Consider the following 55,498-nt stretch of genomic DNA (forward strand, 5'->3'; position numbering starts at 1 on the left):
GTACGACCTGCGCCACGCGGCGGTCCCGCTCCGGCGGAACGGGGGTGTTCCGGCACCCGAGGTGGCGGAGCGTGCCGGCCACCCGGTGGACGTGCCGCCGAAGGTGTGCGCGAAGTGCATCGGAGGCCGGCGCGAGACGGTCGACAAGGAGGTCGGATCACTGCTCACTCGGTGAGTCGGATCACTTCCGGCCCTGTGCGGGAGACGCCCCGGAGGGCCGGCCTGATTCCGCGGACCCCGGCGGACAGAGGCGGATTCCGGCTGACGGCGACTGACGGAAAAGATCAGGCCCCGAGCGCGTTGCCGCTGCTCAGGGCCTGATTCACCCGGCGAAAGGTGAGTGCCCCCGGCAGGATTCGAACCTGCGACACACGGTTTAGGAAACCGATGCTCTATCCCCTGAGCTACGAGGGCGCGAGCGGCAGCCTACCCGGTCGGCCGGCAGCGGGGGACGGGTGGGTTGTCACTCGGCTGGGGGTAGGACGGTGCACCGGGGGTGAGTACCGGGGCCGGGCACTGCGACTGTCCGGGCGAAGTGGGGTACCCCGTCTTCTCCGGATCGGTTCCGTGAGGTACAGAAGGGGTTGTCCTCCCTCAGGGGTCGTCTCCCCCCAGGGGCGTCACCTCCCTCCGACGAAAGCCACCCCATGACCAGTCGACCCTGGCCTGACTTCCGTCCCGGCCCCATGGACTCCGCCCGCTCCTGGTGGAGACGGGTGCGCGCCAAGCCGGACGCCGAGGCTTACACGTTCGTGCCCTCTTCGACGTCGCACCAGCACCCCTTCGAGTCGCCGCTGCCCAGCGCCGTCTACGGGCTGGACTTCCACGCGAAGATGACGATCCACTGGCGGGTCGACCTGACGACCGGCGCGCGGCACAACGCGCCGCGCAGCGCGGCGATCAACGACGTCGTCCAGCGGGCCCGGGCGCTGACCGAGCGGGCGATGCTGGTGCACCACGCCCCGCTCCAGCACCAGCTCGGGGACGAGCTGGCGGCCGAGCGGCAGGTGGAGGGCACGCACGTCTGGGCACGCGCCGAGGGTGTCGTGCTGACCGTCGTGGAGGCCGATCTCCAGATGGCCCGCAAGCACATCGAGCTGCTCCAGACCACCACGATGCGCCAGGCCGAGCGGGACGCCGAGCGCGCCGAGATCAAGTACCTGCGCGACGAGGTGCTGACCGACCTGTCGAGCGCCACGATCTGGTGGCTCGTCCGCAACGGCTACCAGGTGGAGCAGGCCGTGCAGCTGAGCCGCCACCTGGCGGAGCTGGTCGGGATCGCCGCGAACCGCCGCGACCAGCACTGGGCCGACACCCTCGTGACGAGCTTCGAGAGCGCCCTCCCGCGCCTGGACGACGGCCACCGCACCGACGTCCGCCTGCACCTGGCCAAGGCGCTCGGCATCTACGGCGGCACGTCGGTGGCCGCCGAGTTCGCCGACCAGGTGGGCCTGCCGCCGGACACGCCGGCGAGCCTGCCGGCGCACGACGCCCCGGTGCGGCTCCCACCCCAGGGGTCCCCGCCGCACGGCCTGCCGGCCCACAACAACGGTCATCGGCCGCGCTCGTGATTCCCTAACCTGACGAGGTGACCCAGAACTTGACCGAGGTGCGTGGCGCGGCCGTCGCCGGCGCGCTGCGCGTCCTCGCCCGGCTGACGCCGTTCGTCGAACCCGAGCTGATCGGTCTGCGCGACGTGGTGCGCCCCGGCGACGTGTGCCTCGACGTCGGCGCCGCGCTCGGCCTCTACACCGTCACGCTGTCCCGCCTCGTAGGTCCACACGGGACGGTCCACAGCGTCGAGCCGCTGCTGTTCGCGCACCCGGCCCTGTCGTACCTGCTGCGCCCGCGCGAGGCGCGCAACGTGGTCCGGCACTCCGTGGCGCTCGGCGTCAGCGAGGGGCAGCACGTGATGAGCGTGCCGGTCCGCCACGGCACACCGGTCACCGGCCGCTCGTTCCTCACCGCGGGCGCGGACGGGCTCGGCTCCAACGAGGAGTTCACCGAGCACGTCGAGGTCCTCGTCCGCACGGACACGTTGGACCGGTTCTGCCGGGCCAACGCCATCGAGAGGCTGGACTTCGTCAAGGCCGACGTGGAGGGCGCGGAGCTGCGGGTGCTGGAGGGCGGCGCGGAGACCATCGAGCGGTTGCGGCCGACGCTGCTGCTGGAGGTCGAGGAGCGGCACGTGCTGCGCTTCGGCTACCGGGCGCGCGACGTGCAGGACTGGCTTGCCGAGCGCGGTTACTCGATGCACGCGTGGCGGCACAACGCGTGGCGGCGCGTGGACCGGATCGACGGCCGCGTGCGCAACTACCTGTTCAGGCCTTGACGGGCGGAGAGGTCCCGAGAAGGCGGAAGACCCCGGTCCCTGGGGGTGGACCGGGGTCTTCCTGTGGACCGGTCTACGAAACGTAGACCTCAAGCTCGTGAACCGAGTATCCGTAACCCGTGGCCCGTTGGATACCCGTCATTCGTACGAATCGTGCCGCAGAAGGTGCGAAGGACACAAGGTCCTGGCCGCCATCACTGGTGGAAGTCGCATACATCGTCCGCCACCGCACGCCATCGGATGACAACTCTATGCGATATCCCTTGGCATACGCGGCTTCCCACGACAGCACCACCCGACCCACCACGCGCACCGAACCCAGGTCCACCTGCAACCACTGGTGGTCCGACCAGTCGCTCGCCCAGCGGGTGTCCACCCTGCCGTCCACGGCGTGCGCGGGCGGCGACTCGTAGAGGCCGCGCTCGTGGCTGCCGGCGGTGGCCACCGCGCCCGCCGCGAGGTTCGCCACGGACGTCCCGCGGCGGGAGGGGAACTGCACGACCTGCTGGTACGTGGGCCGGTTCTGCCAGTTCACCTCGTCCTGCGTGATGCCGCCCATGGCGCGGTGCTGGATGGTGTCCGCGCACCACTGGTCGCCTGCCGCGCACGTGGCGTCACCGGGGTACACGGTGGTCGCGGGCACGGCCGCCGCCGCGCGCAGGCTGTCCAGCAGCACCTGGCGGCACGCGGCCACCGCGCCGCCGCCGCAGTAGCGCTGGTCGAGCGCGCCGTCCACGCGGTCGCCCAGCACGGCCCGCACATCCTTGTCCACGTAGCTCCACCAGCCGGTCTGGAACGAGGAGCCCTTGTGCGGCGCGGTGCCGTGCGTGTCCGACGGCGCCTCGTCGACCTGCGCGGCCCGGGTGAGCTGCCCGTAGAGGGCGTCGCCGAGACCGGGCTTGAACTGGGCCTCCACCAGGCGCGGCCACCACGCGTCGAGCACGCGGATCGCGTCGGCGTGGGCGTAGGCCCTGCTGCCCCGCGCGGTCTCCTTGCGCAGCGACCCCGACTGGAGCCAGGTCCGCAGCGAGGCCACGGTGGACGCGAGGGCCGGGTCGGTGACGGCGGCGGTGTCGATGACCCGCAGCAGGTCCGGCAGCACCTGCTCGGCCCGCAGGTCCGCCACGCCCGCCTCGGCCACGACCTTCGTCAACGACGCCCGGGTGACCGGTCCGCGCGCGATCAGCGCCCGCACGCGGTCGTCGAGCAGGTCGCCGCGGTGCACGGAGCCCATCGCGTAACCGGCCGCCGAGTAGTCCAGGGCCTGCTTGTTGTTCCAGCTGATGTAGTAGTCCTGGTTGACCGAGTTCGGGTGCTGCGCGAACGGCGTGTACGACGCGGTGTTGTCGTCCGGGTTCCAGCCCTCCCACTCGTAGGCGGGTTCGGCGCGCACCGGCAGGTGCGGGTCCACGGTGGCCTTGCGCACCGGGTTCGAGCCGGAGTTGAAGTACGCGGTGTCGCGCGAGTCCACGTAGAACCAGTTGAACGCGTAGCCGACGTGCTCGGCGGCGCGCTGGAAGTCGGCGGCGGACCGGATGGCGTCGGGGTCGTTGAACGCCTGGAACCCGATGATCGAGTCCACCTCGTGCAGGTAGGTCGAGCGCAGCGAGGTGTAGGCGACGAACCTGCCGCCCACCGTGGCGCGGCTCTGCACCAGCCCGTACTTCGTGCGGTACGCCCGCAGCGTGTACGACCCGGCGGGCGTGGGGTCGGCCACGGTGGGCTTCCACGCGTTCTTCCGCTCCAGCCGCTCCATCGGCAGGCACTGGCCGCGGAAGCGGTAGTGGACCGAGGACGCGGTGGGCGCGGCGCCGTTCGGCTCGCACAGCTCCACGGCGTAGGTGTCGGTGATGTCCTGCGAGGCGGACGTGGCGCTCCACGAGTAGTCGACGCCCCGGCCCAGCTGCACGTACATCGACACGCCCGCGAACGACACGCCGCGCGCCCGCAGGCCCGGGCCGTGCAGTTCCTGGAGCATGAGCAGCTGCGGCGCGAAGTACCCGGTCTGCGGGCCCCACACGGCGATCGGGTTGCCGCTGTCGGTGTGCGCGCCGGACACGGCGAGCGCGTTGGACATGCCCTGCTTGCGGGTCAGCAGGTCGCGCGGCAGCACGCCGTCGGCGAACAGCCCCTCCAGCGCCGCCAGGTCGGCCGGGACGTCCGCGGTGGACTGTCCGGACGAGACCTGGTCGTGCACCACGGGTTCCGGCGTGACGACGCCGCCGTCCGGCAGCGCCACGCCCTGCGGGGACGCGGGCGTCGTGCCGTAGGGGAAGCGCTGCCCGTCGTGCAGGGTGAGCACGGCCTCCGGGTCGTTCTGCTCGCGGAACGACCGCCACACCCGGTCGCCGACCTCGGCGCCGTAGCGGTTCTGCGCGGCGAGCTTCACCAGCGCGTTCTGCACCTCGCCGCCGCCGCCCGCGCCGAACAGCCCGCCGACCACGGCGGCGATGGCGACCAGGTCGGTCGGCTGGAACGGCCGGATGTCGTTCCAGTTGGTGATGGCGTCGGCGTGCCCGGTCAGCACGTACTCGCCGGGGAAGGTGCGCGACTTGACCGCCGCCGTGATGTAGGCGTTGATGCCCTCGACGTAGTCCTTCACGTCCTGGAGGGCCTGCGCGCCGCGCGCGCCCTTGGCGGCGACGGAGTCGATCTGGGCCTGGAGGTCGGCCTCGGTGTAGGGGATCTGGGTGTAGAAGCTCTGCTCCAGCGCCCGGTTGCCCTCGGCGCCGCCCGCGAAGCCGGACAGCTGCCCGCGCCCGAGGTGGCGGAACAGGTCCATCAGCCACAGCCGGTCCTGCGCGGCGGCGTAGCCCGCGCCGAACTCCGTCCCCGAGCGGGTGGTCCCGTGGATGTGGGGGACGCCGGTCGCCTTGTCGCGCACGATGGTGACGTCCGCGCGCGGTCGGATGGTGCTCTCGACCTGTCCGGCGGGGACGCCGAACGAGGCGTCGTTGAAGAAGGTGGCCAGCTGCTCGTTGGTCAGCCCGCCGTACCCGGACACCAGGGCGTCGTACTTGCCGATCTGGTCGGCGGAGTGCGCCGGGCGGGTGCCGAGGACCTGGTGGGCGAGGATGTCGGTGAGCGTGGCGTTGCCGTTCTGGCCGGGTGGCAGGACGTCGTGGCACTGGCCGAGGCAGTGGTCGTCCGGTGCGAACGCGCTGCTCCTGGGCTCCGGCGGGGGAGCGGCGGTGGCGGTGGCGGGGACGGTCACGGCGGTCGCGGCCAGCAGGACGACCGCGGCGATCGATCGGGCGGCTCTCCGCATGGCGCGAAGCTCCTTCCAGGCAGGGATCGTGTGACGCACGTTACTGTCCGGTACTCAATCGCGAAAGTGCTTCGCGTTTGATTCGCCCGTCCGGGTGTGACTCATTGACGGTTCACGAATAGGTTGGGAAAACAGTTCACATGACGCGACGCCGAACGTTCCTGACCGGTCTCGCCGGCGCGGGTGCGCTCGCGGGCCTGGGCGCGCTGCCCGCGAGCGCGGCCGCGTCGCCCGTCCTGCCGATCCGCAGCTGTGCCGACTGGGGCGCCCGGCCGCCCTCCGCGCCGACGACCACCGTCCACGTGCGCCCCGTCCGCATCCTGATCCACCACACCGCCTCGGCGAACTCCACCGACTTCTCCCAGGCGCACGCCTACGAGCACGCCCACTGGATCCAGGACCTGCACATGGACACCAACGGCTGGCTCGACTCCGGCCAGCACTTCACCAACAGCCGCGGCGGGTTCCTGATGGAGGGCAGGCACGGCAGCCTGGCGGCGCTGCGCGCGGGCGATCGCGTCGTCGAGGGCGCGCACTGCCCCGGCCAGAACACCGCCGCCATCGGCATCGAGAACGAGGGCACCTACCTCACCGTCGAACCGCCGCGCACCCAGTGGGACTCCCTGGTGTCCTTCTGCGTCTACACGTGCGAGCAGTACGGGATCGCCCCCGATCGGATCGACGGCCACCGCGACTACCGCGACACCCTGTGCCCGGGTGACCGGCTCTACGCGCTCCTGCCCCGACTGCGCTCGGAAGTCGCGGCGGTGCTGGCCTGACCTGGCAACTGTGAACAGGCGGCTACGGACTGCTTCCGTGGTGAGATAACGGTGAATTAACGTCAGCTTGCGTGCTCGTGCGCGATGCTGGACGGGTACGAGCACGAAACGCCAACTCGGGGAGGCGTCGTGATCAAGGTGATGCTGGCCGACGACGAAGACCTCGTCCGGTCCGGCCTCCGCATGATCCTCAGCAGCGCCGGCGACATCGAGGTCGTGGCCGAGTGCGACGACGGGCACCTGGTGGCCGACCTGGCGCGCCGGCACCGCCCGCACGTCGTGCTGCTGGACATCCGGATGCGGTCCTCCGACGGGCTCGTGGCGCTGCGCAGGCTGCGCGACCTGCCCGACCCGCCGAGGATCGCCATGCTCACCACGTTCGACGTGGACGAGTACGTCTCCGAGGCGCTGAGGCTGGGCGCGTCGGGCTTCCTGCTCAAGGACACCGAGCCGGAGCAGCTGGTCAAGGCGGTGCGCGACCTCGCGGTCGGCGGCGCCGTGCTCGACCCGGGTGTGGCGGCCCGCGTGCTGGCCGCCGTCGCCGACGGCGAACGGGCCGCCGAGCCCGCGCGCCGGCTGCTCGCCTCGCTGTCCGAGCGCGAGCGCGAGGTGCTGGTCCTCATCGGACAGGGCATGTCGAACGCCGAGATCGGCGGCACCCTGCACCTGTCCGAGGCGACCGTCAAGGGCTACGTGTCGTCCGTGCTGGGCAAGATCGGCGCGGTCAACCGGGTGCAGGCGGCGCTGGTCGCCTTCCGCGGCGGGCTGATCGCCTAGCCGGCCCCGCCCGGCCGCTAGACCCGCGGCCGGGCGTCCTCCTGGACCCCCACGCGGGGTTCCACCTCGACCCGGTTGCGGCCCTGGCGCTTGGCGCGGTAGAGCGCCATGTCCGCCGCCGCGAACAGCTGGTCCAGCTTGGCCGGCCCGGCCGCCACGCCGATGCTCACGGTGGGGCGCCGGGCCGAGCCGAGCACCACGGTCCAGTCGTGGCCGTCGACCGCGGCGCGGATGCGCTCGGCCACCGCCGGCCCCGCGTCGCGCGCGCCGCCGCCCGCGTCGCCGAGCAGCACCACGAACTCGTCGCCCGCCCACCGGGCCACCAGGTCCGCGGCCCGGCACTCGCGGCGCAGCAGCTGGGCGATCTCGCGCAGCGTCGCGTCGCCCGCCGCGTGGCCCGCGTCGTCGTTCACGCCCTTGAACCGGTCCACGTCGACCAGCACGAGCCACGGCACCCGGCCCTGGCCGGCCGTGCCCTCCAGCAGCCCGGACGCCGCCCGCTCCAGGCCGAGGCGGTTCGCCAGGCCGGTCAGCGGGTCGCGGGCCGCGGCCTCCTGCGCCGCCACCGCCAACCGCTGCGCCTGCACGGCCACCCGGCGCTGCTCCAGCGCCTGGCCCAGGCCCTCCTGCAACGTCTCCGTCGCGGTCTTGCCCGCCGCGACCGAGCAGCGCAGCGCCGCCGCCTCCCCCACGTGGTCGCCCATGCGGGCGCAGATGTCGGCGAGGTCCAGCGAGAAGCGCAGCAGCAGCGACGGGTCGTTGATGGCCTCCGACGCGGCGACGGCCCGGCTGGCCAGCGTGCGGGCCTCCACCAGGTCGTCCTGCTCGCGCCGCACGACGGCCAGCACCCAGTTGGACACCGCCGCCGCCCACTTGTCGTCGGCCTCGCGGGACTGCCGCAGCGTCTCGCGGGCGTGCTCCTCGGCCTCCTCCAGCTCGCCCACCCCGGCCAGCGAGCGGCTGTACGCGCCGAGCAGGGCGCGCTTCGCCTGCACGTCCTCGGCCAGCTCCAGGCCCTCCCGCAGGCACCGGCGGGCCTCCTCGAAGATGGCGGGCGCCAGCTCGGGCGGCGACGAGATCGCGCGGAAGTTCAGCGTGCCGCCGAGCCCCTGGAGGCACTGGGCGAGCACCTCGGGCACACCCGCCCGCCGGGCCACCGCCACCGACATCCGCATCATGTCCACCGCGGCCCGCCGGTTGCCGATGCCCTCCAGCAGGTAGGCCAGCGCGTGCATGGCCTGGGCGGCGGCCGGGTTGTCGCCCTGCTCGCCGTCCAGGTCGGTCCAGCCCTCGGCGGCCAGTTCCAGGGCCAGCGGGATGCGGCCCAGCCGCCACGCCAGCTTGGCCCGGTTCACCAGCACGAACGAGCGGACCCAGCGGTCGGCGCCCGGCGGCGTCCGGCTCACGAGCTGGTCGAACAGGCTGTTGGCCTCCTGGAGGCGGCCAGCGTTCAGCAACGCCTTGACCTCGAGGTCGTGCTGCGGCACCTGCCCCGCTACCAGCGGATCTCGCTGCTCCACTCGCGCTGACACTCCATTCCGACTCGGTGAGGCGGGTACGCGGTCCCCCTCACCGCCGGCACGGCCCCCACAGGCTACCGGCCGGAACGCCGTGTGTACCGCTCCTCGTGCAGGACTTCCTCCACGGGCATCCGGTTGCGCCAGCCGTGCCGCTCCAGGTCGGGGGTGTCGGGCAGCGCCGCGACCGGTCCGACGCACAGCCACGCCACCGGCCGGACCGGCTGCGGCACGTCGAGCAGCCTGCGCAGCTCGTCCTCGCGGTAGAAGCTCACCCAGCCCACGCCCAGCCCCTCGGCGGTCGCCGCGAGCCACAGGTTCTGGATGGCCAGGCACACCGAGTACAGCCCCGCGTCGGCGATGGCGTGCCTGCCGAGGACGGCGGGCGAGCCCCGGTCCGGGTCGTAGGTGACGACCACGCCGAGCGTCGACTCCAGGATGCCCTCCACCTTGATGCGCGAGAACACCTCGGCGCGCTCGGCGTCCAGTTCGGCGGCGAACACGCTGCGCTCGGCCTGCACGTGGTCCCGGAAGGCCCGGCGGGTGTGCTCGTCGCGCACCAGGATGAAGTCCCACGGCTGGGACAGGCCCACGCTGGGCGCGGCGTGCGCGGCGGAGAGCACCCGGCGGAGCACCTCGGGCGGGATGGGGGCGCCGGTGAACTCGCCCCTGGTGTCCCTCCGGCGGTGCACGACGTCGTAGAAGCTCATTCGGAGGATCGTGCCTCACGCGATGAGGTGAACCCGCTGCCGGAGGGGTGGCGTCCGTCTCACCGGGGGCGTTGAGTGCACCGTCATGATGGGTACGGCGCACGGGTCCGCGCTCGGCTTCGCGGGAGGCGTGGCGGTCACCGCGCTGGCCGGCTCCTGGCCCCCGGCCGCCCTGGCCGGGCTCGTCGCCGTGGTGGCGGCGGTGTCGTGGTGGACGACCCCGGCGGGCGCCGCGCTCACCGCCGCGCAGTGCTGGGGGCTGTACGCGAGCTTCGTGGTGGGGCACGGGGGTCACCTCGTGCCGGACTGGCCGGCGCTGGCGGTGCTCACCGCCGCCGGAGCGACCTCGCTGCTGCCCCTCCGTCCACACTGGTCCCGCGAGAGTCCAACGCCCAGGCCCCGGGAGTCCAACGCCCAGGCCCGGTGAGTTCTACGTTCGGGCCGCACACCGTCGGACCCGGGGGTCGGACTCCCGGGGTCAGGTTTGCGTCTCCCCGTCGGGGGAGGTGCGCCACTGCTCGAACGGCCGGTCGAGCCGCCACGCCGCGCCGTCGTGCCACAGGACGCGCTCCTCGCACGTGTTCGGGTTCGACAGCGACTCGAACAGTTCGATGCTCCACCCGAACAGGCGGCGGCACAGCAGCCGGATCGTCAGGCCGTGCGACACGACCAGGGCGGTCTCCGGGTGCTCCGGCGCGCCCATCCGGGTCTCCAGGTCGGTGAGGAACGCGGCCAGCCGGTCGTCCACGTCCGCGCCCGACTCGCCGTTGGGCAGCCGGAAGAAGAAGTGCCCGAACGCGTGCCGCTGGTGCTTGAGCACCTCCTGCTGCACGGGGTCCTGGAGGTTGCCCCAGTCCTGCTCGCGCAGCCGGGGCTCGGCGACCACGCGCTCGGCCTGGTCGCCCAGCGCGAGGTTGCGCAGCGTGGCCCGGGTCCGCACGTACGGGCTCACGTACACCGCGACCGGTGCGCCGGCGAGCAGCCGCTTGACCCTGGGCCCCGCGTCGCGGGCCTCCCGCTCGCCGACCGGGGTCAGCGGCAGGGCGTGGTCGGGGATGCGGCAGTAGGCCGACTCGTCGACGTTGCCCAGGCTCTGGCCGTGCCGCAGCAGGATGATCCGCACACCACCCATGGTGCCGGTGTTACATTGCGACGCGAAACCGGCCGGAAGGTGTCACATGATCAAGTACATCGCGCTGTACCGGAAGCCCGCCGATCCCGACGCCTTCGACGAGGCGTACTTCGCGTCCCACCTGCCGGTCGTGGACCGCACCCCGGGCCTGCTGCGCACCGAGGTCGCCAAGGTCGCCGACGTCTACCACCCGGGCTTCCTCGGCGAGACCGAGCCGCACATCGTCGCCGAGATGTACTTCGAGTCCGCCGAGGCCATGAAGACCGCGTTCCGCTCGCCCGAGTGGCAGAGCGCCGGGGCGAACCTGACGGAGATCGGCGGCGTCGAGCTGGTCGCCATGTTCGCCGCGGAGGTCGTGCAGCGATGATCGCCGTGGTGATCGGCGGCGGCACGATGGGCGCCGGCATCGCACACCTGCTCCTCGCCGGCGGTCACGAGGTCGTCCTCCTCGACGCCGCCGACCGGCTCGACGCCGCCCGCGGGGCCGTGGCGACGTCCCTGACCAAGGCCGCCGAGCGCGGCAAGCTCACCGCCGCGCCGGACGAGCTGCTGGCCCGCCTCGCCGTCGTCGACCGCCTCGACCCGACCCCGGCCGGGCTGGTCGTCGAGGCCGTCCCCGAGGACCTCGACCTCAAGCGCCGGGTCCTGGCCACCGCCGCGGACGCGTGCCCCGACGCCGTGCTGGCCTCCAACACCTCCTCCCTGTCGATCGGCGCGCTCGCCGAGGGCCTGCCCGGCGACCGCGTCCTCGGCATGCACTTCTTCAACCCCGTCCCGGTCCAGCAGCTCGTCGAACTGGTCCGGCACGACGGCGTCGCGCCCGAGGTGGTGGCGAAGGCCCGCCGCTGGGCCGAGGAGCTGGGCAAGACCGTGATCGAGGTGCGCGACGCCCCCGGCTTCGCCACCTCCCGGCTCGGCGTGGCGGTCGGCATGGAGGCCATCCGCATGCTGGAGGAGGGCGTGGCGAGCGCCGAGGACATCGACACCGGCATGCGCCTGGGCTACGGCTGGCCGATGGGACCGCTGCGGCTCACCGACCTCGTCGGCCTGGACGTGCGGCTGGCCATCGCCGAGCACCTGGCCGCCGAGCTGGGCCCGCGCTTCGCGCCGCCGGACCTGCTGCGCGCCAAGGTCGCCGAGGGGCACCTGGGCCGCAAGACCGGCCAGGGCTTCTTCACCTGGTAGACGGGGTTCACCTGGTAGGCAGGACGGCGTGCCGATCCGAGCGCTGACCGAGCGGGACGCCGACGCCGCGACCCGGTTGCGCCGGGCCGCCCTCGGCCGTCCCGGGCGGCCCGTCCCGGGCCCCGGCGCGCGGGGCCTGGTCGCCGAGCTGGACGGCCGCCTCGCGGCCGTGCTCACGATCGGGGACTTCCACCAGTTCTGGGGCGGCCGGACCGTGCCGATGGGCGGCCTCGGCGCGGTGGCCGTCGACCCGCGGGCGCGCGGCCGGGGCGTGGTGGGCGCCCTGCTCGACGCGGCCCTGCGCGACCTGCGCGAGCACGGGCAGCCGCTGGCCGCGCTGTACGCGCCCGCGCCCGCGCAGTACCGGTCGCGCGGCTGGGAGCGGGCCGGCGTCCTGGAGTGGCTCGACCTGTCGCCCGACCAGGTCCCCGCCGGGCCCCGGCTGCCCGCCCGCGCCGTCCGCGAGGACGACCTGGCCGCGCTGCACGCCTGCTACGCCGACCTCGCGTCCACGGTGAACGGCCTCGTCGACCGCGCCCCGCCCGCCGTCGCGGCGCGGGACGTGCTCGACCTCGACATCGCCTCGGTGCTGCCCGGCCACGACGGCGAGGTCCGCGGCTACCTCACCGCCGAGCGCACCCGGCGCGGGCCGCGGGTGCTCGACCTGGTGGCCCGGGACGCCACCGCCCTGGCGGGCCTGCTGGGCGGGCTGCGCGACAGCGCCGGCCCGGCCGACCGGGTGGCGCTGCGGGTGGTCGACCCGGCCGTCACCGGCCTGCTCACCGGGCAGGGCGTGGAGTTCGCCGTCACCGCCTCGCACTGGATGCTGCGCGTGGTGGACCTACCCGCCGCCGTCGCCGCCCGCGGCTGGCCCGCCGCCGAGGGCCTGCGCGACACCGCCGTCGACCTGGACGTCGTCGACGGGCACGCCCCGTGGCACGCCGGCCGGCAGCGGCTCGTGGTCGAGGGCGGCGCGGTGCGCGTGGAGCCCGGCGGCACGGGCGCGGTCACCGTGCACGCCCGCGCGCTCGGCCCGTGGTTCGCCGGCACGCAGGACGGCCACGCCCTGCGCCGCGCCGGCCTGCTCGACGGCGACGCCCGCCTCCTCGATCGGCTGGTCGGCGCACCCGGCGTGCCGCGCCTGGCGGATTTCTTCTAGCCTGACCGGTCGTGCTGCTCGCCGCGCTGGAACTGGTCGGGATCGCCGCGTTCGCCGCCTCCGGGGCGCTCGCCGCGGTGCGCGCCCGGCTGGACGTGTTCGGCGTGACCGTCCTCGCCCTCACCACGGCGCTGGGCGGCGGCATCATCCGCGACGTGCTGCTCGGCGTGCACCCGGTCACGGCCCTGGTGACGTGGCCCTGGCTGGCCGTCGCCGGCGTCACCGGACTGGTGGTCTTCCTGTTTCACCCGACCGTGGCGAGGCTGCGGAGGTCCGTGCTGCTGCTCGACGCGCTCGGCCTCGGCCTGTTCGTCACGGCGGGCACCACGACCGCCCTCGACCTGGGCGCCCCGCCGTACGCGGCGTGCCTGGTCGGCATGACCACCGGCATCGGCGGCGGCGCGCTGCGCGACGTGCTGCTCCGGGAGATCCCGCTGGTCCTGCGGCGCGAGATCTACGCGGTGGCCGCGCTGGCCGGGGCCGTGGTGGTGGCGGCGGGCGACGCGCTGGGCCTGCCGGCGGCGCTCGTGGCGCTGGTCGGCTCGGCGATCGTCGTGGGCGTGCGGCTCGTCGCGCTGTGGCGGCGCTGGGACGCGCCGGTGCCACGGGAGGGTGGTGCCCCGAAACTTGACGGGTAGCTCACACCGGCTTCTCAGGCGGCTCTCAGGACCGCGGGTGAGACTGACCCCATGCGCATCCTCGTTGTCGACGACGACAGGGCCGTGCGTGAGTCGCTACGCCGCTCACTGCAGTTCAACGGCTACCAGGTGGACCTGGCCGGCGACGGCCGGCAAGCCCTCGAATCCGTCGTCTCCCAGCGCCCGGACGCCATGGTGCTGGACGTGATGATGCCCCGGTTGGACGGGCTGGAGGTCTGCCGCAGGCTGCGCAGCACTGGTGACGACCTGCCGATCCTCGTGCTGACCGCGCGCGACGCGGTGTCCGACCGGGTGTCCGGGCTGGACGCGGGCGCGGACGACTACCTGCCCAAGCCCTTCGCGCTGGAGGAGCTGCTGGCCCGGCTGCGGGCGCTGCTGCGGCGGGCCACCACCGACACCACCCGGGAGCCCGCGGGCGCCGTGCTGCGGTTCGCCGACCTGGAGCTCGACCCCGGCACCCGGGACGTGCGGCGCGGCGAGCGGCCCATCAGCCTGACCCGCACCGAGTTCGCCCTGCTGGAGCTGTTCCTGTCGCACCCCAGGCAGGTGCTGACGCGGGGCCGCATCCTGGAGGACGTCTGGGGCTACGACTTCCCGACCTCGGGCAACGCCCTGGAGGTCTACGTCGGCTACCTGCGCCGCAAGACCGAGGCCGAGGGCGAGCCCCGGCTGCTGCACACGGTCCGCGGCGTCGGCTACGTGCTGCGGGAGACCCCTCCGTGAGTCCTGGCGGCACCATGATGGAGGCCGCGAACGGGCGCCTCCAGCGGGTCTCGCTGCACGCCCGCGTCACCCTGCTCGCGGCGTTCTGCGTCGCGGGCGTCGTGGCGGTGGTGTCGCTCGGCGCGTACATGACGGTGAGCAGCAACCTGCACAGCCAGATGGAGGAGAACCTCCGGCAGCGCGCGCAGGCCGCGGTGACCGCGCCCAAGGTCAACAACGACGTCGCCGAGATCCCCGGCGCGTTCCTGGCGGCGGGCGACATCCGGATCGGCGTGCTGGACACGGACACCGGCAAGATCTCGTACCCGAAGGGCGCCGTCGCGCCGCCGATCCAGCCCGCCGACTTCGACGTGGCGCGCGGGCTGAGCACCGAGAACTTCTGGACCGACACGCGGACCGGGTTCCAGGTGCTCACGCTGCCCTACGGCGACGGCCAGGCCATGGTGATCGCCCAGTCCATGAAGGGCCTGAACACCACGCTGGGCAAGCTGTCCGTGGTGCTGTTCGTCATCTCCGGCCTGGGCGTGCTGGTCGCGGCGGCGGCGGGCACCGCGGTCGCGCGCACCGGGCTGCGGCCCGTGCAGCGGCTCACCGAGGCCACCGAGCGGGTCGCGAACACCGGTGACCTGCGGCCGATCCCGGTGTCCGGCGACGACGAGCTGGCGCTGCTGTCCCAGCGGTTCAACTCGATGCTCGGCGCGCTCGCCGAGTCGCAGGAGCGGCAGCGCAGGCTGGTCGCCGACGCGGGCCACGAGCTGCGCACGCCGCTGACGTCCATGCGCACCAACCTGGAACTGCTGCTGGCCTCCGAGCGGCCGGGGGCGCCCACGCTGTCCGACGAGGACAAGGCCGAGATCAACGCCGACGTGCGGGCGCAGCTCGACGAGCTGACCCAGCTGATCGGCGACCTGGTGGAGCTGGCCCGCGAGGACGCGCCGCAGTTCGTGCACGAGCCGGTCGACCTGGTGGAGGTCGTGGAGCGGGCGCTCGACCGGGCCAAGCGGCGGGCCACCGGGGACGTGGACTTCCGCGTGCGGCTCCAGCCGTGGACCCTGCTGGGCGACTCGTCGGCGCTGGAGCGCGCCGTGATGAACCTGCTGGACAACGCGGTGAAGTTCAGCCCGCCCGGCGGCGTCGTGCGGCTGGACCTCGCGCAGCTGGGCGACGGCAGCGCCGTGATCGAGGTGGCGGACTCGGGCACCGGCATCGCCGACGCCGACCTGCCGCACGTCTTCGACCGCTTCTACCGCTCGCAGGAGGCGCGCACGCTGCCCGGCTCCGGGTTGGGCCTGGCGATCGTGAAGCAGGTCGCCGAGCGCCACGGCGGCGCCGCCTACGCGGGCCGCGCGCCGGAGGGCGGAGCGCTGTTCACCCTCCGCCTCCCCGGCCGCCCCGCGCCGCTGCCCGCGCCGAACCCGGTCAGCCCTTCGTCGACCCCAGGGTGAGGCCGCCGACGAACTGCCGCTGGAGCACGAAGAACACGACGAGCGTGGGCAGCGCCACGAGCAGCGAACCCGCCGCGACGAGGTTGTTGTCCACGAAGAACGTGCCCTTCAGGTTCTGCAGCGCCGAGGTGATCGGCATCTTCTCGCCGGTCTGCACCAGCACCAGCGCCCACAGGAAGTCGTTGTAGATCCAGGTGAACTCCAGCGTCGCCAGCGCGGCGAGGGCGGGCCGGCACAGCGGCAGGATCACCTGCCAGTACTGGCGGAACACCCCGGCGCCGTCGACCCGGGCGGCCTCGCCCAGCTCGCGCGGGATGGTCTTCATGTAGTTGCTGAGCACGAAGACGCAGAACCCGGACTGGAACGCCACGTGGATCAGCACCAGGCCGAACTGCGAGTCGAGCAGCAGCCCGCTGTCGCTGAGCCACTCCGGCACCGGCGTGAGCAGGTACAGCCGGTACAGCGGGGTGACGACCACCTGCTGCGGCAGCAGGTTGCCCGCGGTGAACAGCATCAGCAGCGCGATGTTGAACCGGAAGCCGAAGCGCGACACCCCGAAGGCGACCATCGAGCTGAACAGCAGCACGAGCACCAGCGCGGGCAGCGTGACGACCAGCGTGTTCAGGTAGTAGTGGGGCAGGTCGGCCTGCGTCCACGCGTTCCCGAAGTTCTCCAGCGTCAGGCCCTCCGCGACGGAGAAGTAGCCGTTGCGCGCGGTGTCGTCGTAGGTGCGCAGCGAGGCGTAGAGCGCCCACAGCAGCGGGGCGAGCGTCGCCAGGCAGGTGAGGACGAGGAACACGTGCAGCGCGACGCGCGCGGGTTTCACGATCACGCCGGGTCCTCCTCGCGGAACACCTGGAACAGGTAGGTGACGATGAAGCCGAGCGAGATCACCAGCAGCACCACGGCCAGCGCCGAGCCCCACCCGATGCGGCTGGACTCGCCGATGATGTTGTCGGTGACCAGCACGGACAGCAGTTCCAGCCCGTTGCGGCCCTTGTTGATCACGTAGACGATGTCGAACGCCCGCAGGCCCTCGATGACGGTGACCACGAGCACCACCACGTTGACCGGCTTGAGCACGGGGAACGTGACGCGGAAGAACGTCTGCCACGCGTTCGCGCCGTCCAGCGCGGCGGCTTCCTTCAACGCCGGGTCGACGGCCTTCAGCCCGGCCAGGTACAGCAGCATGATGTAACCGGTGTGCCGCCACCCGGCGGCGACGAGCACCGCGTAGAGGTTGATGTCCGGGTCGCCGAGCCAGTTGACCGGGTCGGTGGCCGCGGTGCCCAGGACGTTGTTCAGCAGACCTTGTTCGGGCTGGTAGACGAGCTGCCAGATGAAGCCGACCAGGGCCAGCGACAGCACCATCGGCAGGTACAGCACGCTCTGGTAGACCCGCCCGAACCGCAGTTGCCGGTCCAGCAGCACGGCCAGCAGCAGCCCGGCCACCGTCGGCACGACGAGCAGGAACAGCAGCCACAGCAGGTTGTTGCGCACCGCCGGCCAGAACCGCGGGTAGCTCGTGACGATGTCGACGTAGTTCGACGCCCCGACCCACCGGATGTCCCCGAACCCGCCGATGCCGTCCCACGAGGAGAACGACAGGGCGACGGAGCCGAGCGCCGGCACCCACACCAGGGCGATGTGCAGCAGGGACGGGATGCCGAGCATGAGGCCCAGCACCAGCTTCTCGCGCCCGGCGAGCGCGGTGGCGCGGCGGCGCCGGGACGGCGGGCGGGGGGCGCCCGCCGTCCCGGCGGTCCGCGGCGGGTTCTGCGTCGCGGTCACGCCGTCACCCCGTGAAGATCGTCTTCGCCTGGTCGGCCATGCCCTTGAGGACGGAGTCGACGTCGTCTGGGTCCTGGATGAACGCGTTGAGCCCGTTGGTGGCGGCGTCGGAGGCGAACCGGGGGTCGGTGTCGCGGTCGAGGAACTGGGTGATGTGCGCGGCGTCCTTGATCACCTGCGCGGCCTTGAGCTGGAGCGCGTTGTAGCCCGACGTGTCGGCCTTGCCGGAGGTGGCGATCGCGGTGGGGTCGGCCTTGAGGTAGGCCAGCTGCGCGGCGGGCGTGGCCAGGAACTCCAGCAGCCTGCGCGCGCCCTCGGGGTTGCCGGGCTTGCGGGACATCATGTAGCCGTCGACGGGGGCCTCCACGGTGTCCTGCCCGTGCTCGGGGTTGATCTCCGGGTAGGCGAAGAAGTCGAGGTCGTCGACGTCGGCGCCCTTGAACTGCTGCGCGACGAACGAGCCGAGCAGGAACATGCCCGACTTGCCCTGCTGGAGGCTCTGCGCGGCCTCCTGCCACTCGCGGCCGAGGGCGTTCTCCTGGTGGAACGGCAGCAGCCGCTTCCAGGTGTCGAACACCTCGCGCACCTTCGGGCCCTGCCAGTCCTCCTGGCCCGCCATGAGGTCCACGTGGAACTGGTAGCCGTTGATCCGGAAGTTCAGCTGGTCGAACGTGCCCATGCCGGGCCAGCCCTGCTTCTGCGCGAACGCGATGGGCACGAGGCCGTCCGACTTCATCCTCGTGGCGAGGGCGACGAACTCGTCCAGTGTCTTCGGCACCTCGTAGCCGCGCTGCTGCCACACGCTCCTGCGGTAGAAGACGCCCCACGGGTACTGGGTGAACGGGATCAGGTACTGCTTGCCGTCCGAGGCGGTGGACGCCTCCTTCAGCGCGGGCTCGTACCCGGAGGAGACCTTCGACCACACGTCGGTCAGGTCGCCGGTCAGGCCCTTCTCGGCGAAGAACCGCATCCGGTAGCCCGCGAACCAGGCCAGCACGTCGTCCGGCTTGCCCTGGAGGTAGTTGTTGATCTGCTCCTGGTACTGCTCGTGCTGCTTGGTGTTGACCGCGACCTTCAGGCCGGACTCGCCCTCGAACGACCTCAGCACGGCGGTGATCGCGTCCTTGGGCACCTGGTCGGACTGGTTGTTGCCGAAGGACACGGTGTCCGCCGAGGTCCCGCCGTCGTCGGAGCCGCAGGCGGCCAGCCCGGGCAGGGCCGCGGCGCCCGCTCCGGCGAGGATCAGTCGCAGCAACGCCCGTCGGTTCGGCTGCGGGGCGTAGAACGTCGTCATTGTCGCTCCTACGGGTGACACTCGGCGGGGGGTGAAACGAACAGAGAGTCAACAGAAGTACGCACAATGTGGTGGGACCCACAGGCGCTGTCAAGGCTTGTCGAGTGCTGTTGTTTGACTGTGTTGACGTTCGCGTGCAACGTCGAGCACTCTTGTGGCATGACGACTTGGCCCACCGGTGTGGCAGGCCCGGCCTGGGGCGCGGACTACAACCCCGAGCAGTGGCCCGAGTCCGTGTGGGCCGACGACGTCGAGCTGATGCGGCGGGCCGGGGTCAACCTGGTGAGCGTCGCGATCTTCTCGTGGGCGCGGCTGGAAGTGGAAGAGGGGCGCTACGAGTTCGGCTGGTTGGACCGGGTGCTCGACCGTTTGCACCAGGCCGGTGTGCGGGTGGACCTCGCCACCGCGACCGCCGCGCCACCGCCGTGGCTCACCACCGCGCACGCCGACGAGGTGCTGCCGGTGACCGCCGAGGGCGTGCGCCTCTCGCACGGCTCGCGCCAGGCGTACTGCCCCAGCTCGACCGTGTACCGCGAGAAGGCCGTCGCGCTGGCCCGCGCCCTGGCGGAGCACTACCGCGACCACCCCGCGCTGTCCGCGTGGCACGTCAACAACGAGTACGGCTGCCACGTGGCGCGCTGCTACTGCGACCGGTGCGCGGCGGCGTTCCGGGCGTGGCTCCGCGCCCGCCACGGCACGCTCGACGCGCTCAACGAGGCATGGGGGACCGCGTTCTGGAGCCAGCGCTACACGGCCTGGGAGCAGGTGCTGCCGCCGCGCGCCACGCCGTCGTTCGGCAACCCCGGCCAGCTCCTCGACTTCGACCGGTTCTCCTCCGACGCCCTGCTGGAGCTGTTCAAGGCCGAGCGGGACGTGCTGCGCGAGGTGACCCCCGACGTGCCGGTGACCACGAACTTCATGGTGACGTGGACGTTCGGCGCGCTCGACTACTGGAAGTGGGCCGCCGAGGTCGACTTCGTGTCCAACGACCACTACACGCGCGCCGAGGACGACGAGCGGCACGTGGAACTGGCGTTCTCCGCCGACCTCACGCGCGGGCTCGCGGGCGGCGCGCCGTGGCTGCTCATGGAGCACTCGACGTCCGCGGTGAACTGGCAGGCCCGCAACGTCGCCAAGCTGCCCGGCGAGCTGCGGCGCAACTCGTACCAGCACCTCGCGCGCGGCGCCGACGGCACGCTGTTCTTCCAGTGGCGGCAGTCGAAGGCGGGCGCGGAGCGCTACCACTCGGCGATGGTGCCGCACGCCGGCCCGGACACCCGGGTGTTCCGCGAGGTCGCGCGGGTGGGGGACGAGTACGGCCGCCTCGCCGAGCTGCTCGGCTCCACCGTCGAGGCGCGGGTCGCGATCGTCTACGACTGGGAATCGCGGTGGGCGCTCGGGCAACCCGCCCACCCCACCTCGGACTTCGACTACCAGGCCCACGCGCTCGCCCTGTACCGCTCGCTGTGGCACGCGGGCGTGACCGTCGACTTCGTGCGACCCGGCGCCGACCTGGCGGGGTACCCGTTGGTCGTGCTGCCCGCCCTGCACCTCGTCGACGACGCCTCGCCGTACGAGGAGCACGTCGCCGGCGGCGGTCACCTGCTCGTCACCCACCTGACCGGCACCACCGACACGCGCGGCCACGTGCACCTCGGCGGCTACCCCGGCCCGTTCCGCCGGCTGCTGGGCGTGCGGACCGAGGAGTTCCACCCGCTGCGCGCCGGGCAGGTCGTGACGCTGGACGACGGGTCGACGGCCGCCGTGTGGACCGAGCACCTGCACGTCGAGGGCGCGGAGGTCGTCGCCTCGTACGTCGACGGCCCGCTGCCCGGCGTGCCCGCCGTGACCCGCCACGAGCACGGGTCCGGCGTCGCCCGCTACCTCGCGTGCGGCCTGACCGGCGACGGGCTCGACCGGCTGGTGCGCGCCGCCCTCGCCGACGCGGGCGTGCCGCCCGGCGTGCCCGGCGTCGAGGTCGTGCGCCGGCGCGGTGAACTGTCCGGGACGCCCGTATCGTGGCTGATCGCGGTCAACCACGGAGGCTCCGACGCGGAGCTGCCCGCCACCGGGGTCGAACTGCTCACGGGCGCACGCGCGTCCGGTCGCCAGGTCGTCCCCGCCGGCGGCGTGGTCGTGGTCAGGGAAGAGGTGTGACGGTGCTGGCGCGGCAACGACAAGCGGTGATCCTGGAAGAGGTCCGGCGCACGGGAGCGGTCCGGGTGAGCGACCTGGTCGTGCGGCTGGGCGTCTCGGACATGACCGTGCGCCGCGACCTGGACGTGCTGGCCGCGCGGGGCCTGGTGGAGAAGGTGTACGGCGGCGCCACGTCCGTGGTCGGCCGCAGCACCGACGAACCGGGCTTCGAGGCCAAGTCCGTCCGCCAGTTGCCGGAGAAGGAGGCCATCGCCGCGCACGCCGCCGGCCTGGTGCGCCCCGGCACGGCGATCGGCCTGTCCGCGGGCACGACCACGTGGACGCTCGCGCGGTTCCTCGACGACATCCCGGACCTGACCGTGGTGACCAACTCGATCCGGGTGGCCGACGTGCTCCAGCAGAGCGGGCGCACCGACCGCACGGTCGTGCTCACCGGCGGCGTGCGCACGCCGTCCGACGCGCTGGTCGGACCGGTGGCCGTGCAGGCGCTGAGATCGCTGCACCTGGACGTGGTGTTCCTGGGCGTGCACGGCATGGCCGAGCGCTCCGGCTTCACCACGCCCAACCTGAACGAGAGCGAGACCGACCGCGCGCTGGTCGACGCGGCGGGTCGCGTGGTGGTGGTCGCCGACCACACCAAGTGGGGCACCGTCGGCATCTCCACGATCGCCGGGCTGGACGAGGCGGACGTGCTGGTGACGGACGAGGGGTTGGCCGAGCCCGCGCGCGCGGTGCTCGGGGAGCAGGTCGGGGAACTGGTCCTGGCGCACGTGCCGGGGCGCGGAGAGGAACTGGCGTGAGGCGCACGGCGGGGGAACTTGCCGATGGTCGGGAGATCATCTACTTCGACGACACACCGGACGCGCCGCCGCGGCACGCCGTGGACACGCGTGACCTGCCTCGGACGCAGCCGCTGTCCGAGGTGCGGCGCGACCCGCTGACGGGCGAGTGGGTGGCCATGGCCGCGCACCGGCAGACCCGCACCTACAAGCCGCCGGCCGACCTGTGCCCGCTGTGCCCGTCCACCCCCGGCAAGCCGACCGAGATCCCCGAGTCGAGCTACGACGTGGCGGTGTTCGAGAACCGGTTCCCGTCGTTCGCGCAGGGCGTGCCGGACCTGCCGCCGACCGTGGACGGGATGCCGATGGTGGCCCGCGCGCCGGGGCGTGGCAGGGCCGAGGTCGTGTGCTTCACGTCGGACCACAACACCTCGTTCGGCCAGCTGCCCCCGTCGCGGGTGCGCACGGTCGTGGACGTGTGGGCCGACCGCACCGCCGCGCTGTCCGGGCTGCCGGGCGTCGAGCAGGTCTTCCCGTTCGAGAACCGGGGCGAGGAGATCGGCGTCACCCTGCACCACCCGCACGGCCAGGTCTACGGCTACCCGTTCGTGACGCCGAGGACCGAGCGGATGCTGGCGGTGGCCGCCGACTACCGGCGCACCCACGACCGCCCCGTCATGGGCGACGTCCTCGCGGCCGAGCGCGCCGTCGGCACCCGCGTGGTGGCCGAGGGCGAGCACTGGACCGCGTTCGTCCCCGCCGCCGCCCGCTGGCCCGTCGAGGTCCACCTGGTCCCGCACCGCCAGGTCCCCGACCTGCCGGCCCTGACGGACGCGGAGCGCGACGACTTCGCCGCCCTCTACCTGACGGTGCTGCGCCGCCTGGACGCCCTCTACGACCGGCCGCTGCCGTACATCGCCGCCTGGCACCAGGCCCCGGTCCGCACCGGCCGCGACCTGGCGTGGCTGCACCTGGAGGTCTTCTCCATCCTCCGCACCGCCGACAAGCTCAAGTACCTGGCCGGCTCCGAGTCGGGCATGGGCGTCTGGGTCAACGACGCCACCCCCGAACAGACAGCCGACCGCCTCCGCACCCCCTGACCCGAGAGCCCGCCCCAACCAGGCGACCCGTACATCCAAACCGCGAGTCGTAAGTCCAGACCGCGCGAGTCGTAAGTCCAAGTCGCGCGAGTCGTACGTCCAGGACCCCTGAGTTCTATGTCCGGGCATACCGACCGGACCGCTCGGATGTAGAACTCACCAGGCCTGGGCGTTGGACTCTCGGGGCTCGGGCTTACGACTCGCGGGGCTCGGGCTTACGACTCGCGGGGCTCGGGCTTACGACTCGCGGGGGTCGGGCTTACGACTCGCGGGGTGGGGGAGTGCGGAAGCGGTGGGCCGCGGCGGCGCCGGCTGCCGGGTCCCAGCCCGGGCGGGCGCCGATCACGGCGGTCAGCAGGGGTTCGGTGATGTCGGCGTCGGCGGCGACGAGGGCGTCGACCGCGTCCGCCGGGGCGTGGGACCCGGTGAAGTCGGTGATCAGGTCCCGGCACCGGGCGTCGTCGGCGAACGGCGGGTTCAGCGAGTCGAAGCCGTCGTCCGCCTCGTACTCGGCACGCCGCCACGCGCCGTCCTCGAAGCCGTAGGCGAAGCCGACCCAGTACCCGGCCTCCTGGGCGGCGGCCACGGGCGGCGCCCACCAGTCGGGCGCGCCGGCCAGCAGGTCGGTCTCCTCCTCCTCGAAGTACTCGGCCGCGGGACCGTGGTACGTCTCGGAGTACTCGTGGTCGTGCCCGATCAGCACGGCCCGGCCGCCGTCGAGGTGGTGGAGGTCGGCCCAGTTGCCGCCGCCGTCGTCGTAGTGCCACACCGCGCCGTCCGCGCGGCAGCTGTCGCCCCACCCGCGCGCGGCGCACACCGCGGCGAACGCCGCCCACCTCGCCCGCATCCACGTCGGGTCCGGCAGTTCCACCTCGACCAGTGCCACGTCCGCCTCCTCGGGATCGCGCACATCGTCCCAGTCCCCAGGCGGTGACCGACCGTGACCCCGTCTCGGGTGGTCACCCGATCCGGGCAGCGGTCGGTCGGGCGTCCGGTCCGTGACGTGCGCTTCTCCGCCACGACGCGAAATCCGTCCGCTTTCCCCGATCGGCCGAGGACTCACAACTGATGCCCAGTTTCGTTTAAGGCTCTTCTCAGGCGGGCACCGCAGAGTGGTGGACATGACCGAGAGCGAGCAGCCGCACCAGCCGCAGGAGCCCCAGCACCGCAGCCCCTGGGCCCGTGGCGCCGACCAAGGTCACGAGTACGCCGGTCACCAGCAGCAGGGTGCTGGTCGGCCGGGTCCCGACGGATCGGCGGCAGGGGTCGATCGGTCGGGCACGGGGTCGGCGGGCGCTGTGCAGGGCAGCGCCGGCCGCCCCCACAACGATCCGGGTGCCGTCGGTAACGCGAACCCCGGCGCCGGCGACCCTGCCAACGAAGACGTCGACTCGCAGGCCGCCCCGCAGGGCGCCGCCGGCCAGTCGAGCCCCGGTGGGGCGGGCGCCGCGCAGGGCGGTGCCGGCCAGGCCGGGCAGGGTGTGACCGGTGCCGTGCAGGGCGGCGCCGGTCGGACCGACGACGGTGGGACGGGTGCCGTGCAGGGCGGCGCCCACCCCACCGCCGGCCAGGCCGGGACGGGTGGGTTCGGCGCCGTGCAGGGCGGCGCCGCGCTCCCCGGTCCCGGTCTGCCGGGAACCGGGTCGGGAGCCTGGCAGGGAGGCTTCCAGCGCCCGGAGCAGACCGGCCCGTTCGGCGCCGCGCAGACCGCCGTCCAGGGCCACCCCGGCCCGCCCGCCCCCTCCCCTTCGGGTGGGCGGCCGGACGGGCCCGGCGCACCGGGGATGCCCGGTCAGCCGGGCCCCTACTACGCACCGCCCGGATCGGTCGTCACCGCACCCCCGCGTCGGGGTCGGGGCAAGGTGGTCGCCGGGGTCGCCGCACTCGTGCTCGCCGTCGGAGGCGTCGCGGGCGGGGTCGGCGGCTACGTCGGCTACGAGGCGGCCGACCGGTCCGGGCCGGTGGCGAACGCGCTGAACCAGGCCCCGCCCGCCCAGCAGACGGGCTCGGCGCCCGAGGGCTCGATCGAGCAGGTCGCCCAGAAGGTGCTGCCGACCGTCGTGCAGGTGCAGGTGAGCGGCGGCGCCGGGTCCGGGTTCGTGCTCAGCTCCGACGGCCTCGTGCTGACCAACAACCACGTGGTCGAGTCGGCCGCGGGCGGCGGCCCCATCAAGGTGCAGCTCCAGGACGGCCGCTCGTTCGACGCCAGGATCGTCGGCCGCGACCCGTCGTCCGACCTGGCCGTGGTGAAGGCCGAGGACGTGCGGGACCTGCCGGTGGCCGAACTGGGCAACTCCGGCGACCTGAGGATCGGCCAGCAGGTCGTGGCGGTCGGGTCGCCGTTCGACCTCAACGGCACGGTGACCTCCGGCATCGTCAGCTCGCTGAACCGCCCCGTGCGGGCCGGCGGCGAGCAGGGCACCCAGGCGACCGTCCTGAACGCCATCCAGACCGACGCGGCGATCAACCCCGGCAACTCGGGCGGCCCGCTGGTGAACATGCGGGGCCAGGTCGTCGGCATCAACTCCGCCATCTACAGCCCGAACTCCAGCCAGTCGTCGCAGGGCGGCTCGGTCGGCATCGGCTTCGCCATCCCGATCGACCAGGCCCGGCGGACCGCGAAGGAGCTGTCCGAGACCGGCAAGGCCACGCAGACCGTGCTGGGCGTGTCGGTGGGCGACTCGCAGGACGGCGGCGCGCTGGTCCGCGAGGTCACGCCGGGCAGCGCGGCCGAGGCCGCGGGCGTGAGGACCGGTGACGTGATCACCAGGTTCGGCGACCGCCCGATCGACAGCTCCGACGCCCTGGTGGCGGCCGTCCGGTCCCGCGCGCCGGGCGAGAAGGTGCAGCTCACCATCGGCGACGACCAGACGGTCGAGGTGACGCTGGGCAGCCAGCCCGTCGAGACCCGCTAGCACCCCGGCTCTTCCGGCCGACGTGCCCCGGGCCGGTGACGAGGCCGCGCAGGCGAGTCCCCTCACTCGCCGGCGCGGCCTCTCGCACGGCGTCGCCGACCAGCCCACCAGCCCGCCGCCGCCACGCCCGGCCAGACCGCGGCGACGGCCACCAGCACCCCCGACAGCACCCCGCCGACGACCACCGGCGTGCGCCGCGGCGCCGGCACCCACCGCGCGACGGCCAGGCCCACCCCGCCGAACGGCGGCGCGAGCAGCGCGTCGTGGACGACCGGCCCGGCGAGGAACCACACCGCCAACCCGACGTCGACCAGCGGCAGCAGCAGGACCGCGCCCCACAGCCCCACAGCCCCGCCGCGACGCCGACCGCGCCGAGCACCCACCTGACCGCCGTCACGCCGCCACCCCCGGCTCCACGACCCACTTGGTCTGGAGCACGCCCGGTCGGCCGGGCGCGATGATCCGGCACGGGTAGCCGTGGTCGAGCGGCAGCGGCTCGCCGTCGAGGCAGCGCGAGCAGGGTCAGCGGTCGCGGACGTGGCGGGCCGGGAACGTCGAGGTCCGGTGGAGCCCGTCGCGCTCCAGGGACTCGATCACGACGTCGGCGGGGTCGTGCCCGGCCAGGCTGAAGCGCCGGTCGCCGACGGCGAGCCGCCGGCCGTCACCCGCGGCGGTCACGCCGCCCGCCCGCGCCGTCCGGTTGACCGGCAGCCGGGTGGACCGGGCCCCGAGCACCGACACCCGCCGCAGCCACGGCACCGTGCCGCCCGCCGTGGCCGGCGGGAGCGCCGTCGCCTCGTCCGGACAGGGGAGCACCACGTCCACGTCGTCCACGTATCGAGCATCGGTCCGCTGTGGAGTGTCCGGAAGGCTTGTGGCTCTTACCGAATCCTGACGCGCCGCCACTCCTTACGGACCGCTGACGGATGCCGCCGGACACCTCCCGCGGGGCCGCCGGGGCCCTACGGTGGGGCCGTGCCCCGTGTCCTGGCCGCCGTGGCCCTGGTCGTCCTGGCCGCCGTGGTCGGGGCGGACCTGGACCCCCGCCTGACGTTCGCGGGCGCGCCGCCGCTGTTCGCGACCTGGCTGCCGCACGTCGGCGTCGGCACGCCCCTCGCCGTGCTGGTCGCCGTCGCCGTGGTGGTGTGGGGGCCGGACCTCGCCGCGCGCCTGCCATGGCGGGGCGCCCTCGGCGCGGGCTACGTGGCGGCGGTGGCCGTGCCGGTGACCGTGCGCGCCGTCGCCTCCGAGGCCACGCCCGCGCGGTGCTGCCGTTCGTGGCGCTGTTCCCCGGCGCGGTGTGGTCCGGGGTGTCGGCGGACGACCTGTTCGCGGGCGTCGCGGCGTGCGGGCCGCGCTGCTCGCGGCCGGCCGGCCGCTGCTCGGCGGGGTCGTGCTCGGGTTCGCGGTGTTCCTGTCCTGCGGGCTGGTGCTCATGGGCGTGCTCGCGCTGACCGTGCCGTGGCGGCGGTGGCGCGAGGTCGGCCTGGCCGTGGCGGGCGCTGACCGTGGTGGCGGTGTTCGCGGCCCTCGGGTTCTGGTGGCTCGACGGGTACCACCTGGTCGTCGACCGGTACCACCGGGGCATCGCCTCCTCCCGCCGGTACGGCTACTGGGTGTGGGCGAACCTCGCGGCGGCCGTCCTGGCCCGCGGGCTCGCCCCGTTCGCGGCGCGGCGCGGCGTGCGCCCTGGCGGGCGCGGCGCTCGTGATGGTCCTGCCGGCCGACGCGTCGGGACTGGGCAAGGTCGAGGTCGAGCGCATCTGGCTGCCGTTCACCGTGTGGCTGGTGGTGCTGGTGCCCGATCGGCGACGACCATGGCTCGCGGTGCAAGCGGTGACCGCGCTCGCGGTCAACCACCTCCTGCTGACCGACTGGTGAGGCTGCTGTGGACAGGGTGCTCGTCGTGGACGACGACGTGGTGGTGCGGGACGTGGTCCGCCGCTACCTGGAGCTGGCCGGGCACGAGGTCGAGCTGGTCGGCGACGGCGAGGCCGCGCTGCGCCGGTTCGCCGAGCGGGAACCGGACCTCGTGGTGCTCGACCTGATGCTGCCCGGTGTCGACGGCCTGGAGGTGTGCCGCAGGCTGCGGCAGCGCAGCGCCGTGCCGGTGGTGATGCTGACGGCGCTGGGCGAGGAGGAGGACCGCATCGCCGGGCTCCGGCTCGGCGCGGACGACTACGTGACCAAGCCGTTCAGCCCGCGCGAGCTGGCGCTGCGCGTCACGTCCGTGCTGCGGCGGTCCAAGGCGGCGGCCGTGCGGTCGCCGTCCGTGCTGGCGGACGGCGGGCTGCGGGTCGACGTGGGCGCCCGGTCCGCCTCGCTCGACGGCGTGGAGCTGGCGCTCACCACCCGCGAGTTCGACCTGCTCGCGTTCTTCCTGGCCCACCGGGGCACCGCGTTCTCGCGCACCGACCTGCTGTCGCGGGTGTGGGGCTGGGAGTTCGGCGACCAGTCCACGGTGACCGTCCACGTGCGGCGGTTGCGGGAGAAGGTGGAGGCCGACCCGGCGCGGCCGGTGCGCATCGCGACCGTGTGGGGCGTCGGCTACCGGTACGACGGGGGCGCGTGATGCTGGTCGAGATCGGGCACATCCTCCCGTACGCGGTGCTGTTCTCGCTGCCGCTGGCGCTGCTGGGCGTGCTCCTGCTGCGGCGGTCGTCGGACGGGTCGCTGGCGCGGGCGATGACCGTGCTGGCGATCGTGCCGGTGGTGGCGACCATCGGCGGGGTGCTCGCGGTGAGCGGGTTCATGTTCACCCCGATCCTGATGACGACGCTGCTGGTGTGCGTGCTGGTGGCGCTGGTGACGGTGCCGGCGGCCGTGCTGTCGGGGCGGGCGCTGGCGCGGCGCAGCGTCTGGGAGCGGGAGGCGCGGGAGCGGGAGCGGGCGGCCGAGGCGTCGCGGCGCGAGCTGGTGGCGTGGATCAGCCACGACCTGCGCACGCCGCTGGCCGGCATCCGGGCGATGGCCGAGGCGCTCGCGGACGGGGTCGTCGCGCGGCCGGACGAGGTCACCGATTACGCGGGCCGGATCTCCGCCGAGGCGGAGGCGCTGTCCGGGATGGTGGACGACCTGTTCGAGCTGTCCCGGATCACGGCCGGCGCGCTGCGGCTGACGCTCTCCGACGTGCCGCTGGCGGACGTGGTGAGCGGGGTCGTGGCGGCGGAGGCACCGGTGGCGTCCCGCAAGGGCGTGGTGCTGCGGGCGGATGCGGCGACGTGGCCGGTGGTGCCGGGGTCCGACCCGGAGTTGGCGCGCGTGGTGCGCAACCTGCTGTCCAACGCGATCCGGCACACCCCGCCCGACGGCACGGTGGCCGTGCGGGTCGACGTGGACGGTCCGTCGGCGCTGCTGCGGGTCGACGACGCGTGCGGCGGCATCCCGGACACCGACCTGCCGCGCGTGTTCGACGTGGCGTTCCGGGGGGCGCCGCACCGCCGTCCCGTGGGAGGGGGGCTGGGCCTGGCCATCGCGCGCGGCCTGGTGGAGGCGCACCGGGGCACGATCACCGCCCTCAACCACGGCCCCGGCTGCCGCTTCGAGGTACGCCTCCCCCTGACCACCGCCGACCGTCCCTGACCCACGCCCCTTGGTACCCGACCCCTGCCCCCCGGTCCCTGGTACCCGACGCCTGGCCGCCGTCCCGTCGGGGGTCAGCGCAGGGGGTCAGCGCAGGGGATCAGCACAGGGGGGTCGGTCGCGAACCGCTCCACCCCGTCCGCGAACGACGTGCCGGCCCGGAAGCCGAGCAGCTCCCACGCCCGCGCCGGGTCGGCCACCACGTGCCGGACGTCCGCCGGGCGCGCCCCGCCGAGCACCCTCGGCTCCGGTCCGCCAAACGCTTGCGCCAGGTGTCCGGCCAGCTCGCCGACCGTGCGCGGCTCGCCCGAGCAGACGTTCACCGGCGTCAGCGCACCCGGCTCGCCGGGCCGCTCGACCGCGAGCACGTTGGCCCGGGCCACGTCCGAGACGTGCACGAAGTCCCGCCGCTGCCGCCCGTCCTCCAGCACGGTCGGCGCCTCGCCGCGCTCCAGCGCCGACCGGAACAGGCTCGCCACGCCCGCGTACGGCGTGTCCCGGGGCATCCGCGGGCCGTAGACGTTGTGGTAGCGCAACGCCCACACGTGCCCGCCGGTCTGCCGCGCCCACGCCGCCGCGTAGTGCTCCTGGGCGAGCCGCGCTCGCGGCGTACGCGCTGCGCGGGTCGAGCGGCGCGTCCTCGGGCACCAGGCGCGGCTCCAGCGGCGCGCCGCACCGCGGGCACGGCGGCTCGTACCGGCCCGCGTCCACATCGGCCCGTCGTCGCGGCACCGCCCGCACCACGCCGTGCTCGGCGCACTCGTAGCGGCCCTCGCCGTAGACCACCATGGACGACGCCAGGACCAACCGCCCCACCCCCCGCCCGGTGCATCGCGGCCAGCAGCACGGCCGTGCCGAGATCGTTGTTGCGGGCGTACAGCGGGGCGTCGGACGGGTCGAGCCCGTGCCCGACGACCGCCGCCTGGTGGCACACGACGTCCACACCGGCCAGCGACCGCCCGACCGCGTCCGGGTCGGTCACGTCGCACACCGGCCCGGTCGGAGCCGGGTGCGCCTGGGGCAGGTAGGCGTCGAGGGCGACCACCTCGTGCCCGGCCGGGCGCGCCGAGTCGGCGACGTGTGATCCGATGAACCCGGCTCCGCCGGTGAGGAGAACGCGCACGTCACCGAAGTCGGGGGCGCCCCGGCGGGAACGCGCGCCCCCGCAGCGTCATGTCACGGAACCGTCGGATCCGTCGATTGGCTACGGTTGCCGCATGGAACGCAGCGCGCAGCGCCTGGGACGCGCCCTCGTCGTGATCGTCGACGACAGGGTGGCGCACGGGGAGCACGACGACAGCACGGGCCCGCTGGTCACCGAGCTGCTGGAAGAAGCGGGGTTCATCGTCGACGGCACCGTCGCGGTGGAAGGCGAGATCGTGGACATCCGCGCCGCCCTGAACACGGCCGTGATCGGCGGTGTCGACCTGGTGGTCACCGTGGGCGGCACGGGCGTGTCCCCCCGCGACGTCACACCGGACGCCACGCAGGGCGTCCTCGACCGGCCGATCAGCGGCATCGCGGAGGCCCTCCGCGCCTCCGGCCTGGCGGCGGGCGCCGTGGACGCGGGCATCTCCCGCGGCCTGGTCGGCATCTCCGGCAGCACCCTCGTGGTCAACCTCGCGGGCTCCCGCTCGGCGGTCCGCGACGGCATGGCCACCCTCTCCGCCCTCGTGCCGTACGTGATCGAGCAGATCTCCGGCCTAGACGAATCGTGACCGCACCACGGGACGACACCCCGTCGGACGACGACGTCGAGGCCGCCCGCGCCCGCGAGGCGGCCCGGCGTCGTCGTCTGGCCGAGGTCTTCGGCGACGTCCTCCCCGAGGACACGTCGGACAGCCCGCGCCCCACCCCCCGGGACGAGGACTGGTACCGGGAGAACCGCCCCCCGCACCACGGCGGCTGACGGGGCGCGGGTCCGGCCGACGCGGAGACCGCACCGCCGGCGTGGTCACCGCACCATCAGCCGCCAGGCGGCCGGCTTGCCGTTGACGTGCACGTAGGCGGTGCAGCCCTGCACGATGGTCCACCCGGCGCGGGCGTGGTTGAGCTGCGCGACCCGGCACTTGTCCAGGTCGCTGAACCGCAGCACGCGCGGTGCCGTCGAGGCGGCCGGCGCGGCGACGAGCGTCAACCCGCCGGCGACGACCAGGACCGCCGCGGCGGCCCTGACGCCGGTTGTGACGCGGGCACGGGCATGAGCGGCGTTCGACACGGACGCACCTCCGGGCATTCGGCTCGATGACCGGGCGATGCCAAGCGCGTCCGGTCACGTCCCGCGTCGGTCGGACGACCCCTCCGGCCGCACCACGCCGTTGCGCCTGCCCCGGTCGCGGACCGCAGCGCGACGCGAGCCTCAGGCGTTGTCGTCGTAGCGGCGCTGGAGCGGCGTCTGCGTCTTCCGCTCCGAGGCCAGCAGGTCGCGGATCTCCTTGAGCAGCTCCACGTCGGTCGGCTCGTGCGGGCCGGCCTCCTCACCGCGCTTGCGGCGTTCCTTGATCTTGTTCATCGGCAGCACGAGGATGAAGTAGACGACGGCCGCGACGATCAGGAAGTTGATCACCGACGTGATGATCGCGCCGAAGTCCAGGATGGTCTTCTCGTTGTCGCCGAGCCGCACCGCGAGCCCGTTGACGTTGGCGCCGCCGAACGACGCGATGATCGGGTTGATCAGGTACGACGTGAACGCTTTCACGATGTCGTTGAACGCGGCGCCGATGACCACGGCCACGGCCAGGTCGATGACGTTGCCGCGCATCAGGAAGTCCTTGAAGCCCTTGATCACTGCAGGCTCCTCCGCTCGGGGGGTGTTCGGGCCAGCGGAGGGTAACGGCTCGGGAGGGCCCGGCCGGCACGTGCGTCGTGGGCGGCCGGGCGACCCGGACACCCGCGAACCGGACCTGGTGATCTCCGTGATCTCCACGCCCTCTACCCGCGGGACGCCGAGCTTGAACGCCCGGAACAGCACATCGGCTCCAGCGCCTCCCGCTCCAGCGCCTCCCGCGCCACGGCCATCACGCCCGGCCTGCGCGACCTGGTCGCCGAGCGGCTGTGGTCACCGGGCGGCCGTGGTGGCCGGATCAGCGCAGGGTGAGGGCGACCGGCGCGGCCAGCGACTCGGCGGCTATCCGCCTGGCCGCCGCGCGGTCCGCCGAGACGACCACCACCTCGCCGTCGCGCACCGCCACCACGGACGCGTCCGACGCCAGCACGTGCGCCCCCGCGCCCACCACGTCGACCCGGCTCCCCGGTCTCAGCAGCCCGACCACGCCCGGGTCGGCCAGGCGCACCGCCACCGAGGACGTCTCCGGCGACCCCGGTGCCAGCCGGGCGTCGGTCAGCGGCTCGCCCGACCTCGCCGCGCTGACCAGCGCCCGACCCACCGCCTCCGCCCGCGACACCGCCCCGGACGGCGCCAGCGGCGGTGGCAGGGACGCCACCCGGACGTCGTCACCGGTCAGCGGCACGCCGGGGGGCAGGTCGCGCGCCGCCACGACCACGTCGACCGAAGGGCCCGCCGGCAGCACGGCCAGGACGACCGCCAGCAGCACCAGCACACCCGCCAAGATCCTTCTGATGAGCACCACGGGATCGACGGTAGGGACGGGAAAGGGTCGGGGACAGCACGAACCCCCGAGCTGTGGACAACTCGGGGGCCTGTGGACAACTACCTCAGGACGCGGCGGCGGCCGGCGTCGAGGAGGAGGAGGACGAAGACGAGGACGACGAGCCGGACGAGGTCGACGGCGTCGCGGGGGTGGAGGTCGACTCGCCCTTCGACGAGGACGGGGACTCGGACGACGAGGACGAGGACCGGCTGTCGTTCCGGTAGAAGCCACTGCCCTTGAACACCACGCCGACCGCGCCGTACAGCTTGCGCAGCCTGCCCGAGCACTCGGGGCACTCGGTCAGCGCGTTGTCGGAGAAGGCCTGCACGGCTTCGAACCGGTGGTCGCACTCGGTGCAGGCGTACTGGTAGGTCGGCACGGTCAGCCCCTCCAACGAGTCCTGGTTGGCACTCAGACGTCACGAGTGCCAACCAAGATGATGGGGCATGCATTCCACGTGATGCAAACACCACAGGTCAACGTCACAGCGGACGCCGCGGCGGACCGGACCGCAGCGGCAGCCGGACCAGGCCCGACGGCGTCAGCACCGCGTCCACCCGGACGTCGTGCGGCTCGGCCGGCAGCACCGGCACGAACTCCTCGTCCCGCACCACCGCCACCTTCGGCGCCGCGCACGACGCCAGCGCCCGGTCGTAGTACCCGCCGCCCTTGCCCAGCCGCACCCCGGCGTGGTCCACGGCCAGCGCCGGCACCAGCACCAGCGCGACCCCCGCGGGCAGGGCCGAAGCGGTCCCCACCGGTTCCGGCAGCCCGAACGCCCCCGGCCGCAGCCGGCCGTCGTACGGGGCCCACGCCAACCCGTCCCCCACGACCACCGGCAGCAGCACCCGGTACCCGGCCCCGACCAGCGCGTCCAGCATCGCCACGGACCCCGGCTCGCGCGCCGACGCCGCGTACGCGCACACCAGCCGACCCGGCCCGACGCCGAACGCCGCGACCGCGCGCGGCGCCTCGGACGCCATCGACGGCATCACCGCGCCGCGCCGGAGGGACCGCAGCCGTGCGCGGAGCGTCGCCTTCCCGTCACGTTCACCGGACGTCATCGCGGATCACCCCGAGCACGCCGTTACCCTCGCATTTCATGAGCGCCTTCCAGACAGCAATCGTGCCCGCGGCGGGGTTGGGCACGCGCTTCCTCCCGACCACCAAGGCGGTGCCCAAGGAGTTGCTGCCGGTCGTCGACACCCCCGGTATCGAACTCGTCGCCACCGAGGCCGCCGAGGCCGGCGCGACCAGGCTCGTGATCGTGACCTCGCCGGGCAAGGACGCGGTGGCCGAGTACTTCCGACCGCAGCCCGAACTGGAACAGACGCTCGAGGCCCGCGGCAAGTCGGACCTGCTCGACAAGGTCCGCCGCGCGCAGAACCTGCTCACCGTGGAGACCGCGATCCAGGACAAGGCCCTGGGCCTCGGCCACGCGGTCGGCTGCGCCGAGGGCAACCTGACCGGTGACGACGAGGCCGTGGCCGTCCTCCTCCCGGACGACCTGGTGCTGCCCACCGGCGTGCTGTCGACGATGGCGGCGGTCCGCGAGGAGCACGGCGGCAGCGTGCTGTGCGCGTTCGACATCCCCCGCGAGCAGATCTCCGCCTACGGCGTCTTCGACGTCGAGGAGATCGGCCACGACGACGTGAAGCGGGTCGTCGGCATGGTCGAGAAGCCCAAGGCCGAGGACGCGCCGTCCACGTTCGCCGCGGCCGGCCGCTACCTCCTCGACCGGGCGATCTTCGACGCCCTCAAGCGCATCACGCCGGGCGCGGGCGGCGAGCTCCAGCTCACCGACGCCATCGCGCTGCTGATCAACGAGGGCCACCCGGTGCACGTCGTCGTCCACCGGGGTGGGCGACACGACCTGGGCAATCCCGGGGGATTCCTCAAGGCTGCGGTTGACTTCGCCCTCGAGCACCCGGACTACGGGCCCGAGCTGGGGGAGTGGTTGCGGGAACGCCTCGGCAACTCCTGAACGAGGACACACATGAGGTCAGTGGAAGAGCAGCTCGCCAGGGTCGTGGCCGCCGCCGTGCGCCCCGCCCCGGTGCGGGTGGCGATCTCCGAGTCGCAGGGCCTGCTCTGCGCGGAGGAGGTCGTCGCCGAGCGCGCGTTGCCCGGTTTCGACCAGGCCGCCGTGGACGGCTACGCGGTGCGCAGCGTCGACGTGCAGGCCGCCAACGAGGAGCCGGTGAAGCTCCCCGTGGTCGGCGAGATCCCCGCCGGGTCGCGCCAGCCCAGACGGCTGCAGCCCGGCCAGGCGGTCCGGGTGGCGACCGGCGCGCCCCTCCCCACGCTGGCCGACGCCGTCGTGCCCCTCGGCTACACCGACGGGCACGCGGCGAAGGTGACCGTGCAGCGGTCCGTGCCGTCGGCGGCGTTCGTCCGCCGCACCGGCGAGGACGTGCAGACCGGTGACGTCGCGGTCCGCCGGGGCTCGGTCATCGGTGCGGCCCAGGTCGGCCTGCTGGCCGCCGTCGGCCGCAACAAGGTGCTGGTCCACCCCCGGCCGAGGGTGTCGGTGGTCTCCGTGGGCGAGGAGCTCGTGGACGTCGACCGCACGCCCGGCCAGGGGCAGGTCTACGACGTGAACAGCTACGCGCTCGCCGCGGCGGCCCGGGACGCGGGCGCCGAGGTCAGCCGGGTCGGCATCCAGTCCGCCGACCCGCGCCGGCTGCGCGAGGTCGTCGAGGGCAGGCTGCTGCTGTCCGAGATCGTGGTCGTCGCGGGTGGCGTCGGGGGCGTCATCGGCGACGAGGTCCGCGCGGCCCTGGCCGACCTCGGGGACGTCGACGTGACGCGCGTGGCCATGCACCCCGGTTCGGTGCAGGGCTTCGGCCGGCTCGGGCCGGACGCCGTGCCCACGTTCCTGCTGCCGTCGAACCCGATGAGCGCGCTCGTCGTGTTCGAGGTGCTGGTGCGCCCGCTGATCCGGGCCGCGCTGGGCAAGCGCAACCCGTACCGCCGGGCCGTCACCGCGCGCCTGCTGTCGCCGTTGACCTCCACGAAGGGACGGCGCGGGTTCCTGCGGGGCCAGCTGCTGCGCGACGCGGACAGCGGCGAGTACCTGGTGCAGCCGCTCGGCACGTCCGGCTCGCACCTGCTGGCCTCGCTGGCCGAGGCGAACTGCCTGGTCATGGTGGAGGAGGACGTGACGGACGTGGCGGTCGGCGACGAGGTCACGGTGAGCTTCCTGGCGCAGAGGGGATAGATGAGCCTGGCCTGGGAAGGCGGTCGTCACCCCGGCTGGCCCGCGCGGCTCGGCCCGCTGCGGGTGGACGCGGGGCTCGTGGCGCTGCGCCCGCCGAGGCTGCGCGACGCCTCCGCGTGGTCCGCCACCCGGCTGCGCGACCAGGCCTACCTGGAGGACTGGGAACCGACCGCGTTCGACGGCTGGCACGAGCGCAACGCCGTGCTCGCGTGGCCCGCGCACTGGTCGTCGCTGAAGTCGATGGCCCGCCGCGGCCACGCCCTGCCGTTCGTGATCACGGTGGACGGCGAGCTGGCCGGCCAGATCACCGTCGGCAACATCGTGCGCGGGTCGCTGCGCTCCGCGTGGGTCGGCTACTGGGTCGCCGCGGACCGGGCGCGGGGCGGCGTGGCCACGGCGGCGTTGGCGCTGGTCGTCGACCACTGCTTCGGCGAGGCCGGCCTGCACCGGCTGGAGGCGACCGCGCGGCCGGAGAACGCGGCGTCGCTGCGCGTGCTCGCGAAGGTCGGCTTCCGGCAGGAGGGCCTGTTCCGGCGGTACCTGGACGTGGCCGGCGACTGGCGCGACCACGTCTGCTTCGCGATGACCGCGGAGGAAGCGTCACCCGAAGGGGTTGTCCGCCGAATGGTTGCACAGGGGTACGCCCGAACTGCCTGATCAGGAGGCCGAGCGGCTTATTGGTATCCCCCGAAAGTGGGTGATAGACCACACTTCGGTACCTGTGTCGGTCGGCGAGCCTCCGACACTGGTGTGACTGTTGTGACTAGCGTGGCGTGCGCACCGAGCGCGCCGCGGGGTAGGGGGAGGTGACGGGGATGCCGAGCTCGCTGATCGTCGTGGGACTGGTCGTGGCCTGGTTGGTCGTCCTCGTGCCGATGGTCGCCCGCAAGCGTGCCGACGCTTCGCGCGGGAGCATGGAGGAGGAGTACGACGCCATGCCCGACGCCGAGTTCGACGACGACGAGTACGACGAGTACGACGAGCCGGAGGCGGACTTCGGGCACCGCCCGTACCGCCCGGGCCGGGGCGGCTTCGACCCCGAGACCGCGGCGATCCTGGCGCAGGCCAAGTACGCGTTCCGCCGCCGCGTCGTCGGCACCCTGTTCCTGAGCGCCCTGGTGACCGGCGTGGTCGCCGGCTTCGTCCACCCGCTCGTGTGGTGGGCCCACGCCGCCGTGGACGTGACACTCGTCTCCTACCTCGTGTACCTGCGCATCCAGGTGCGCGTCGAGGAGGACGTCCGCGCCCGCCGCCAGGCCCGCCTCGGCCGCTCCCACCGCCGCCCCGCGCGGCACGTGGGCGAGGGCGCCGAGCGGTCCGCCGCGCACCACCCGCACGACGAGGCGGAGGTCACCGACCAGCACGGACTGGCCCCGCGCCCGCGCTTCCAGCACCAGGTCCGCCCCGGCACGGTCGTGGTGGACGCCGACGACGAGGACCCGGTGTTCGTCGAGCTCGACGGCCCCGAGGCCCTCCCGTACCGGCGGGCGGTGGGCGAGTAGAGGGGGGTGGCGGAACCACCCCCCGGCTACTGATATGCTTCCCCCGCACGACAACGGAACACGGGGCTGTAGCGCAGTTGGTAGCGCGACTCGTTCGCATCGAGTAGGTCAGGGGTTCGATTCCCCTCAGCTCCACCAGAGGTCAAGCTGTACGAACACCGCGGAGGCGGATTCCGGTAACACGGAATCCGCCTCCGTCGCGTTGGGGGCGGCGCGACCGTCACGGCAGTGCGCGCAGGTCGCGCCGGGAAGCCCCGGGTCGACCGGTCCGCCCTCGGCCGATCATTCTCGATGACCACCCCGCGGTCGCGGGCTCCCCGGGTCGTCGTGGCGGCGGCGACTGGACGCGGGATCGACCCCGGCGTCCGGGCGGTTCGCGTGGAACATCCCTCACGCGGGTGACGTCAGGGTCGAATCATTCCACCCATCCACCGCTTCAATTCTTTCATTCCGCACGATTGCGGATCTGCACTCGTGCGTTGACCGTGGGTATTTGCACGAAAGCCGTGCGTGTGATTGTCCGTTCGGCTACTCGGAAGAAGGCGGAGAAGGTAATTTGGAGTTGGCTCGTCCCGCTGATTCGGAGGTGTCCGAGTGATCTCTCGAAGAGGACTGTTGGTGGCTGCCGGGTCGGGTTTGGCGACGACCGTCGTGGGCTGCGGCATCGCCGCCAGGACCGCTGCGACAGAGCCGGTGAGGTCGTGGTTGGTCGAGTTGGGCACGTCGCTGTTAGGCGAGGTCGCGGGAGAGTTGGTGGAGGGTGGGAAGTGGGTCTTCCGGGAAGCGTGGGCGCAGTGGGCGGAGCCCTCGAAGACGGTGGCGGGGCAGCAGGCTGATGAGGGGTACGGATTCGTCGACCCGTCGGTGTACGGGCACATCGTCCCGGAAACGACCCTGATCGCTTTTCCAAGACCGCCAACCGCGACCGTGCCACGGATCGGCTCGGCTGCGTTCGCGCCACGGGCGAGGCGATCGTCCTGGAGAACTGGGCCTGGCGCGGGCTCATGGCGTTCATCAGGGCCGAGGTCGAGGGCAAAGAGGAGAAGGATCGCGTCCATTTGCTGCAGTTGCTGGCGAAGACGGTGATGCCGCACGGTGCGGCGGTGCCCGCCAAGACCCCGATGGAGACGTTCGAGTACGTGAACTACCCCGCCCGGGATGGTGGCGTGGAGATCGTCAAGTTCATCGACGCGGGCAAGGCCAAGGTGACGGTGACCGCGTCCGGGTACCACAGCACCGCCGCCGGATCGCCTACTTCGCTGACCTTCGAACTGGCTTAGCGGTCTTCGGGCGGGACGCCCTCGCTCGTTCGCGGCCGGGACGGGGCGCGCCCTCCCGCACGATCAGGTCGGACACCGGTTCGTCGGGACGGCGGTCACGCGGGCCGGAGGGCGTACCGCCGTGGCGTCGAGGCCGGCGGACGTGTGCGCGAAGCCCTACCCGTTGGTGTGACTAGGATCGCGCGGTGCGCTTTGTGGCCGATCTCCACATCCACTCCAAGTACTCCCGGGCGTGCAGTCGCGACTGCGACCTCGAACACCTGACGTGGTGGGCTCGCCGCAAGGGGATCTCGCTGGTCGGCACGGGCGACTTCACGCACCCGGCGTGGTACGACCACCTCACCGAGAACCTGGTCGAGGCAGGCCCCGGGCTGTTCCGACTGCGCGGGGACCTCGACCGCGACATCGACCGCACGCTGGCGCCGTCGCTGGCCGGCGCGCCCGTCAGGTTCATGCTGTCGGTGGAGATCTCCACGATCTACAAGCGCGACGGCCACACGCGCAAGGTGCACCACCTCGTCTACATGCCCGACCTGGAGTCCGCGGCGCGGTTCAACGCGCGGATGGCGAAGATCGGCAACATCGGGTCGGACGGGCGGCCCATCCTCGGGTTGGACTCGCGCGACCTGCTGGAGATCACGCTGGAGTGCGGCGGCTACCTGGTGCCCGCGCACGTGTGGACGCCGTGGTTCGCCGTGCTCGGCTCGAAGTCGGGGTTCGACGCGGTCGACGACTGCTACGCCGACCTCGCACCGCACGTCTTCGCCGTGGAGACCGGGCTGTCCTCCGACCCGGAGATGAACTGGCGGGTGTCCGGGCTCGACCGGTTCCGCCTGGTCAGCAACTCGGACGCGCACTCGCCGCCCGCCCTCGGGCGCGAGGCCACGCTGTTCGACACCGACCTCGACTACTACGCGGTGCGGCGCGCGCTGGAGACCGGCGAGGGGTTCGACGGGTCGCTGGAGTTCTTCCCCGAGGAGGGCAAGTACCACGTCGACGGCCACCGCAAGTGCGGCGTGCGCCTGGAACCGCGGGAGACGTCGGCGCACAACGGGATCTGCCCCGAGTGCGGCAAGCCGCTGACCGTCGGCGTGCTCAGCCGGGTCGAGGAGCTGGCGGACCGGCCGTCGGGTTCGCGGCCCGCCGGCGCCGCCGGGTTCACCAACCTCGTGCCGTTGCCGGAGATCGTGAGCGAGATCGTCGGCACCGGGCCGAAGAGCAAGAAGGTGCTCGCAGAGGTCGACAGGCTGACCGCCGCACTGGGGCCGGAGCTGGTGATCCTGCGGGACGTGCCGGTGGACGACATCGCCGCGCACTCGCCGCTGCTGGGCGAGGCGGTGACCAGGCTGCGGCGGGGCGAGGTGGTGCGGGACGCCGGGTACGACGGCGAGTACGGCGTGATCCGGCTGTTCGAGCCGGGGGAGCTGGAGCGGCGGAACTCGGCGTTCGCGCTGTTCGACACCGAGCCGGCCGCCGGCGCGGTCGTCGGCACCCGGCCCGCCGAGTCCGCCGTGGACAGTCCGATCGCACCGCGGCCGCCGGCGTCCCCTCCCGCCGCCCCGACCGCTGCCGCCCCGACCGCTGCCGCCCCGACCTCAGCCGCCCCGGGCGGTTCCGCGCTGCTGGACGGCCTGGACCCCGAGCAGCGCGCGGCGGCGTCCGTCGAGTCCGGTCCGCTGCTGATCATCGCCGGTCCGGGCACCGGCAAGACGCGGACGTTGACGCACCGGGTCGCGGACCTCGTGACCAGGCGCGGTGTGCCGGCGTCGGAGTGCCTCGCGATCACGTTCACCCGGCGCGCGGCGGAGGAGATGGCCGAACGGCTGGCCGTGCTCGCGCCCGGACACGCGTCGGCGTTGACGATCGCCACGTTCCACTCGCTCGGCGTGGTCATCCTGCGTGAACACCACTCGTCGGCGGGGTTGTCACCCGCTTTCGGGGTGGCGGACCCGGACCAGCAGCTCGCCGTCGCCCGCACCGTCGTCGACGACGACAAGGAAGCCAGAGCCCTCGTCGCCGCCGGTGACGGCCGGTACAAGAAGGCGCTGCGGGCGCGGGACCTGGTCGACTTCGACGACCTCATCGCCCTGCCGCTCGCGCTGCTGGAGGAGTCGCCGGACCTCGTGGACGCCTACCGCGCCCGCTGGCGGTGGGTGTCGGTGGACGAGTACCAGGACGTGGACGAGCAGCAGTACCGCCTGCTGCGGTTGCTCGCGCCCGCCGACGGCAACCTGACCGCGATCGGCGACCCCGACCAGGCCATCTACCGCTTCCGGGGTGCCGACGTCGGGTTCTTCCTGCGCTTCCGCGAGGACTTCCCGACCGCGCGGACCGTGCACCTGACCCGCAACTACCGCTCGTCCGCCGCCGTGGTGACCGGTGCGCTCGACGTCATCGCGCCGTCGTCGCTGGTGCCGGGCCGCGAGCTGCACCCGATGGTCGACCACGGTGCCGCGCCAGTCGGGGTGCACCACGCGGCGTCCGAGTCGGCGGAGGCGGCGTTCGTGGCGCGGACGGTCGAGCAGGTGCTGGGCGGCGCGTCGTTCCACGCGTTCGACAGCGGCCGGGTGTCGTCGGACGGCACGGCCGACCTGGGGTTCTCCGACTTCGCGGTGCTCTACCGCACCGACCGCCGGTCGCGGGCGCTGGTCGACGCCCTGACCACGGCGGGCCTGCCGTTCCAGAAGCGGTCCCACGACCGGTTGGCCGACCGCCCCGGCGTGGCCCGGATCGCGGCGGAGCTGCGTGCGGCGACCGGTGCCACCGTGCTGGAGCGCGTGCGCGCCGTGGCGGGCGACGACCACACGGCGTACGAGCTGCTCAAGCCGCTGGCGGTCGAGTGCGGGGACGACTTCGAGCGGTTCCACACGTCGCTCGCGCTGGGCGTCGAGGTGGACACGTGGGACCCGCGCGCCGACCGGATCTCGCTGCTCACGCTGCACGCGTCGAAGGGCCTGGAGTTCCCGGTCGTGTTCATCGTCGGCTGCGAGGACGGCCTGCTGCCGATGCGCCGGCCGGGTGACGACGACGCGGCGGCGGTCGACGAGGAGCGGCGGCTGCTGTTCGTCGGGATGACCAGGGCGCAGCGCCACCTGTTCCTCAGCCACACCGCGACGCGCCCCAGGTCGCCCTTCCTGGCGGACCTCAAGGCGTTCGAGCAGATCGGCGCCCCGCAGCCGAAGCGGAGGAAGAAGGGGACCCAGCTCAGCCTGTTGTGAGGTGCCGGGGACGGGCGCTGGGCCTGCACGATCAGGTGATCATGGCCCTGGACATGTACGTGAACGGGTCCCGCCCCTCGGTTGACCATGACGAAACCCCGAGCGACCACCCCCGACCACGGCGAACCCCGGGAGGACGGACCACCGGCACCCGCCGCACCCGCGCGCACGGCCCCCGACGCCGCGACCGGTGGCGACGGTGGTGGGCGGAGCGGGAGCGGGGTGCCGGGGCACCGGCGGGAGCCGCGGGTGGGGCGGCGGGCGCGGTGGTCCTGGTGCCCGGTGGGGTAGCGGGGCGGGTGCGCTGGGCGGGGGTGCACCGGACGGGGAGCGGACGGGCGCGCGGTGCGGCGTCGATCACGGTGTGGCCCCGCGGCGTCGATGGTGGTGCTGAGCGTGGTGCTGACCCTTGATTGGTATGGACCATAACGCGGCGGTATGACCAGGTCGGCATATCCGCTGTCGTCCCGCGCCGGCTAGCGTCGGTGGCACGGCCCCGCACCCCGTGTCACCACCCTGCAAGGAGACAGCGGATGACTCGACGCACCGTCGCCGCCGTCGCCGTGGCTGTCCTGGGCGCTGCTGGAACCGCAGCGGCGCTGGCCACCACGGCGACCGCCGGTCCACCCCCGTCGCCACCGGCCGTGGACGGCGGCCTGGTCGCCGCCATGGCCCGCGATCTGCACATCACGCCCGACCAGGCGATCGTCCGGATCGGCCGGGAGGCTGCCGCGTCCCGGACCGAGAGCGCGCTGAGGGCGCGGCTCGGCCCGGCGTTCGCGGGGGCCTGGTTGAACGCCGACGCCACGCGACTGGTGGTCGGCGCCACCGACCCGTCGCAGGTCCCGGCCATCGAGGCGGCCGGGGCGGAGGCCCGGGTCGTCACCCTTTCGGCGGGCCGGCTCGACGCGCTCAAGGCCGTGCTCGACGACAACGCGCGCAACGCCCCCGACACGGTGCCCGGCTGGTACGTCGACGTGCCCACCAACACCGTGGTGGTGCTGGCTCGGGACGTGGCGCACGGTCGGGCGTTCGCGCGGGCGAGCGGCCTCGCGGAGGGCGACGTGCGGGTCGAGCGGTCCACCGAGGACCCGCGCCCGCTGATCGACGTCATCGGCGGCAACGCCTACTACATCGGCAGCGGCTCGCGGTGCTCGGTCGGGTTCGCGGTGGAAGGCGGGTTCGTCACCGCCGGGCACTGCGGGCGGACCGGCGCCGCCACGACCCAGCCGAGCGGCACGTTCGCCGGCTCCAGCTTCCCCGGCAACGACTACGCCTGGGTGCGCACGGCGGCCGGCAACGCCGGGCGGCCCCTGGTCAACCGCTACCCGGGCACGGTGCCGGTGGCCGGGTCGACCGAGGCCCCCGTCGGCGCCTCGGTGTGCCGGTCCGGCTCCACGACCGGCTGGCGCTGCGGCACCATCCAGCAGAAGAACGCCTCCGTGACCTACCCCGAGGGCACGATCACCGGCCTGACCCGCACGAACGCGTGCGCCGAACCCGGCGACTCCGGTGGGTCGTGGTTGACCGGCGACCAGGCGCAGGGCGTCACCTCCGGCGGCTCCGGGAACTGCACGTCCGGCGGGACGATCTACTTCCAGCCGGTCAACGAGATCCTCCAGGTCTACGGCCTCCGGTTGGTCGTCAGTGGCGGCACACCCCCGACCGGCACCACCTCGCCGACCACCACGACCACGAACCCGGGCCAGACCACCTGGCAGCCGGGCGTCGCGTACTCGGCCGGTGCCCTCGTGGCCCACGACGGCGTCGGGTACAGGTGCTTGCAGGGGCACTCGTCCCAACCGGGCTGGGAGCCGCCGGCGGTGCCGGCCCTGTGGCAGCGCGTGGACTAGCGGCGGCGTCCGCGCGCGTGGGGGGTCCGGCTCCGGCCGGGCCCCCCTTTCCTCGTTCCGGGGAATCGGGCGCGCATGACCAGGGCGTACCCCGCGGGCGACCGTTCGGGGACCTGTCCGCCACACCGCCACTCGGGCAGAACCGGCCGGACAGCGCCGGTGGCGGGGTCCGCACCCGTACCCTGAGGGGCGACGAGAAGGGGCGGTGCGCGTCGTGGAGCTGGCCGGGTCGCTGTTGGCGTGGCTGCACGGCTGGGTGGGCGTGTCCCTCTGCCCGGGTGACTGGGCGTGGACCGTGACGGCGTTCGGCGCGCTGGTCGGCGCGCTGCCCACCCTCGCCGCCCTGCTGTCGATCACCGTGCGCCGGGTCGTCGGCAACTCCTACGGGCCGGTCACCGGCGCGATCTTCGCCGTGGTGGGCGTGACCAGCACGTTGGCGTTGCCGTGGGTGGCGTTCTCGGCGGCGTTCACGTTGCTGCGCACCTCGGCGCTGCCGGGCACGGCCTCGCTGGCCGGCTCGCCGTGTCGGGCGTTCACGCAGTTCGACTACCTGGTCGGCGCGCCGTCGATCATCGAGGCGTTCAGCGGCGGCCGGGTGTTCTTCCTGGTCGCGGCGTGCGTGACGGCGCTGCTGGCGCTGCTGTGCCTGCTGTTCGTGATGCTCCAGGCCGGTTCGGCGTTCCGCCTCGGCCCGAACTGGCCGCGCCGCGTGTTCTGGCCGCCGTTCGTCGTGTTGCTGCTGGCCACGTCGGCGCTGCCGGTCACGCTGGTCGGCCACCTGCTGCTCGGGTTCTTCCCCGTCGCGCTCGTCGGCTCCCTGGTGGTGCGGGTTTTCGGGTTGACTACCGCCATGCTCAACCGCCCCGGTCGCGATCGCGGGAACCCGACCCCGCAGCCCGCGGTGTCCAGAACGCCGCCGCCCCACCAGTCGTCGAACCAGCCGATCGGCCAGCAGCCGTCGGGCCGGCAGTCGGCGAACCACCAGCCGTCGAACCACCACTCGGCGGGCCACCACTCGGCGGGCCGGCTGCCGTCCGGTCACCAGTCGTCCGGTCACCAGCCCCAGAAGCCGCCGCCGTACCAGGTGGAGAAGCCGCCGCCCTACCAGCCGGCGCAGATCCCGCCCTACCAGCCGCACGGCGCGCCGCCGAAGCCGCCGCCGTACCGGCCGACCCCGCCGCAGCGGCAGTACCCGCCCACGCGGATCGCCGAGGTGCCGCCGGAGCCGCCGAAGCCGACCCGCGTGGAACAGCCGGCGCAGCTGGCCGACACGCCGGGCCCGCTGCCGTTCGGCCCCGGCGCGTCGTCCGCGTCCAACCCGGCCCCGGCACAGGACTCGGGCAAGGTGTGGAACCCGGCGGGCGGCCGGTTCCGGCGCATCCGCCAGCTCGGCCGGGGCGGGTTCGGCACGGTGTGGCTGGCCGTGGACGAGCAGCTCGCGCGCACCGTCGCGGTGAAGCTCGCGCACGCGCCCGACAACGACACCGAGCAGCGCATGGTGCGCGAGGCGCGGGCCCTGGCGGCCGTGCGGCACCCGAACTGCGTGCGCGTGTTCGACATCGTCCAGGACCCGGACGGCCTGGCGATCATCATGGAGTACATCGACGGCCGGCCGCTGTCGGACGTGGTGCTCAAGAGCGGCCTCCTCGCCGACACGCTCGCCGCGCGGCTGTGGGTGAACATGGCGGACGCGCTGGTCGCGGCGCACGAGCAGGGCGTGCTGCACCGCGACGTGAAGCCGTCGAACGTCATCGTCGACACCTCCGGCACGGCGCACCTGATCGACTTCGGCATCGCCCGCTCCAAGGGCGACAGCACGCTCACCGCGACCGGGATGATGGTCGGCACGCCCGACTTCCTCGCCCCGGAAACCGCGCGCGGCGAGGCCGCGAGCCCCGCGTCGGACGCCTGGCAGCTGGCCGCGACGGTCAGCTACGCGCTCACCGGCCACCCGCCGCGCGGGTCGCGGGAGAACCCGATCTCGTCGCTGATGGCCGCCGCGCAGGGCGAGCCGTGCGTGAAGCTGCCGCAGCGCAGCGCCCACACCCGCCTGCTCACCAGCGCGCTGGACGCCGACCCGGCCAAGCGCCCGTCGCTGACCGCGATCAGGGCCGAGCTGAGCACGTGGATGTCGCAGGCCGGCCTGAGCAAGGAAGGGCCGGTCACCAGGATGATCGACCGGCCGGAGCCGCCGACCCGACCCGTGCGCTGACCCGGCGGCACGCCGGGAACGCGGGCGCCACCGCCGTGGAGCCCCGGGCGTGCGCGTCGGTCGGATCGCGAGGAGTTCGATGTCGGTTCCCGGACATCGACCACTTCCGAGCTTCCCGCGGCCCTGGCGTGATCGGCGCCGCGCTGCCGGTCGAGCGGCAGCGCGGCGCCGATCACGGCGTCAGTTCCAGGACGGCAGCCACTTCTGGGCTTCCCACATCTCCGGGGTGATCGGTGTGCCGTTGAGGATCGGCCACAGCCACACGAAGTTCGCCACCACGAGGCCCACGTAGAGGGCCACGGCCAGGCGGCCCGTGCCGCGGCGCTCGGGGCCGTCCGTGCGGCGGCCCAGGACCTCGCCGAGGGCCAGCGCGATGCCCAGCACCAGGAACGGGGCCATCGGCATCGCGTAGAAGTAGTACATCTGGCGGTCGACGTTGATGAACCACGGGAGGAAACCCGCGCCGTAGCCGACGAGCACGGCGGCGTAGCGCCAGTCCAGGCGGGCGATCGACTGCCACAGCGCCCAGGCCAGCACCGGGAACGCCAGCCACCACAGGGCGGGCGTGCCGATCAGCATGATCGCGCCCACGCACGTCGCCGCGCCGCAGCCGGTGACCGCGCCCTCGAAGTAGTAGAGCATCGGGCGCAGGCCCATCGGCCACGTCCACGGCTTCGACTCCCACGGGTGGCGGTTCGTCTCGGACGTCACCAGGCCGGTGTGGAAGTCGTACACGTTGGTGGTGTAGTACCAGAGCGCCCGCAGCGGGGCCGGGACGATGCCGTCCTCGGGGATCTTCACGCCCGCCACGTGCCGGTCGATCGCGGTCTCCGAGGCGAACCAGGACCACCACGTCGCCAGGTACGCCAGGACCGGCACGAGCAGCAGGGCGAACAGCGACGGCAGCAGGTCCTTGGCCGCCGCGCCCAGCCACGGCCGCTCCACGCCCGCCGCGCGCCGCGCCGTCGCGCTCCACACCACCGACAGCACGCCGAAGAACGCGATGTACCAGAGGCCCGACCACTTCACGCCGCACGCCAGCCCGAGCGCGATGCCGCCCGCGAACCGCCACCAGCGGAAACCGAGCCACGGGCCGTAGGGGGACGCCGTCGCCCACCCCTCGCGCACCGCCACCGCCAGCCTGGCGCGCACCTGGTCCCGGTCGACGACCAGGCACGCGAACGCCACCACCACGAACAGCGTCAGGAAGGCGTCGAGCATCCCCATCCGGGACTGCACGTGGCTCATGCCGTCCGCGATCAGCAGCACGCCCGCGAGGGCGCCGACCAGGTCGGACCGGGTCAGCCTGCGGGCGATGCGCACCACCAGCAGGATCGTGATCGTGCCCGCGAGCGCCGCCGTGAACCGCCAGCCCACGCCGTCGTAGCCGAACAGCCACTGGCCGACGGCGATCAACTGCTTGCCCAGCGGCGGGTGCACGATCAGCTCGTACCCCGGGTTGTCCTCGTACCCGCCGTTGCGCAGCACCTGCGCCGCCTGCGGCACGTAGTGCTTCTCGTCGAAGATCGGGGTGCCCTTGTCGGTCGGGAACCCGAGGTTCCAGAACCGCACCACCCCGCCGATCAGGGCGACGGTCAGCGTGACGAGCCAGCCGCGCAGGGCCGTGCTCAGCGGGCCGGGTTCGAGCAGGCGCGCCCGCGTCTCGCGGTCGTTGCCCGGTGGCGGGCTCGCCGGCGGTACCTCGCCGGCGGTGACCACGTCGTCTGCGGACTGCGGTGCGATCAGGCTCACGGGGCCGATCGTAGGGTGAGCGGTGTGAGTCCTGTATCTGGATCAGGCCGTTTGGTGCTCGCGGCTACGCCGCTCGGCGACGTCCGAGACGCATCGCCTCGGCTGGTCGACGCCCTGGCCACCGCCGACGTCGTCGCGGCCGAGGACACCCGGCGGCTGCGCTCCCTGGCGGCGGCCCTCGACGTGACCCCGGCGGGACGCGTCGTCAGCTTCTACGACCAGGTGGAGACGGCGCGGCTGCCCGGCCTGCTGGAGGCGCTGCACGCCGGGCAGACCGTGCTGCTGGTGACGGACGCCGGCATGCCCAGCGTGTCCGACCCCGGCTACCGGCTGGTGGCGGCGTGCGTCGAGGAGGACGTGCGGGTCACCTGCCTGCCCGGCCCGTCCGCGGTGACGACGGCGCTGGCGGTGTCGGGGCTGCCGTCGGACCGGTTCGCGTTCGACGGCTTCCCGCCCCGCAAGGGCGGTGAGCGGCAGCGCTGGTTCGCCGGGCTGCGGAACGAGCCGCGCACCGTCGTCTTCTTCGAGTCGCCCCACCGGCTCGCGGCCACCCTGGCGGACGCGGTGACCGTGCTGGGGGCGGAGCGGCGGGCGGCGGTGTGCCGGGAGCTGACCAAGACCTACGAGGAGGTGCGGCGGGGGACGCTGGCCGAGTTGGCCGAGTGGGCGGAGGGCGGTGTGCGCGGCGAGGTCACGGTGGTGCTGGCGCCCGGTGAGCCGAGCGCCGCGCCGTCGGTGGAGTCGCTGGTGGCCGAGGTCAAGCAGCGGGTGGCCGACGGGGAGCGGCTCAAGGCGGTGGCTGCCGAGGTGGCGGAGGCGGCGGGCGTGAGCAAGAAGGCGCTCTACGACGCCGTGGTCAGCGGGGGCTGACCGCCCGCACCGCGACGGCGGGCAGTTCGCCGGTGTTCGGGATCAGCCGCGCCACGGATCCTCGTCCCACGTGCCGCTGACGGCGTCGCGGGCCGCGGCGACGCTCGCCTCGAACTCCGCGTCGAGCCCGGGGCGGCCGTGCCGGCGCCGGAACACGTCGAGCACCGCCCTGCCGCCGGCCCTCGGAGCCGGGCCGATCGTCGACGCTGCGCGGCCGTTGCCGGTGACGAGGACCGTCTCCTCGGCCTCGTCCGGCACGGCCGAGGAGTGCCGCGAGGCTTCGGAGGCCGACACCCCCTCCTCGATGTCAGACCACCTGATCGCGGACGTCGGACACCCCTGGACGGGGCACCGGTCCGGTCGTGGTCGGCGGGGGCTGGTCGAGCCAGACCAGCTCGGTGTCGCCGAACGCCCGGTGCGCCTCGGCGACCTGCTCGGCCGAGTGCGCGATGTGGGTGCCGGTCGAGCCCCACAGGTACGCCTTGTCCGGGCCGGCGAGCTGCACGCCCCAGCCGACGAACGTGATCGCGGGTTCGCGGCGGAACGCGCCGTAGAGGGCGAACATCCTGGGCTCGGCCGCCATGACCTGGTCAAGCAAGTCGTCCTTGGTCATGCCGCGAACGCTAAGGCTAGAAAGCTCGCGCATAAGTACACCTTCGAGTGATCGTCTTCGTGGGTCGGGGCGGCCAGGATCTCCGGCATGACCCGCAACGACCCGTCGGCCCTGCGCTGGCTCGTGGGCGTCGAACTGGCGCACTACCGGAAGCTCAGCGGCGTGACGCTCGCCGGGGCCGCGGCGGCGGCCGGCATCACGCGCGCCAAGGTCGGCCACATGGAGACCGGCCGCCACCAGCAGTTCCCCGACGACGTCGCCGCGCTCATGGAGGTCTACGGCGCGGACCGGAAGGACGTCGACCGGCTCGCCTCGCTCGCGGGCAGCTCGACCGGGCGGAGCTGGTGGGCGCCGTGGTCCCACCTCCTGCCGGACTGGTTCAAGACCTTCGTCGGGTTGGAGGGACTGGCCGAGGCCGAGCTCTGCTTCGAGCCGATGGTGCTGCCGGGGCTGCTCCAGACCGAGGAGTACGCCCAGGCGATCACCGAGGCGACGGGCTTCGTCCGGCGGGACCACAGCGAGCGCTTCGTGTCGTTCCGGGTCGCGAGGGCGAAGCGGCTCACCGACGACCACCCCCTCGAACTGCACGCGGTGATCGGCGAGGCCGCGCTCCGGCTGGAGGTCGGGTCGCCCGAGGTGCGGCGGGAGCAGTACGCACACCTGGTGGACCTGGCCGAGCGGCCCAACATCACCGTCCAGGTGCTGCGTCCCGAGGACGGGCCGCACGCGGCGACGACCGGGCACCTGGTGGTGCTCGACTTCGAGCGGGCGCAGTCGATCGCCTACGCCGAACGCCTCGACGGTGCCGTCTACGTGCAGGACCAGGACGACGTGCGGACCCATAAAATGGGGGTGGACGACCTGCGATCGGTGGCGTTGTCCGCTCAGCAGTCCCTCACGTTGATCCGGTCGTTGATCGACGGCGGATAGCCAGGGAGGCTCCGTGTCCGAGCCGCGGTGGTTCAAGAGCAGTCACAGCGCGAACAACGGTTCGTGCGTCGAGGTGGCGTTCGCCGGGGCCGGGGTCCTCGCGCGCGACTCCAAGAATCCCGCCGCCGGGCACCTGCGCTTCCCGCGCACCGCCTGGGCGAGGCTGCTCCGCACGACCGGATAGGGGTGTCCCCACCCGCGAAAACCCGCCGGCGGGGCCTCCGTAGGCTTAGCACATGAGTGCCTCCGTGTTGACCGCGGTGGCGTGGCCGTACGCCAACGGCCCCCGCCACATCGGTCACGTCTCCGGTTTCGGTGTCCCCTCCGACGTGTTCTCCCGCTTCATGCGCATGTCGGGGAACCGGGTGCTCATGGTCTCCGGCTCCGACGAGCACGGCACCCCGATCTCCGTCCAGGCGGAGAAGGAGGGGCTGACCACGCGCGAGCTCGTCGACAAGTACCACCGCGTCATCGCCGACGACCTGCACGGCCTGGGCCTCTCCTACGACCTCTTCACCCGCACGACCACCGGCAACCACTACAAGGTGGTCCAGGAGCTGTTCCTGGCCCTGTGGCGCAACGGCTACGTCGTCCCCAGGACCGAGATGGGCGCGATCAGCCCCTCCACGGGCCGCACGCTGCCCGACCGCTACATCGAGGGCACCTGCCCGATCTGCGGCTACGACGGCGCGCGCGGCGACCAGTGCGACAACTGCGGCAACCAGCTGGACCCCGTGGACCTGAAGAACCCGCGCTCGCGGATCAACGGGGAGACGCCGAAGTTCGTCGAGACCGAGCACCTGTTCCTCGACCTGCCGCAGTTCATCGACGCGCTGGGCTCCTGGCTCCAGACGCGCACCGAGTGGCGGCCGAACGTGCTCAAGTTCAGCCAGAACCTGATCGGCGACCTGCGCCCGCGCGCCATCACCCGCGACCTGGACTGGGGCATCCCCATCCCGCTCGACGGCTGGCGCGACCAGCCGATGAAGCGCTTCTACGTGTGGTTCGACGCGGTCATCGGCTACCTGAGCGCGAGCGTCGAGTGGGCGCGCCGCAGCGGCGACGACGACGCCTGGAAGGAGTTCTGGACGGGCGACGCCCAGGGCTACTACTTCATGGGCAAGGACAACATCGTCTTCCACTCGCTGATCTGGCCGTCGCTGCTGCTCGGCCAGAACGGCCAGGGCGCGAAGGGCGGCGAGCCGGGCGCGTTCGGCGCGCTCAACCTGCCCACGGAGGTCGTCTCCAGCGAGTTCCTGACGATGAGCGGGTCGAAGTTCTCGACCTCGCGCGGCACCGTCATCTACGTCACGGACTTCCTCAGGCAGTTCGGGCCGGACGCGCTGCGCTACTTCATCTCGGTCGCGGGCCCGGAGAACCAGGACACCGACTTCACCTGGGAGGAGTTCGTCCGCCGGACGAACTTCGAGCTGGCCAACGAGTGGGGCAACCTGGTCAACCGGTCCGTCTCCATGGCCCACAAGAACGTGGGGGCGGTGCCGCGGCCGACGAGCCCCACCGCCGCCGACCACGAGCTGCTGCTGCTGTCGAACAAGGCGTTCGACGTCGTGGGCTCGAACCTGCGCCGCTCCCGGTTCAAGCAGGCGTCCGGCGAGGCGATGAAGGTGGTCGCCGCGGCCAACCGGTACCTGTCGGACCAGGAGCCGTGGAAGCTCAAGGACGACCCCGAGCGCCGCGACACCGTGCTGCACACCGCGCTGCAGGTCGTGCAGGACGCGAACACGCTGCTCACGCCGTTCCTGCCGCACTCCGCGCAGAAGGTGCACGAGCTGCTGGGCGGCACGGGCGTGTGGGCCGCGCAGCCGGAGCTGACCGAGGTGGCCGACCTGGACGTGCCCGACCGCGAGTACCCGGTGCTGACCGGCGACTACGCGGCCGAGCAGGCGGAGTGGCGGTCCACGCCGATCGAGGTCGGCCGCCCGCTGGCCAAGCCGGCGCCGCTGTTCGCCAAGCTCGACCCGGAGCTGGGCGAGACCGGTCCGGAGTGGGCGCCGATCGTCAGGTGAGCAAGCGCAGGGGTGAGCGACCGCCGGTGCCGGAAACCCTCCCGGCGCCGGTGGTCGACGCCCACACCCACCTCGACGCCTGTGGCGCGAAGACGCCGCGGGACGTGCGGGAGGTGCTGGACCGGGCGAACGCGGCCGGGGTCGACCGCGTCGTCACGGTCGCCGACGACCTCGACTCCGCCCGCTGGGCCGCCGAGGCCGCCACGTGGGACGAGCGGGTCTTCGCGGCCGTCGCGCTGCACCCGACCCGCACGTCGGACTTCGGCGACGACGTCAGGGCCGAGCTGACCCGGCTGGCCGGGCTGCCCCGCGTCGTCGCGATCGGCGAGACCGGCCTCGACTACTACTGGGACTACGCGCCCAGGGACGCCCAGCACGAGGCGTTCCGGTGGCACGTCGACCTGGCGAAGCGGGTGCGGAAGCCGCTGATGATCCACGACCGGGACGCGCACGACGACGTCCTCGCCGTGCTGGACTCCGAAGGCGCCCCCGACGAGGTGGTGTTCCACTGCTTCTCCGGCGACCTGGCGTTCGCGAGGGCGTGCGTGGAGCGCGGGTTCGTCCTGTCCTTCGCGGGCACCGCCACGTTCCGCAACGCCCACGCGCTGCGCGAGGCGGCCCGCTGGGTGCCCGGCGACCACCTGCTCGTGGAGACGGACGCGCCGTTCCTGACTCCGCACCCGTTCCGAGGTCGCCCGAACGAGCCATATTGCGCGGCCTACACCCTCCGCGACATCGCGACGCTGCGTGAGGAAGATCCGGCCGACCTGGCCACCATGATCACCCGAACCGCCGAACGGATCTTCGGGCTTCGTGACGTGGCGGAGTCGTAGCAGGCGCTACGACGAATGGACGACACACTTGCTCCGCTGACGGGGTGACTGAACTCACAAGCTCCGCCGGGGTGTTGGCACAACCCCCGTCGACCCGTTACGGTCCCGTGACCGTGCCCCGTGTATCCCCCGTCAGGGGCACACCCGCAGTCGGGGCGGGTTGACACACACCAGAAGCGAGAAGCACCGAACAGCACGGGAGTTGCCGGAGATCACGAGTTGACCACCGACATCGCACGTGCGCGTGGCGGGACTTCGCGCCTTCAGGAGGTATGGAACCCCGTGAACTCGTTCAACGAGGACACCGACTGGTTTACGCCCGTGAAAGCCACCCCGGTGGCGACCACGTCCGTGGACGTCCTGGACAGACCGGGACCGCTCTACGACGTGGACAACTCGGGCTGGGAGACCGCGGTCTTCAGCATCACGCCCGACGACGTGCTCGACGTCCTGGGCCCCGAGGCCGACGAGCTGCTGGCGAACGCCAACGTCGACGTCGACGAGCTGATCCGGCTCATCAACGCCGAGACCACGTTCCTCCCCCCGATCACCATCCCCGACGAGGTCTCCCAGGACCGGGTCGCGGGCGCACTGGCCGCCGAGCGGCCCGACGCCCCGCCGGCCGCCCTGGTCGAAGCCGCGGGGAAGTGGAAGCGGCGCTTCCTGAAGGCCGCGGTCGCCACCGTGCTGGTGACCATCTCCGGTGGCGGCGCGACCGCCATCGCCATGGACAAGTCCGTCACGGTCGACGTGGACGGCGAGGCCAAGACCGTGCGGACCTACGAGTCCACCGTCGGCGAGATCCTCGCGGACGAGGGCATCGTGGTGGGTGAGCACGACGCGCTGAGCCCCAGCCCCCAGGCCAAGGTCGGCGACGGCGGCAAGATCTCGCTGGACCGCGGCCGCCTGGTCAGGATGACCGTGGACGGCGAGCAGCGCGAGGGCTGGGTCCGCTCGGTCACCGTCGACGAGGCGCTCGACCAGATGCAGGTGGCCGACGAGGGCGCGTGGCTCTCCCACGACCGCGGCATGGACGTGCCGCTCCAGGGCCTGTCCCTGGAGGTCAAGAGCCTCAAGACGGTCACGCTCTACGACGGCGGCAACGAGCCCCGGCAGATCCGGACCAACGCCGTCACGGTCGAGGAGCTGCTGAAGGGCGAGAACCTCTCCCTGGGCGCCGAGGACAAGCTCGAAACGGCGCTGGACCTGCGCGTCACCAACGGCGCCGAGGTGCACATCACCCGCACCGGCGTGTCCGTGATCAACGCGACGGAGGCCATCCAGCCCCCCGTCGAGGAGGTCAAGGACGACACGATGATGAGGGGCCAGAAAGAGGTCCTGGAGCCGGGCGTGCCCGGCGAGCAGATCGTCACCTACCGCGTCACGCAGAAGAACGGCCAGGAGATCGCGCGCGAGAAGCTGGGCGCGAAGGTCACCAAGGAGCCGGTCGCCAAGAAGGTCAAGGTCGGCACCAAGCTGCCGCCCGACGGCGCGGTGTGGGACGCCCTCGCCCAGTGCGAGGCCACCGGCAACTGGGCCATCAACACCGGCAACGGCTACTACGGCGGCCTCCAGTTCAACAAGAGCACCTGGGACGCCTACGGCGGCGCCCAGTACGCCGCGTACCCGCACCAGGCGTCCCGCGAGCAGCAGATCGCGGTCGCCACGAAGCTGCGCGACGCGCGCGGCGGCTACTCGGCGTGGCCCCACTGCCGCTCGAAGCTGGGCCTGCCGTAAGAATGCACGCGTGACCAACGCTTCAGCGTCGACCGGCCCGGGGAGCTCGCTCCTCGGGCCGGCTGACGTTCGCCGGCTCGCCGCCGAGCTGGACGTCCGCCCCACCAAGAAGCTGGGGCAGAACTTCGTGCACGACCCGAACACGGTGCGCCGCATCGTGGCCGCGGCCGAGCTGACCGCCGACGACGTCGTGCTGGAGGTCGGGCCGGGCCTGGGGTCGCTGACGCTGGCCCTGCTGCCGTCGTGCCGGGCGCTGGTGGCGGTGGAGATCGACGGGAAGCTCGCCGAGCGGCTGCCGGTCACCGCGGCCGAGCGCGCCCCCGCGCTGGCCGACCGGCTCACCGTCGTGCACGAGGACGCGATGCGGGTCACCGCGGGCTCGCTGCCGCTGGCGCCGACCGCCCTGGTGGCGAACCTGCCGTACAACGTGGCCGTGCCCGTGGTGCTGCACCTGCTGGCCGAGCTGCCGTCGCTGCGCACCGGCCTGGTGATGGTGCAGTCCGAGGTCGCCGACCGGATGGCCGCGGGCCCCGGCA

Annotated in this window: 56 protein-coding genes, 2 tRNA genes and 1 pseudogene (1 of these 59 only partly in view); 37 read left to right on the forward strand and 22 right to left on the reverse strand. The window is 73.1% G+C overall.

Annotation, left to right across the window (positions count from 1 at the left end):
• Positions 1 to 341: 341 nt before the first annotated feature.
• Positions 342 to 414 (reverse strand) — tRNA-Arg (locus CKY47_RS11545).
• Positions 415 to 716: 302 nt separating this feature from the next.
• Here CKY47_RS11545 and CKY47_RS11550 point away from each other — a divergent pair.
• Entirely contained in the window at positions 717 to 1,571 is an 855-nt protein-coding gene (locus tag CKY47_RS11550; RefSeq protein WP_306745721.1) for a hypothetical protein, read from the forward strand.
• A gap of 17 nt (positions 1,572 to 1,588) precedes the next feature.
• Complete coding sequence (locus CKY47_RS11555) at positions 1,589 to 2,332, forward strand: FkbM family methyltransferase (protein ID WP_306745722.1); 744 nt, start codon at positions 1,589 to 1,591, stop codon at positions 2,330 to 2,332.
• 73 nt (positions 2,333 to 2,405) lie between these two features.
• On the opposite strand, the gene CKY47_RS11560 is transcribed toward CKY47_RS11555, so the two are convergent.
• Positions 2,406 to 5,600 (reverse strand): penicillin acylase family protein, encoded by a 3,195-nt coding sequence (locus CKY47_RS11560; RefSeq protein WP_306745723.1) that lies wholly within the window; start codon positions 5,598 to 5,600, stop codon positions 2,406 to 2,408.
• Between the two features lie 140 nt (positions 5,601 to 5,740).
• Between CKY47_RS11560 and CKY47_RS11565 the strand changes: the two genes are divergently transcribed.
• Positions 5,741 to 6,379 (forward strand): peptidoglycan recognition protein family protein, encoded by a 639-nt coding sequence (locus tag CKY47_RS11565; RefSeq protein ID WP_306745724.1) that lies wholly within the window; start codon positions 5,741 to 5,743, stop codon positions 6,377 to 6,379.
• Between the two features lie 129 nt (positions 6,380 to 6,508).
• Entirely contained in the window at positions 6,509 to 7,156 is a 648-nt protein-coding gene (locus tag CKY47_RS11570) for a response regulator (protein WP_306745725.1), read from the forward strand.
• Between the two features lie 17 nt (positions 7,157 to 7,173).
• On the opposite strand, the gene CKY47_RS11575 is transcribed toward CKY47_RS11570, so the two are convergent.
• Together CKY47_RS11575 and bluB are read right to left on the reverse strand one after the other, a co-directional pair.
• On the reverse strand, positions 7,174 to 8,676 hold the full coding sequence (locus CKY47_RS11575) for a GGDEF domain-containing protein (protein WP_306745726.1): 1,503 nt from the start codon (positions 8,674 to 8,676) through the stop codon (positions 7,174 to 7,176).
• A 74-nt stretch (positions 8,677 to 8,750) separates the two neighbouring features.
• Positions 8,751 to 9,383, reverse strand: coding sequence for a 5,6-dimethylbenzimidazole synthase (gene bluB, locus CKY47_RS11580; RefSeq protein WP_306745727.1), 633 nt, complete (start codon positions 9,381 to 9,383; stop codon positions 8,751 to 8,753).
• An 88-nt stretch (positions 9,384 to 9,471) separates the two neighbouring features.
• Here bluB and CKY47_RS11585 point away from each other — a divergent pair, with 88 nt between their 5' ends.
• On the forward strand, positions 9,472 to 9,810 hold the full coding sequence (locus CKY47_RS11585; protein ID WP_306745728.1) for a hypothetical protein: 339 nt from the start codon (positions 9,472 to 9,474) through the stop codon (positions 9,808 to 9,810).
• Positions 9,811 to 9,861: 51 nt separating this feature from the next.
• Here the strand turns inward: CKY47_RS11585 and CKY47_RS11590 are convergent, their stop codons facing one another.
• Entirely contained in the window at positions 9,862 to 10,506 is a 645-nt protein-coding gene (locus CKY47_RS11590; RefSeq protein WP_306745729.1) for a histidine phosphatase family protein, read from the reverse strand.
• A 55-nt stretch (positions 10,507 to 10,561) separates the two neighbouring features.
• Here CKY47_RS11590 and CKY47_RS11595 point away from each other — a divergent pair, with 55 nt between their 5' ends.
• The 6 genes from CKY47_RS11595 to CKY47_RS11620 are packed head-to-tail and all read left to right on the forward strand — an operon-like array spanning position 10,562 to position 15,686.
• On the forward strand, positions 10,562 to 10,882 hold the full coding sequence (locus CKY47_RS11595) for an EthD family reductase (protein ID WP_306745730.1): 321 nt from the start codon (positions 10,562 to 10,564) through the stop codon (positions 10,880 to 10,882).
• Positions 10,879 to 11,700: a 3-hydroxyacyl-CoA dehydrogenase family protein gene (locus CKY47_RS11600; RefSeq protein WP_306745731.1), complete on the forward strand. Its 822-nt coding sequence runs from the start codon at positions 10,879 to 10,881 to the stop codon at positions 11,698 to 11,700. Before CKY47_RS11595 ends, CKY47_RS11600 begins: the two co-directional genes overlap by 4 nt.
• 28 nt (positions 11,701 to 11,728) lie before the next feature.
• Complete coding sequence (locus tag CKY47_RS11605) at positions 11,729 to 12,859, forward strand: GNAT family N-acetyltransferase (RefSeq protein ID WP_306745732.1); 1,131 nt, start codon at positions 11,729 to 11,731, stop codon at positions 12,857 to 12,859.
• An 11-nt stretch (positions 12,860 to 12,870) separates the two neighbouring features.
• The gene (locus tag CKY47_RS11610) at positions 12,871 to 13,497 is read left to right on the forward strand and encodes a trimeric intracellular cation channel family protein (RefSeq protein ID WP_306745733.1); all 627 of its coding nucleotides are present in this window, start codon (positions 12,871 to 12,873) and stop codon (positions 13,495 to 13,497) included.
• 51 nt (positions 13,498 to 13,548) lie between these two features.
• A complete protein-coding gene (locus CKY47_RS11615) occupies positions 13,549 to 14,241 on the forward strand; it encodes a response regulator transcription factor (protein WP_306745734.1) in 693 nt (230 codons plus the stop codon).
• Positions 14,242 to 14,255: 14 nt separating this feature from the next.
• Positions 14,256 to 15,686: a sensor histidine kinase gene (locus CKY47_RS11620; RefSeq protein ID WP_306746007.1), complete on the forward strand. Its 1,431-nt coding sequence runs from the start codon at positions 14,256 to 14,258 to the stop codon at positions 15,684 to 15,686.
• On the opposite strand, the gene CKY47_RS11625 is transcribed toward CKY47_RS11620, so the two are convergent.
• The 3 genes from CKY47_RS11625 to CKY47_RS11635 are packed head-to-tail and all read right to left on the reverse strand — an operon-like array spanning position 15,661 to position 18,771.
• The gene (locus CKY47_RS11625) at positions 15,661 to 16,518 is read right to left on the reverse strand and encodes a carbohydrate ABC transporter permease (RefSeq protein WP_306745735.1); all 858 of its coding nucleotides are present in this window, start codon (positions 16,516 to 16,518) and stop codon (positions 15,661 to 15,663) included. The two genes, CKY47_RS11620 and CKY47_RS11625, sit on opposite strands and share 26 nt — an antisense overlap.
• Positions 16,515 to 17,477 carry a carbohydrate ABC transporter permease gene (locus CKY47_RS11630; RefSeq protein ID WP_306745736.1) on the reverse strand — a complete coding sequence of 321 codons (963 nt, stop codon included), beginning with the start codon at positions 17,475 to 17,477 and terminating at the stop codon, positions 16,515 to 16,517. Before CKY47_RS11630 ends, CKY47_RS11625 begins: the two co-directional genes overlap by 4 nt.
• A gap of 4 nt (positions 17,478 to 17,481) precedes the next feature.
• Positions 17,482 to 18,771, reverse strand: coding sequence for an ABC transporter substrate-binding protein (locus tag CKY47_RS11635; RefSeq protein WP_306745737.1), 1,290 nt, complete (start codon positions 18,769 to 18,771; stop codon positions 17,482 to 17,484).
• Between the two features lie 159 nt (positions 18,772 to 18,930).
• Here CKY47_RS11635 and CKY47_RS11640 point away from each other — a divergent pair, with 159 nt between their 5' ends.
• The 3 genes from CKY47_RS11640 to galT are packed head-to-tail and all read left to right on the forward strand — an operon-like array spanning position 18,931 to position 22,807.
• On the forward strand, positions 18,931 to 20,928 hold the full coding sequence (locus tag CKY47_RS11640) for a beta-galactosidase (RefSeq protein WP_306745738.1): 1,998 nt from the start codon (positions 18,931 to 18,933) through the stop codon (positions 20,926 to 20,928).
• Between the two features lie 2 nt (positions 20,929 to 20,930).
• Positions 20,931 to 21,728, forward strand: a complete 798-nt coding sequence (locus tag CKY47_RS11645; RefSeq protein ID WP_306746008.1) for a DeoR/GlpR family DNA-binding transcription regulator — start codon at positions 20,931 to 20,933, stop codon at positions 21,726 to 21,728.
• Positions 21,725 to 22,807, forward strand: coding sequence for a galactose-1-phosphate uridylyltransferase (gene galT / locus CKY47_RS11650; RefSeq protein WP_306745739.1), 1,083 nt, complete (start codon positions 21,725 to 21,727; stop codon positions 22,805 to 22,807). Before CKY47_RS11645 ends, galT begins: the two co-directional genes overlap by 4 nt.
• Before the next feature lie 259 nt (positions 22,808 to 23,066).
• On the opposite strand, the gene CKY47_RS11655 is transcribed toward galT, so the two are convergent.
• Both CKY47_RS11655 and CKY47_RS11660 read right to left on the reverse strand, forming a co-directional pair.
• Positions 23,067 to 23,693 (reverse strand): proteophosphoglycan 5, encoded by a 627-nt coding sequence (locus CKY47_RS11655; protein ID WP_306745740.1) that lies wholly within the window; start codon positions 23,691 to 23,693, stop codon positions 23,067 to 23,069.
• A gap of 208 nt (positions 23,694 to 23,901) precedes the next feature.
• Positions 23,902 to 24,363 (reverse strand): hypothetical protein, encoded by a 462-nt coding sequence (locus CKY47_RS11660; RefSeq protein WP_306745741.1) that lies wholly within the window; start codon positions 24,361 to 24,363, stop codon positions 23,902 to 23,904.
• On the opposite strand from CKY47_RS11660, the gene CKY47_RS11665 reads away from it, so the two are divergent.
• The gene (locus CKY47_RS11665; RefSeq protein ID WP_306745742.1) at positions 24,346 to 25,722 is read left to right on the forward strand and encodes a S1C family serine protease; all 1,377 of its coding nucleotides are present in this window, start codon (positions 24,346 to 24,348) and stop codon (positions 25,720 to 25,722) included. The two genes, CKY47_RS11660 and CKY47_RS11665, sit on opposite strands and share 18 nt — an antisense overlap.
• 62 nt (positions 25,723 to 25,784) lie before the next feature.
• On the opposite strand, the gene CKY47_RS11670 is transcribed toward CKY47_RS11665, so the two are convergent.
• Genes CKY47_RS11670 through CKY47_RS11680 form a run of 3 tightly spaced genes read right to left on the reverse strand, consistent with a single transcriptional unit; the run spans position 25,785 to position 26,556 of the window.
• Complete coding sequence (locus CKY47_RS11670) at positions 25,785 to 26,105, reverse strand: hypothetical protein (RefSeq protein WP_306745743.1); 321 nt, start codon at positions 26,103 to 26,105, stop codon at positions 25,785 to 25,787.
• A gap of 10 nt (positions 26,106 to 26,115) precedes the next feature.
• Positions 26,116 to 26,214 carry a molybdopterin-dependent oxidoreductase gene (locus tag CKY47_RS11675; protein WP_371320659.1) on the reverse strand — a complete coding sequence of 33 codons (99 nt, stop codon included), beginning with the start codon at positions 26,212 to 26,214 and terminating at the stop codon, positions 26,116 to 26,118.
• 30 nt (positions 26,215 to 26,244) lie between these two features.
• Positions 26,245 to 26,556, reverse strand: a complete 312-nt coding sequence (locus CKY47_RS11680; protein ID WP_306745744.1) for a hypothetical protein — start codon at positions 26,554 to 26,556, stop codon at positions 26,245 to 26,247.
• Positions 26,557 to 26,697: 141 nt separating this feature from the next.
• Here CKY47_RS11680 and CKY47_RS11685 point away from each other — a divergent pair, with 141 nt between their 5' ends.
• From CKY47_RS11685 to CKY47_RS11700, 4 genes are all read left to right on the forward strand, one after another.
• Positions 26,698 to 27,228 carry a hypothetical protein gene (locus CKY47_RS11685; RefSeq protein WP_306745745.1) on the forward strand — a complete coding sequence of 177 codons (531 nt, stop codon included), beginning with the start codon at positions 26,698 to 26,700 and terminating at the stop codon, positions 27,226 to 27,228.
• Positions 27,229 to 27,432: 204 nt separating this feature from the next.
• Positions 27,433 to 27,603 carry a hypothetical protein gene (locus tag CKY47_RS11690; RefSeq protein WP_306745746.1) on the forward strand — a complete coding sequence of 57 codons (171 nt, stop codon included), beginning with the start codon at positions 27,433 to 27,435 and terminating at the stop codon, positions 27,601 to 27,603.
• Between the two features lie 7 nt (positions 27,604 to 27,610).
• Positions 27,611 to 28,294 carry a response regulator transcription factor gene (locus CKY47_RS11695; protein WP_306745747.1) on the forward strand — a complete coding sequence of 228 codons (684 nt, stop codon included), beginning with the start codon at positions 27,611 to 27,613 and terminating at the stop codon, positions 28,292 to 28,294.
• Positions 28,294 to 29,304, forward strand: coding sequence for a sensor histidine kinase (locus CKY47_RS11700; protein WP_306746009.1), 1,011 nt, complete (start codon positions 28,294 to 28,296; stop codon positions 29,302 to 29,304). The genes CKY47_RS11695 and CKY47_RS11700 overlap by 1 nt, the downstream gene beginning before the upstream one ends.
• 74 nt (positions 29,305 to 29,378) lie before the next feature.
• Here the strand turns inward: CKY47_RS11700 and CKY47_RS11705 are convergent.
• Positions 29,379 to 30,427, reverse strand: a pseudogene (locus CKY47_RS11705) (NAD-dependent epimerase/dehydratase family protein).
• A 94-nt stretch (positions 30,428 to 30,521) separates the two neighbouring features.
• Here CKY47_RS11705 and CKY47_RS11710 point away from each other — a divergent pair.
• Entirely contained in the window at positions 30,522 to 31,022 is a 501-nt protein-coding gene (locus CKY47_RS11710; protein WP_306745748.1) for a MogA/MoaB family molybdenum cofactor biosynthesis protein, read from the forward strand.
• Positions 31,019 to 31,213: a hypothetical protein gene (locus tag CKY47_RS11715; RefSeq protein ID WP_306745749.1), complete on the forward strand. Its 195-nt coding sequence runs from the start codon at positions 31,019 to 31,021 to the stop codon at positions 31,211 to 31,213. The genes CKY47_RS11710 and CKY47_RS11715 overlap by 4 nt, the downstream gene beginning before the upstream one ends.
• 45 nt (positions 31,214 to 31,258) lie before the next feature.
• Here CKY47_RS11715 and CKY47_RS11720 read toward each other — a convergent pair whose 3' ends face one another.
• From CKY47_RS11720 to CKY47_RS11740, 5 genes are all read right to left on the reverse strand, one after another.
• Entirely contained in the window at positions 31,259 to 31,522 is a 264-nt protein-coding gene (locus CKY47_RS11720; RefSeq protein ID WP_306745750.1) for a hypothetical protein, read from the reverse strand.
• A gap of 141 nt (positions 31,523 to 31,663) precedes the next feature.
• Positions 31,664 to 32,092 (reverse strand): large conductance mechanosensitive channel protein MscL, encoded by a 429-nt coding sequence (mscL, locus tag CKY47_RS11725; protein ID WP_306745751.1) that lies wholly within the window; start codon positions 32,090 to 32,092, stop codon positions 31,664 to 31,666.
• Positions 32,093 to 32,387: 295 nt separating this feature from the next.
• Positions 32,388 to 32,894: an SAF domain-containing protein gene (locus CKY47_RS11730; RefSeq protein WP_306745752.1), complete on the reverse strand. Its 507-nt coding sequence runs from the start codon at positions 32,892 to 32,894 to the stop codon at positions 32,388 to 32,390.
• 85 nt (positions 32,895 to 32,979) lie between these two features.
• Positions 32,980 to 33,294, reverse strand: a complete 315-nt coding sequence (locus CKY47_RS11735) for an FmdB family zinc ribbon protein (protein WP_306745753.1) — start codon at positions 33,292 to 33,294, stop codon at positions 32,980 to 32,982.
• Between the two features lie 103 nt (positions 33,295 to 33,397).
• Positions 33,398 to 33,979, reverse strand: a complete 582-nt coding sequence (locus CKY47_RS11740) for a 5-formyltetrahydrofolate cyclo-ligase (protein ID WP_306745754.1) — start codon at positions 33,977 to 33,979, stop codon at positions 33,398 to 33,400.
• Between the two features lie 38 nt (positions 33,980 to 34,017).
• On the opposite strand from CKY47_RS11740, the gene CKY47_RS11745 reads away from it, so the two are divergent.
• The 9 genes from CKY47_RS11745 (at position 34,018) to CKY47_RS11785 (ending at position 46,200) form a co-directional block, all read left to right on the forward strand.
• The gene (locus CKY47_RS11745) at positions 34,018 to 34,899 is read left to right on the forward strand and encodes a UTP--glucose-1-phosphate uridylyltransferase (RefSeq protein WP_306745755.1); all 882 of its coding nucleotides are present in this window, start codon (positions 34,018 to 34,020) and stop codon (positions 34,897 to 34,899) included.
• Positions 34,900 to 34,911: 12 nt separating this feature from the next.
• On the forward strand, positions 34,912 to 36,135 hold the full coding sequence (gene glp, locus CKY47_RS11750) for a molybdotransferase-like divisome protein Glp (RefSeq protein ID WP_306745756.1): 1,224 nt from the start codon (positions 34,912 to 34,914) through the stop codon (positions 36,133 to 36,135).
• Entirely contained in the window at positions 36,136 to 36,792 is a 657-nt protein-coding gene (locus CKY47_RS11755) for a GNAT family N-acetyltransferase (protein ID WP_306745757.1), read from the forward strand.
• A 158-nt stretch (positions 36,793 to 36,950) separates the two neighbouring features.
• Positions 36,951 to 37,637: a divisome protein SepX/GlpR gene (gene sepX, locus CKY47_RS11760; RefSeq protein WP_306745758.1), complete on the forward strand. Its 687-nt coding sequence runs from the start codon at positions 36,951 to 36,953 to the stop codon at positions 37,635 to 37,637.
• 62 nt (positions 37,638 to 37,699) lie between these two features.
• Positions 37,700 to 37,775, forward strand: a tRNA-Ala gene (locus tag CKY47_RS11765).
• Positions 37,776 to 38,641: 866 nt separating this feature from the next.
• The gene (locus CKY47_RS11770; protein ID WP_306745759.1) at positions 38,642 to 38,917 is read left to right on the forward strand and encodes a hypothetical protein; all 276 of its coding nucleotides are present in this window, start codon (positions 38,642 to 38,644) and stop codon (positions 38,915 to 38,917) included.
• A gap of 185 nt (positions 38,918 to 39,102) precedes the next feature.
• On the forward strand, positions 39,103 to 42,135 hold the full coding sequence (locus CKY47_RS11775; RefSeq protein WP_442638266.1) for a UvrD-helicase domain-containing protein: 3,033 nt from the start codon (positions 39,103 to 39,105) through the stop codon (positions 42,133 to 42,135).
• 533 nt (positions 42,136 to 42,668) lie between these two features.
• The gene (locus CKY47_RS11780) at positions 42,669 to 43,988 is read left to right on the forward strand and encodes a carbohydrate-binding protein (protein WP_306745761.1); all 1,320 of its coding nucleotides are present in this window, start codon (positions 42,669 to 42,671) and stop codon (positions 43,986 to 43,988) included.
• Positions 43,989 to 44,193: 205 nt separating this feature from the next.
• A complete protein-coding gene (locus CKY47_RS11785) occupies positions 44,194 to 46,200 on the forward strand; it encodes a serine/threonine-protein kinase (protein ID WP_371320652.1) in 2,007 nt (668 codons plus the stop codon).
• Positions 46,201 to 46,380: 180 nt separating this feature from the next.
• On the opposite strand, the gene CKY47_RS11790 is transcribed toward CKY47_RS11785, so the two are convergent.
• Positions 46,381 to 47,952, reverse strand: coding sequence for a dolichyl-phosphate-mannose--protein mannosyltransferase (locus tag CKY47_RS11790; protein WP_371320653.1), 1,572 nt, complete (start codon positions 47,950 to 47,952; stop codon positions 46,381 to 46,383).
• Positions 47,953 to 48,006: 54 nt separating this feature from the next.
• Between CKY47_RS11790 and rsmI the strand changes: the two genes are divergently transcribed.
• On the forward strand, positions 48,007 to 48,822 hold the full coding sequence (rsmI, locus tag CKY47_RS11795; protein WP_306745762.1) for a 16S rRNA (cytidine(1402)-2'-O)-methyltransferase: 816 nt from the start codon (positions 48,007 to 48,009) through the stop codon (positions 48,820 to 48,822).
• Between the two features lie 42 nt (positions 48,823 to 48,864).
• On the opposite strand, the gene CKY47_RS11800 is transcribed toward rsmI, so the two are convergent.
• Positions 48,865 to 49,116: a type II toxin-antitoxin system Phd/YefM family antitoxin gene (locus CKY47_RS11800; RefSeq protein ID WP_306745763.1), complete on the reverse strand. Its 252-nt coding sequence runs from the start codon at positions 49,114 to 49,116 to the stop codon at positions 48,865 to 48,867.
• Between the two features lie 13 nt (positions 49,117 to 49,129).
• Positions 49,130 to 49,435, reverse strand: a complete 306-nt coding sequence (locus CKY47_RS11805) for a hypothetical protein (protein ID WP_306745764.1) — start codon at positions 49,433 to 49,435, stop codon at positions 49,130 to 49,132.
• An 87-nt stretch (positions 49,436 to 49,522) separates the two neighbouring features.
• Between CKY47_RS11805 and CKY47_RS11810 the strand changes: the two genes are divergently transcribed.
• From CKY47_RS11810 to rsmA, 6 genes are all read left to right on the forward strand, one after another.
• Positions 49,523 to 50,365, forward strand: a complete 843-nt coding sequence (locus CKY47_RS11810; protein ID WP_306745765.1) for a helix-turn-helix domain-containing protein — start codon at positions 49,523 to 49,525, stop codon at positions 50,363 to 50,365.
• Positions 50,366 to 50,378: 13 nt separating this feature from the next.
• Positions 50,379 to 50,549, forward strand: a complete 171-nt coding sequence (locus CKY47_RS11815) for a DUF397 domain-containing protein (protein WP_306745766.1) — start codon at positions 50,379 to 50,381, stop codon at positions 50,547 to 50,549.
• Between the two features lie 52 nt (positions 50,550 to 50,601).
• Complete coding sequence (metG, locus tag CKY47_RS11820) at positions 50,602 to 52,392, forward strand: methionine--tRNA ligase (protein ID WP_306745767.1); 1,791 nt, start codon at positions 50,602 to 50,604, stop codon at positions 52,390 to 52,392.
• On the forward strand, positions 52,389 to 53,225 hold the full coding sequence (locus tag CKY47_RS11825; RefSeq protein ID WP_306745768.1) for a TatD family hydrolase: 837 nt from the start codon (positions 52,389 to 52,391) through the stop codon (positions 53,223 to 53,225). The genes metG and CKY47_RS11825 overlap by 4 nt, the downstream gene beginning before the upstream one ends.
• Before the next feature lie 282 nt (positions 53,226 to 53,507).
• Positions 53,508 to 54,962: a resuscitation-promoting factor gene (locus tag CKY47_RS11830; protein WP_306745769.1), complete on the forward strand. Its 1,455-nt coding sequence runs from the start codon at positions 53,508 to 53,510 to the stop codon at positions 54,960 to 54,962.
• Positions 54,963 to 54,972: 10 nt separating this feature from the next.
• Positions 54,973 to 55,498, forward strand: the 5' portion of a protein-coding gene (rsmA, locus tag CKY47_RS11835) for a 16S rRNA (adenine(1518)-N(6)/adenine(1519)-N(6))-dimethyltransferase RsmA (RefSeq protein WP_306745770.1). 353 nt of this gene lie beyond the right edge of the window; only the first 526 of its 879 coding nucleotides appear in the window; it begins with the start codon at positions 54,973 to 54,975; its stop codon lies off the right edge, out of view.

Origin of the sequence: Saccharothrix longispora, from assembly GCF_030852425.1 — a bacterium.
GTDB lineage: Bacteria > Actinomycetota > Actinomycetes > Mycobacteriales > Pseudonocardiaceae > Actinosynnema > Actinosynnema longispora.

What these genes read in the sequence shown, in the direction of transcription:
- metG (WP_306745767.1), top strand. Translation starts at nt 50,602, where the DNA reads ATGAGTGCCTCCGTGTTGACCGCGGTGGCGTGGCCGTACGCCAACGGC.
- CKY47_RS11770 (WP_306745759.1), top strand. Translation starts at nt 38,642, where the DNA reads ATGGCGTTCATCAGGGCCGAGGTCGAGGGCAAAGAGGAGAAGGATCGC.
- sepX (WP_306745758.1), top strand. Translation starts at nt 36,951, where the DNA reads ATGCCGAGCTCGCTGATCGTCGTGGGACTGGTCGTGGCCTGGTTGGTC.
- CKY47_RS11780 (WP_306745761.1), top strand. Translation starts at nt 42,669, where the DNA reads ATGACTCGACGCACCGTCGCCGCCGTCGCCGTGGCTGTCCTGGGCGCT.
- CKY47_RS11690 (WP_306745746.1), top strand. Translation starts at nt 27,433, where the DNA reads ATGGTCCTGCCGGCCGACGCGTCGGGACTGGGCAAGGTCGAGGTCGAG.
- CKY47_RS11600 (WP_306745731.1), top strand. Translation starts at nt 10,879, where the DNA reads ATGATCGCCGTGGTGATCGGCGGCGGCACGATGGGCGCCGGCATCGCA.
- glp (WP_306745756.1), top strand. Translation starts at nt 34,912, where the DNA reads ATGAGGTCAGTGGAAGAGCAGCTCGCCAGGGTCGTGGCCGCCGCCGTG.
- CKY47_RS11640 (WP_306745738.1), top strand. Translation starts at nt 18,931, where the DNA reads ATGACGACTTGGCCCACCGGTGTGGCAGGCCCGGCCTGGGGCGCGGAC.
- CKY47_RS11565 (WP_306745724.1), top strand. Translation starts at nt 5,741, where the DNA reads ATGACGCGACGCCGAACGTTCCTGACCGGTCTCGCCGGCGCGGGTGCG.
- bluB (WP_306745727.1), bottom strand. Translation starts at nt 9,383, where the DNA reads ATGAGCTTCTACGACGTCGTGCACCGCCGGAGGGACACCAGGGGCGAG.
- CKY47_RS11740 (WP_306745754.1), bottom strand. Translation starts at nt 33,979, where the DNA reads ATGACGTCCGGTGAACGTGACGGGAAGGCGACGCTCCGCGCACGGCTG.
- CKY47_RS11595 (WP_306745730.1), top strand. Translation starts at nt 10,562, where the DNA reads ATGATCAAGTACATCGCGCTGTACCGGAAGCCCGCCGATCCCGACGCC.
- CKY47_RS11755 (WP_306745757.1), top strand. Translation starts at nt 36,136, where the DNA reads ATGAGCCTGGCCTGGGAAGGCGGTCGTCACCCCGGCTGGCCCGCGCGG.
- CKY47_RS11700 (WP_306746009.1), top strand. Translation starts at nt 28,294, where the DNA reads ATGCTGGTCGAGATCGGGCACATCCTCCCGTACGCGGTGCTGTTCTCG.
- CKY47_RS11615 (WP_306745734.1), top strand. Translation starts at nt 13,549, where the DNA reads ATGCGCATCCTCGTTGTCGACGACGACAGGGCCGTGCGTGAGTCGCTA.
- CKY47_RS11805 (WP_306745764.1), bottom strand. Translation starts at nt 49,435, where the DNA reads ATGACCAAGGACGACTTGCTTGACCAGGTCATGGCGGCCGAGCCCAGG.
- CKY47_RS11635 (WP_306745737.1), bottom strand. Translation starts at nt 18,771, where the DNA reads ATGACGACGTTCTACGCCCCGCAGCCGAACCGACGGGCGTTGCTGCGA.
- CKY47_RS11620 (WP_306746007.1), top strand. Translation starts at nt 14,256, where the DNA reads ATGATGGAGGCCGCGAACGGGCGCCTCCAGCGGGTCTCGCTGCACGCC.
- CKY47_RS11560 (WP_306745723.1), bottom strand. Translation starts at nt 5,600, where the DNA reads ATGCGGAGAGCCGCCCGATCGATCGCCGCGGTCGTCCTGCTGGCCGCG.
- CKY47_RS11745 (WP_306745755.1), top strand. Translation starts at nt 34,018, where the DNA reads ATGAGCGCCTTCCAGACAGCAATCGTGCCCGCGGCGGGGTTGGGCACG.
- CKY47_RS11585 (WP_306745728.1), top strand. Translation starts at nt 9,472, where the DNA reads ATGGGTACGGCGCACGGGTCCGCGCTCGGCTTCGCGGGAGGCGTGGCG.
- CKY47_RS11810 (WP_306745765.1), top strand. Translation starts at nt 49,523, where the DNA reads ATGACCCGCAACGACCCGTCGGCCCTGCGCTGGCTCGTGGGCGTCGAA.
- CKY47_RS11710 (WP_306745748.1), top strand. Translation starts at nt 30,522, where the DNA reads ATGGAACGCAGCGCGCAGCGCCTGGGACGCGCCCTCGTCGTGATCGTC.